This is a genomic window from Halorarum salinum (genome assembly GCF_013402875.1).
In the GTDB taxonomy this organism is placed as follows: domain Archaea; phylum Halobacteriota; class Halobacteria; order Halobacteriales; family Haloferacaceae; genus Halorarum; species Halorarum salinum.
In genome coordinates, this window is record NZ_CP058579.1 from 288358 (window position 1) to 345799 (window position 57442).

Below are 57442 nucleotides of genomic sequence, written 5' to 3' on the forward strand. Positions count from 1 at the left end.
TGTTCGGCACGGGGTCGCCCGTGATCGGGCTCAGCACCGTCTCACCGGGTGACTCCGAGTAGCCGAGCGCGGAGTGGATCTCCATAACCCCCTCCTCGCCGGTGATCGAGGACGGATCGGGGATGACGTACAGGTTGAACGGGTTCGTCTCCTGGACTCCGCCGGCGACGGCGGGCGTTCCGACCCGCACCAGGACGTCGTGCTGGTACGCCTGCTCGCCCAGCACCGACTGGCCGAAGGCGTCGAAGTACCTGATGACGTTCGTCGTCGAGCCGGTGTAGTACCCATGCTGGAGCGATTGCCCGGCGGCGACGGACCGCGAACCGACCCGGCCGAGGAGCGCGGTGCCGCCGAGCGTGACGCCGAGCGCCCCGAGGAACTGACGCCGTCCAGTCCCGCGTCCGTCACCCCCCGTCATCCCGCCCCCTTCGGCGGTCGAATCTCCCGCACTGGCAGTTCGTTCGGGTTCTACGGGGGGCGCCGCGGGGACGTCGGCCCGGACCGGACCGGAGGTCGACGGACCGTGCTGTACGGGAGCGCGAACCGAGTTCGGACTGTTCATGGTATGGTGTTCACCGGTGGTGCAGTCGCTCGGCTGGGAGGTAAACGGATAGTGCCGGATTCGGGGCGGAGCGGTCGCGTTGCTGGCAGGATACGTGTCCGGCTCCGCCCGCGGAGCGGCGGGACGCGGTGGCGGGGCGAGCGGTCGCTTCGAAAAGCGAGCGGGTGAGGCGGGAGAACCGGGGAGGGCCGAACGGGACGTCGCCTTCAGGCGTCCGGGAGGTCGGCGTGGGCGTCGCGCACGCCCTCCACGGTCTCGCGGACCGCGTCGACGCCCTCGTCGTGGAGCAGGTCCCCCACGACGATGGTGTCCGCGTGGGCGCCCATCTCGCGGGCCGACTCGTAGTCGTGGATGCCGCCGCCGTAGAACAGCGTCGCGTCGTCGAGCGCGTCCCGGGCGGCCCCGACGACCTCGACGTCGCCGAAGGTGCCCGAGTACTCGACGTAGACGAGGTCCTGGCCGAACATCCGCTCGGCGACCCGGGCGTAGGCGGCCACGTCGTCGGCCCCGAGGTCGCAGTCGGCGTCGGTGAGCCGGGCGACGGAGGCCTCCGGGTTCAGCACGACGTACGCCTCGGTGTGGGTGCGCTCCCAGTCGAGGTCGTCGTCGATGCGGACCCACTCCTTGTGCGCGCCGGTGACCCAGAACGGATCGCCGGCGTTGAACACCGTCGGGACGAGGTAGCCGTCGAGCGCGTCCGAGTCGATGACGACGCCCGGGTTCGAGGGCTCCTGGTAGAGCGGGACGTCGTACGCCTCGCAGGCGTCGACGACGCGCCGCATCTTGTCGGCGGTGACGTCGAGGGTGCCGCCGATCTCGATGGCGTCGGTGCCCGTCGCGCAGACGTCCTCGAAGGTGTCGTCCGCGTGCAGTTCCTTGTCAGGGTCCACCTTCAGGACGTGGTCCCAGTCGTCCCACGGCGTGCTCATTCTTGAGTGAGGGTGCGTGAGGAGCGGTAAAAAGGGCGCGGATTGGGGGTAGTCAGTCAGTAGCTTCATACGACTGGGTGCTACCTGTCACGATAGCAACGATGAGTCAGGTGACGCTTCCCTCCGATCCATATCTCAACTCGAACCTCTTCTCGGGCTACTATCTCGACGAGCGGGTCGACGACCTGGACGCGTGGGACTGCGACGACGAAGCCGCCGAGGCGTTCGCGGCGCTCCAGGCACGCTGGGACGGCGAACGCGATCTGGTTGCCGGATACAACGAGGACACGCTGCTCGGGTCGTGGATCGACGAGGTGCTCGCTGCGCTCGGCTACGATACGATTCAGGAGACGACGCTGCCGGACAGCGGCGGGTACATCGACCGGGTGCTGTACGACTCCGCGAGTGACCGACGCGACGCGATGGCGATGAAGCAGGACGGCCAGTTGGACGGAACGTTCGGGAAGGCGGCGGCCCTGCTCGAAGCCAAGCAGTGGGACGCCGACTTCACCGAGCGGTTCGCCGAACAACGGTCCTACCGCGACGCATCCCATCAGGTGAAGTACTACCTCGAACACACGCCCGATTCCCTCAACTGGGGTATCCTGACGAACGGCCGGAAGTGGCGGCTCTACGGGACGAAGGAGATTGTAATGCCAGACGTATGTCAGCGCTGTGAGTTCACAATCGATGACGAAGGAGGAATTTACCTTCCAAATTCAGCATATGGCATTGTCCTAGAGACTGATTGTCAACTATCACTTGATTATTCACTTGCTGTGCTGAACAGTAGTCCAACGTGGTTCTACATTTACCACACAAGCCCAGTTCTCAGAGGTGATTTCCGACGATTCATGACTTCATATTTATCATCTATGCCGTTTCCGACATGGATGCCTGAGGAAACACGGGACAAGCTACCATCATATGATTCGATACAAAATTCCACTTCGAACAGCCTGGCTCTTGAACGGAGGCTAGCGGACGCTGCAAGAGTTAATCTTAATCTGCACAGAAAAAATGACTCCCTCAATCTCTCGCTCCTCGACCACTTCGGTTCCTATTCGGAAAATTCTACAATCTCCGAAATCGGCCTCACCCAACCCCCGGAGAACGCGGCGGACTCGATCCTCCAACAGACCACCCAGGAAAAGCCGAACCTCCGCGTCGGCGACGCTACCGTCCACCGCGAATCTACGAACACGGTCGAAATTCGACTCACCGCCCGCTACAAGCCCGACGATGAGAACGGCCACGAGACCGACCAGTGGGGCTACACCGAAACCGACCCGCTCCCGGCGCTCCGCATCACCGACCTCACCGAACCCGAAGCGGATCTCATCGAGGCATTCGTCCCCGTTGCCGTCGACGAAGCGGACGGCTTCGCGAACTTCCGTGAAACAGCCACCAAGACGAACTCGCTCGTCGACCGCCTGCGAAAGCTGACGCTTCCCCGTGTCGAGGACGTGCGCGAGGGGCTGGAGAGCTACGTCGAGACGAAAGCGCGCGCCGAGGAACTGGAGGAAAAGATCGAGCGCACCGACGACCTCATCGACGAGATCGTCTACGACCTGTACGGCCTGACCGACGAGGAGATCGAGATTGTGGAGGAGGCGGTCGGCCAATGACCAACGATGCGGAGCTTCACCCGACGCTACGTCCCGATTACCAGATCGCAGAGCGGGTTCGAATCCAAACGGAAGTGTTCCCCCAGAAGTTCCGAGAATTGAACGAGGGAGGGCAGTTGCGGAACTTGCTCCGTGGCCCAAGAACATTAAAAGGAGCCCGAATGGAACAGGCTCCGGAGGTATTCACTGAGCAGTACTTGATCGAACCAGTACTCCACGGCCTAGGGTATCTGAACCCAGCGACAGAGGAGTATCAGGGTGAGGGCCCTCATTTCATCAGACGACCGATTACCTACAGCAAAGTCGAACCCAAGCAACCGGACTATCTCCTTAAGAACGTCGCCCCGTCGATCATCTGTATTGTCGAAGCGAAGGCGGCTAACAGGGAACAAATGCAGGGTGCAAAGCACGACGCAACGGAGGATATCCGACGGTACTTGGAGGAAGACACGTTTTGCAAATACCTTCGAGACATCGACCAGCGTTACCTCGTCGGCATCGGCACTGATGGCCTCCGGTGGACACTCTGGATGAAAGATCTCGAAACGGGTGAAACGCTCAGTGAATGCCCAAAAGTCGATATTTCACCGGCAGTCGAACGAGCAGCTATCCGCAATGAAACGATCGAGGGAGAGTTACCTGAGAATGATAGACGAACTACGGAACGGAACATCCTTGCGGATGAGTTCGTGCCTGCATTCGGAGCAGTCAATCTGCTAAATCACGTCGAATCGAATTTCAGCGATTAGTGCTTACCTGTGAGTCGAACTGTCCAATAGCGAACAGTACGAGAACCTATACCCGAAGCCGACCCAACCCCCACCGAGATGAAGGAGGAACTCGAGACGGGCGAGGTGTACGTCCGGATCCGGTCCACCCGCGGGACCGACACCCGGGATCAGGACGAGGCCATCGTCGCCGCCGTGTACGAGGACGTCGACGAGGCCGAGCGCGAGTCCGACCGGCTGAACGCGCTGCTCGAGGAGCGACTCGCGGGCGCGCGGGACGTCCAGCCGGATTCCGCCGACGCGACCGGGGGCGAGGTCGGACCGTCCGGCGCGGACGCGGCGGGGGTCGCGAAGCCGACGGTCGAGGGAGACGACGAGGTCTCCAAGGTGTACGTCGGCCAGGGCGGGGGCATCGACGTCGGGAGCTGGATCCCGCTCCCCCGCGAGGTCGCGTTCGAGGAGATCGCGCCGCAGGTCCGGAGCAATCGGGTGAGCGACTCGGCCCCGCACGTCAAGGTGAACTTCTCCAGCGACGTGCCGATCAGCGGCTGGACCCAGGTGGACCGGGACGTCGTCAGGGACCAGATCGCCCCGCTGATCGAGCGGTTCCGTCTGGACGACCGCTAGCGGGAACCGACGGGTCGCCGGTCGCTAGTCGGCCTTCGCCTGCCAGTCCCGCACCGTGTCCGCCCCGACGCCCTCCACCTCGGCCGCCAGGTCGTCCGGCTCGCTGTCCTTCAGCGTCTGGACGTCCTCCACGCCGGCGGCCTTCAGCTTCTCGGCCGTCTTCTCGCCGATGCCCTGGATGGTCTCCAGCTCCGAGCCGTTCTGTCGGGCCTGGTACTCCCGGTAGTTGCAGATCGGACAGCCGAGTTCCCACGGCTCGTCGCCCGAGTGGACGATCAGGTGCGGGAGCCCGTGCTCCTCGCACTCCTCGTCGGTGATCTCGATCTCGCCGCGGCGCGGCAGGGGGAGCGAGTAGTCGCAGTCCGGGTAGCGCGTACAGCCGACGAGGCGCGACCCCGAGCGCAGTCGCTTGATGGCGAGTTCCCCGCCGTCCTCCTCCCCGCACTCCGGACAGACGCCGATCACCTCGTCCTCCTCCTCGTCCGCTTCGTCGGCCTTGCACTGCGGGCAGCCGTGGACGAACGTCTTCCGCCCGGCGAGCATCTTCACGTGGCTGAGGCCGTGCTCCTCGCACTCCTCCTCCAGGATGAGCGGCTTGCCCGTCGAGGGGAGCGGGAGCGTGTACGTGCAGTCCGGGTAGCCGTCGCAGCCGACGAAGTACGAGCCGTGCCGGGACTTGCGCACGAGCAGGTCCTCGCCGCAGTCGGGACACGGGCCGAGGCGCTTGTCCGCCTTCAGGGACTTCTGGAGCAGGTCGCCCACCTCGTCGCTCGACTCCGTGAGCCCGTCGAACACCTTCTCGAGGATGTCGCGCGACTCCTCGGTCACCTCGTCGTACCCCTTCTCGCCGTCGGCGATGGCGCGCATGTCCGCCTCCAACTGGGCGGTCATCTCGTCCGAGACGATGCGGTCGGCGAACTCCTCGCTGGCCTCCACGACCGCCTCCGCGAGCTTCGTCGGGCGCGGCGGGTCGCTCTCGATGTACCCGCGGTCGTACAGCTTCTGGATGACGTCGTGCCGGGTCGCCTTCGTCCCGATGCCCATGTCCTCCATCGTCTCGATGAGCCGCGACTGGCCGTAGCGCCGCGGGGGCTGGGTCTGTTTGGCCTCGAACCGCGTGTCGGTCACGCCGAGTTCCTCGCCCTCGGTGACGTCGGGCACGTAGCTCTCGTTGGTGGAGAAGTACGGGTAGACGGCGTGGTACCCCTCCTCGACGAGCCGCTTCCCGTTCGACTTCAGCGAGAGCGGGCCGTCGTTCGGGCCCACTCCGCCGTCGGCGGCCACCTCGCCGGCGTCACCGTTGCCGGCTCGGGCGTCGACTTCCGTCACGACGCGCAGGTGCTCCCACTCGGCGTCCTCCGCGACCGTCGCGAAGAAGCGCCGGACGACGAGTTCGTACACCTCCCACTCGGCGTCCGAGAGTTCGGACGCGGAGGGGAGCTCCCCGGTGGGGTGGATGGGCGGGTGGTCGGTCGTCTCCTCGTCGCCCTCGGTGGGTCTGAGCTCCTCCAGTTCCAGCAGCGCGTCGGCGTCCTCGCCGAACTGCCGCGTCCCGGAGAACTCCGACAGCAACTCCCGCTCGTCCAGGTCGTCGGGGTACACCGTGTTGTCCGTCCGCGGGTAGGTGATGAACCCGGCCGTGTACAGGTCCTCGGCCATGCTCATCGCCCGCTGGGCCGAGTAGCCGAGCGACGACGCGGCGCGGATGAACTGCGTCGTGTTGAACGGCGCCGGCGGCTCGTCGGTCCGGGTGCGCCGGCGCACCGAGTCGACCGTCGCCGAGTCGGCCCCCTCCAGCACCTCGTAGACGGCCTCCGCGGTCGCCTCGTCCCAGACGCGCTCGGCCTCGGTGCCGTCCTCGTCCTCGTAGAAGTACTGGGCCTCGAACTCGGCGTCCCCGCCGTCGTCGCCGACGTCGGCCTTCAGCAGGTCGGCGAACAGCTCCCAGTAGTCCTCCGGGTCGAACGCCTGGATCTCCCGCTCGCGGTCGACGATGAGCTTCAGCGTCGGCCCCTGCACCCGGCCGACGGAGATGAAGTCGTCGCCGAGCTGGCGGGCCGAAAGCGAGAGGAACCGCGTCAGCGCCGCGCCCCACACGAGGTCGATGACCTGCCGTGCCTCGCCCGCCGCCGCGAGGTCGAAGTCGATCTCGTCGGGGTTCTCGAACGCGTCGGTCACCTCCCGCTTCGTGATCGAGGAGAAGCGCACCCGCTCGACGGGGGCGTCCTCGTTCGCCTCGCGGACGAGCTCGTACGCCTCCTTCCCGATGAGCTCGCCCTCGCGGTCGTAGTCGGTCGCGATGACCACGCGGTCGGCCTTCCGCGCGAGCAGGCGGAGCGCCCGGACGATGTTCTCCTGGGTCGTGCGCTTCTGGATCGGCGCGTCGATGAGTTCGACCGGCTCGACGTCGCGCCAGTCGTCGTACTCGGGCGGGAAGTCCACCCCGACCACGTGGCCCGAGAGCCCGATGCACCGGGTCCCGCCCCACCGGTAGACGTTGACACCGGCCCGGCGCTCGGTGTCGAAGGACTCGCCCGAGAGGATCTCGGCGATCCGCCTCGCGGCGTTGTCCTTCTCGGTGACGATGAGTTCCATTGCCGAGGGATAGGCTCATTCGCCTTCTAAAGGTTTCGCGGTGGTTCGTGCGGCGTGCTATCGTGGGCTGGTAGGGCGGTTTCGCGTCGGGACGGCCGCGAGCGCCCCGGCTTCGGCGGACCGTGCGGTCGCCGATCGGGCACACAAGAGTTATGCGCCGCCCGTCGGGAGCCGGCGGTATGTCCCCCCGCTCGACGCGTCGATCCCTCCTGGCCAGCGGCGCCACGACAGGTCTCGCCGGGCTCTGCGGCTGTCTCGGTCGCGTCCGCCGGGCGGTCGCCGGGCCGCTCGAGGCGTCCGGCGACTGGCCGCGCCCGGAGTTCGACCCCGCCGCGACGGGATGTGACTCCGGGGTCGAGGGTCCCGCCGAGGCGCCCTCGGTCCGTTGGAGGGGAGGGCCGAGACGCCGGTCGACGGCCACCAGAAGCCGGCCGTCGCCGTCGTGGACGGGACCGTCTACCTCGCCGGCGGGTCGGTCGTCACCGCGCTGGACGCCGCCGACGGAGGGCGCCGGTGGTCGACGCGGATCACGCCCGAGCGGGACCCCGGAAGCGGGGCTGGCTACACCTGCTCGCTGGCGGTCGCCGACGGGCGCGTGTTCGTCGGCACGCACGACGGCCTGTTCGCGCTCGGGACCGACGGCGAGGAGCGCTGGTCCCGCGCCGTCGAGGCGGTCGACCCGGGGTACAGCGGGGTGTTCCGCTCGCCCGCGGTCGTGGGCGGGACCGTCTACTTCTGTACGGCCGAAGAGCGCGCGCTGCTGGCGTACGGCCTCGACGGCGAGGAACGGTGGCGGCGCCCCCTCGACGGAGTGCCCCTTGGTGGTCCGGCGGTCGGCGACGGCCGGGTGTACGTCGGCGACGACGAGGCGGGCGTCCACGCCATCTCCACGGACGGGAGTCACCTGTGGACCGCGTCCGTCGGGGACGTCCGGACGACGCCCGCCGTCGCCGACGGGACGGTGTACGCCGCCGGGCGGGCCGAGGAGGACGGGGGAGGCGGGGAGGACGGGGACTACCTCGCGAGTCTCGACGGGGAGACCGGCGACCGGAACTGGGTGACCGACCGCGGACCGAACGTCGTCGGCTCCCCCGTGGTGCTGGACGAGGACCTGCTCGCGTGCGTGTCGTGGCTCGGGAGCGTGTTCACCTACAGGCGCGACGACGGCGCGCTGAACTGGGGCGCCCCGATCGGTCCCTCCGGCCCCACGATGGCGCTCCCGGCGGCGGACGGCCGGCGCGTGTTCGTCGCCGGCGAGGACGGGGTCGCCGCCGTCGCGCCGTGGCGGGAGCGGTCGTGGCGGGTCGCCGTCGACGGCGCCGAGGGGGGCGTCGCGCTCGCGGACGGCGCGCTGTTCGTCGGGTCCGGTCGCGGCTACTGCTACGCGCTCGCGTGAGACGACGCCGGCGGTTCGAGTCGGCGTGAGACGACGAATCGGGGACCCGTCCGGGTCACTCGCTCGACGCGGCGTCGGCGACCTTGTGGAAGCGCCACCGGCCGTACAGCAGGTCCACGTCGCCCGACCCGTCGTCCGCCCGGAACTCCGCGGGCTCCCGGTTTCCGGCGTCGTCGAGCGCGTAGAAGTCGTGGGGGCCGCCGTCCTCGACGGGAACCAGCGGGGTGCCGGTCCCGCCGAGCGCGCCGCCGAGTTCGAGCCTGAGGGTGCCGCCGTCGCGGGCGACGACCGCGCGCTCGATTCCCTTGTACGAGGCGTACTCGCCCGTCAGCCGGTCGAACCGGGCGCGGCGCTCGAAGAACGGGACTGCCTCCGCGGGGTCCTCGCCCAGCGCGGCGGCGAAGACGCCCATCCCGAGGTGCGCGAGCGGGTACTCCGGCGCGGCGTTCGCGGCGACCGCGACGCCGATCCCCTCCGCCGGGCAGAAGCCGACGTAGGCGCTGGAGACGGCGATGGACCCGGAGTGGCCGACGAGGTCCCGGTCGCCGACCCGCCGGATCCGCCAGCCGAAGCCGTAGGGGCCCGAGGGGGTGTCGACCCGGCCCTCGTGGAGCGCGCGGACGCTCGACTCCGGCAGCAGGCGCGTCCCGTCCACCTCCCCGGCGTTCAGGTGGAGCCGGAGGTAGTCGCCGAGTTCGCGGACCGAGGTGAGGATGCCCCCGGCGGCGCGGGAGCGCTCGCGGACGGGGAGCGAGGCGGCCACGAGCTCGCCCTCGTCGCGGAGGTACTGGGTCATGTGGTCGTCGTCCATCGCGAACTCCGTGTCGTCGAACGTGGCGCGCTCCATCCCCAGCGGGTCGAACACGTGCGAGGCGACGTACTCGTCGAACGGCCTGCCCGTGCACGACTCGATCACCTCGCCGAGCAGGGTGTAGCCGCTGTTGCAGTAGGCGAAGCGCTCGCCCGGCGGCGCCGCGCGCTCGTCGGCCGCGCCCGCGAGGTGTGCGTGGAAGTCGGACTCGTCCGAGAGCGGGAGCGTGTCGGTCCCCCGGCGCAGGCGGCGGGCGATGAGCGCCTCGCTCACCCCGAGCGACGGGTAGCCCGAGGAGTGGGTGAGCAGGTGGCGCAGGCGGACGGGTTCGGCGGCGTCCTCGGCGAGTTCGACGTCGAGGTGGTCGGTCACGGGGTCCTCGACCGAGAGCATCCCGGACTCCTGCAACTGGAGGACCGCGAGCGCGGTGAACGACTTGGTGACCGAGCCGACCCCGTACAGCGTGTCGGGCGTCGCCGGGCGGTTCCCCGCGAGGTCGCGGGAGCCGAAGCCGTCCGTGAAGGTGACTGAGTCGTCCTCGACGACTGCGACGCTGACGCCCGGGAGTTTGTCGCGGCGCATCGTCCGGCGGACGAGGTCCCCCACGGCCCGCTCGGCGTTCGTGTCCATGCGTGTGGGTCGTGGTGGGACGGCTTGAATTCCCGGCTCTCGGGGCGCCGGATTCGATACTGGCTCGGGTGTCGTGACGACCGCCTCGAAAGCCCCCGGCTGGCTACGCTCCCGCGGACCGCGCCGTCGCCGAGCGCCGCGGCCCCTTTCGAGGCAGTCTTTACCACCCAACCTCAGCAGAAATCAAATCAGCAGATCAAAACCCCAAGAAGCACCGTTCCGGTACCCGGACCGTTTTCACCGCACCCCACCCCAACCCACCCATGCCCGAAACCGAGTCAGACCTCTTCACGATGACGTGGGAGGACGCCGGCGAGTCGCTCCTCACGGCCGACTGCGCGATACTCCCGACCGGCAGCGTCGAACAGCACTCCGTCCACCTCCCGCTCTCGACGGACACCCTGCGGGCGGACCACCTCACCGCGGAGCTCGTCGAGGCGGCCGACGACCACGGCCTCGAGTTCGTCCGCCTCCCGACGCTCCCGTACGGCTACTCCGAGCACCACATGCGCTTCCCGGGGACCGTGACGCTCTCGCAGGACACGTACAAGTCGGTCCTCGTCGACGTGGGGGCGTCGCTCGCGGAACACGGCGCCGACCGCCTGCTGTTCCTGAACTGCCACGGGGGGAACAAGGAAGCCCTGGCGCTCGCCTCCGACCGGCTCAACCGCGACACCGACCTGACGGCCCACTTCGTCCACTGGACCGACTTCGCCCGCGACGAACTGCGGGAACACTTCGGGGAGGGCTGGGGCCACGCCGGCGACCACGAGACGTCGTTCGTGGAACTGTACCGCCCCGACCTCGTGAAGGAGGGGAAGAAGGAGCCACAGACCGTCGAGGAGATGCCCGAGACGAGGTCGTACGACTACTTCGACGACGTGACCGAGCAGGGCGGCCTGGGCGACCCGACGAACTCCGACCCGGAGGTGATGGAGGGGGTCGTCGCGAACACGACCGACCGCATCCTGGAGTCGTTGAAGGCCGACGTCGACGCCGGCTGGTAACCGGGAGACGACGGCGCGAATCGGAGGCGATCAGACGTGTTCGTCGAGGAACCCGGCGATGGCCTCGAACTCCTCGACGAGGTTCTCCCGCGAGGTGGTGTGGTGTCCCTCGTCCTCGAAGATCAGCTTCTCGACCGGGACGCCCTGCTCGCGCACCGCCTCGACCACCTGCTCGGCCTCGCCGACCGGAACCCGCGGGTCGTTCGCGCCGTGCTGGACGAACAGCGGACAGCGGACGTTCTCGACGCGCGAGAGCGGCGAGATCGACTTCAGGAACTCGTAGTCGTCCTCCAGGCTGCCGTACTCCGCCTCGCGGTGGCTCCGGCGCCACTCGCCCGTGTTTTTCAGGAACGTCGTGAAGTCGGCGATGCCGACGAAGTCGACCGCGGCGGCCCACAGGTCGGGGTACTCGGTGATGGCCGCGAGCACCATGAACCCGCCGTACGAGCGGCCGTAGGCGACGACGCGGTCGGAATCGACCTCGGGTCGCCCGTCCAGCCACTCCACCGCGGCGGCGACGTCCGCGACCGAGTCCATCCGCTTTTCCACGTCGTCGAGGCTGGCGTAGGTCCTCCCGTAGCCCGAGGAGCCGCGGACGTTCGGCTCCAGCACCGCGTACCCCCGGTTCAGGAAGAACTGCTTGGTCGGGTGGAACCACGGCCGGCGCTGGTGTTCCGGGCCGCCGTGGACGTCGACGACGACCGGGACGGGGGCCTCGGCGGACGCGCCCTCCGGAAGGGTCCAGTACGCCGGGATCTCCCGCCCATCGAACATCCCGTAGCGGATCGTCTCGGGTTCGCGGAACGACTCCGGCGGGACGCCGTTCGTCCCCACCGGCGTCCAGTCGGTGGCCTCCCGCTCGCCCCAGGCGGCGACGGCGACGCCGTACGGCTCGGTCGGCGCCGTGTGGGTGAACGCGACGCGCTCCGCGTCCGGGCCGAAGACGAACTCCGACGCGATGCCGTCCACGTCCGGCGACGCCGACGGCTCGAACTCAGTCCCGCGGAGGGTACCCGCGCGCACCGCGGAGTAGCCGTTCTCGTTGCGGGCGAAGACGGCCCGGCCGGCGTCCCGGTCGTACGCCAGCGCGCCCACGTCCCAGGCGTCGGTTCCGGGTTCGCCGCTCCGATTCCCGTCCCCTCCTGCGACTTTCTCGAGTTCCCCCGATTCGAGGTCGAACCGTCCCACGTGGGCCGTGTCCGCGCCGCGGTTCGTGACGCAGTACAGCCCGCCGTCCCCGTCGAAGTGGAGGTGCGAGTAGGTCGCCGCCTCGCCGTCCGAGAGCGTCCGGCGGTCGCCCGACTCCAGGTCGAGCAGCGACAGTTCCACGTCGTAACTGGAGCGGGGCTTCGTGAGCGCGAGGCGGTCGCCGCGGGGGCCGAACGTGGCGACGTTCAGCCAGCCCCCGGGGCCCTCGTGGACCTTCGTAGGCTCGCCGTACCCGTCGCCTCCGCCCGCGCCGACGCGCTGGACGTACACGTCGAACCGGCCGTCGTCCTCCCGGTTCGCGGCGTAGGCGATCCGGTCGCCGTCGGGGTCCCACGCCCCCCACGCGTGTTTCGAACCGGGGGCGTCGGTCAGCGGCGTCTCGGCCCCGGTCCGGAGGTCGTGGTGGAACAGCTGGTCCCGTTCGTCGCTCCCGCTGTCCATGCCGAAGACGAACGCCTCGTCGGTCGGGGAGGCCGCCACGGTCGAGACGCGCTCCTCGTGCGGGGTGAGCCGCTCCGGCCATGCGCCGGCCGCGTCGACGGTCCACACCTGCGGCGTGCCGGAGGCGTCCGAGAGGAACAGGAGCCGGCCGGCGGGCGTGAACGTGGGGGAGTCGACGTGCTCGACGGCGAGATACCTGGCCACGCCGTACGTCGGCTCCGAGTCGGTGTCGCTCATGCTCCCTCCGGGTGGCGGGGGCGGCTAAAGGGTTGGCCTGCCGGCGAGCCGCGAACGGGGGCGGGACGAGATCGGAAACCGGGAGACTGCGGGGCGAATCGGAGACGCTCCCGAGCCGAGTGCTCTCGCGTCGACTAGCCCTCAGTTCGGGTGAGACTCCCGGGTTCCGTTCCGGGAGACGGTTACCCAGGGTGAACCTTGATCCGATATCCGGGCCGGCGGACGGTGGCCCCGCGACGAACGTCGTTCGACGATTCGACGGTCGGGAGCGCCCAGAATCGGGGCTGAACGACCCTACCACGCGTATTCAGGCCCAACCCCTTACGGTGTAGCTCCCGTGTTTCCCGATTATGCGTTTTCCCAGCTGTCAGGAGCCGGAGAACGACCCCGAATCGCGGGAGTCGGCGGGCGTCGAGACGCGAGACGGAGTGCGCGTTCTGTCGGACGAAGGAACTTCGTCGAATCGCTCCCGCCGCCTCGTGACCGACGGCGGAGCGGACGAGGAGGCCGAGGGCGACGAGGGTGGCGATGAAGGCGGCGACGAGGGCGAGGAGGATACCGAAGAGGAAGGCGGTGAGGGCGCGGCCGAGGGTGATGAGAGTGACGAAGAGGATGAAGGGGAGGACGAGACAGCCCAGGAGGAAGGTGAGGAGGGCGCTGAAGAGGAGGAAGAAGGCGAACAGGGCGCCGAGGAAGGTGCCGAAGAGGAGGAAGGCGAAGAGGAGGGTGAGCGCGCGACCGTCCTCCACCTCGACCTCGAAGGGTTGTTCCTCGACCTGCTCGGCCTGGAGGTCGACCTGGACGAGGTGGTCCTCGACGTGGACGCGGTGAAAGGGGAGAACAACCTGCTCGGTAACCTCCTCTCCGGGGTCGCGGGCCTGCTCAAGCCGATGTCCGGCGGCGGGTTGGGCAGTCTCCTCGGCGGACTGCCCGGCCTGGGCGATCTGCTCGGCGGCTCCGGCGGCGAGGGCGAAGGAGAGGAAGGCGAGGGAGGAGGCGGCGTGTCCAAGCGGGTCTCCTCCGTGAAGGAGTCCATCTCGGGGACGGCCAGTGACGTGCTGGAGGACGTCGACGTCAACGCCATTCTGACCCAGGTCCTGAAGGAGTTCGTCTCCGAGCTGTTCGGCGGCGACGGCTCCGAGAAGTCGAGCGAATCGAGCGAATCGAGCGGGGAGTCCGGTTCATGAGTGGGAGCGAGAACGGCAACGGGGACGACGGTGGAAGCGGCGACGGGAACGGCGACGGCGGGCAGTTAGAGATCGCCCAGTCCTTCAAGGGGATCGACTTCGAGGAGGTGTTCGAGGGGACGCCCCTCGAGGGATCGCCGGAGGAGGGTGAATCGACGGCCGAGTACGTCGGCGGCCGCATCGGGGCCTTCCTCGGTCGGAATCTCGGCGCCTGGTTGGGGGGACTCATCGTCGCTTCGCTGACGGAGGCGCTGGCGGGCGATGAGGAGGAAGAAGGTGAAGGGGAGGAGGAAGGTGAGGAAGGCGAAGGGGAAGAAGAGGAGGAAGGTGAGGAAGGCGAAGGGGAAGAAGAGGAGGAAGGGGAAGATGATGGGGACGAAGATGAGGCCGAGGGGGACGACGAAGAGTGAACGTGTCGTTTCCCACCACACGAAACCGCCGACGGCGGGTGACCGGCGATGAGTAACGCGTCGGACCCGAAGGAAGCCATGGTCGAGGAGGTACGCGAACAGACCGACGTCGGCGACCTGCTGGCAGGCGACGATATCGAGGACCAACTGGACGGCGAGTCGCTCGGCCGCACGCTGGGCGGGTCGCTCGGCGCCCTCGCGGGCCGACAGTTCGGCCGGCGGATCGCGCGGAAGATCCGGGACTGGTTGCCGTTCGTCAGCGACCCCGACCGGGAACGGTCGCTGCCGGGCCGTGTCCTTCGAGCGCTCGTGGTCGCCGTCGGTCGGACCCTCTCGAAACCGCAGTTTCAGGAAGCCTTCGGCGACGCGCTGGAGGGGATCGCCGAGCGTCGCGAGGAGGCACAGGAGGCCGCCGAGGAGACCGCAGAAAGTGCCACGGAGACCGGCGAGGAGGCGGCCGACCAGGCGACTGACACGGCCGAGGGGGTGGCGGACGAGACGACCGATACAGCCGAAGGGGTAGCCGACCAGGCGACCGGAGCAGCCGAAGGCGCGGCGGACGCCGCGGGAGAGGCGGCCGACACCGTGACGGAGACGGGCTCCGACGCCGTGGAGGCACTACCGGACGACCTGGACGACGTCAAGCGCGACACGTACCGGGAACTGCTGGAAGTGCTGTCGTACTCGGACCTCCAGTCGGTCGCCAAGTCCGTCGGCGTGAAGGCGAACCTCGGACGCGAGGAGATGACCGACGCCATCGTCGAGGAGTTCTCGGAGGAGGAAGCGGAGGAGTCGGACGACGGGGAGACGGGCGACGAAGATACGGACGACGGGGACGAAGAGTGACGCCATGAGCACGTCAACGTCCGACGCGGACGACCGCGGGGAGGAACTCGCGCGAGGGCTCGAGGAGACGACCGACCGGGTCACGTCGTTGCTGGTGGACGGGGACCGATCCCCGGAGGACGAGGCGGCCGTGTGGGATGCGGTCGAGGAACTGGCGGACGACGTTCGGGCGGCGGGGTTCGACGACCTGCTCCGTGCGGCTGGCTTCGAGGACCTCCCCCAGGAACCGTCGCCGGCCGACCTGCCGGACCTGGTCAGGCGGGCCGACGCCGGCGAACTCGAAACGGTCCGTCGGCTCCTCGCGCTCGAAGAGCTCTCGGAGGAGCGGGGCGAACTCGACGACGAGGCGGGGACTGGCAGGCTCGAGGACCTGTTCGGCCTGGGCGAGGACCGGGACGGGGAGGAAGGGGAAGAGCAGGAGACGACGGAAACCGACGAGGGAACGTCGGGGACTGACGAGGATGAAAAACCGGAGACGGACGACGAGGGGGAGGAGGTGACGGGTTCCGACGCGGAATCCGAGGGGCTCGGGGCGATCACGAGTCGACTCCGTGAGGCGACCGATCGGCTCTCGGAACCCGCGGACGAGGACGAGGCCGACGGGACCGCGGACGGCGAAGCCGCGGCCGCCGACGCGGGGGCCGACGGGGCCGAGGACGGGTCGGAGCGTGAACGCGGGCGGCGACGTGAGCGCTTCTCCTCGATCCCCTCGAAACGGCCCGACATGAGCGCGGTGGCCCGGCGGTCGACGATGCCGCGTAAGCGGTAGTTCCGGAGCGGACGGGGAGGCCGCCCCGGGGTCGAGCGTCGTGTTCTCAGGCGTCGACCGTCGTCCCGGCCCTCGCGATCCGTTCGAGCGCCGCCTCGGTCGTACGGACCCCGTTCTCGAAGCGGTCCGGGTCGAGGTGCTCGTTCGGCGAGTGGTTCCCCCGGTCGGCGTTCGCGTACGGGACCGCACCGACACGTCGGCCAGCGCGTCCTGATCGGCCCCGTGGCCGGGGTATCGATCGGCGTCTTCATCGGGGGAACGCGGTTCTCCTCGTCACCGTCACGTCCGGGTCGACGTCCGCGACGTGCTCGCGGATGCGGTCGAGGACCGCGTCGTGTCGGGACTCGCGGCGAACGTGTCGTATCGGGGAGCCGCCGGTTCCGGATCCGGGCCGACCGCGGGAACTGCTCGCCCGGCGCCCCGATCGCCGATTCGGGATTAAAAGGCGGAGAGAGCGACCCTAGATGGATTTTTCTCATTTTTCCAATCGAAATATATCCCCGCACCTCCGCCGCCGAGGAATTTGATATAGCGTTATTCAATTTATCGGGGCGGGAGTCCCGGCTCGACGTGACGGGGCGAACCGCACGACGGCTTCCGAATTCACAAGAATTACCCGCGCACCCGTCGCAGGAGCGACCCACGTGGCGAACCAGGACGCGCGCGTGGACATGACGACCGGCCGGATCGGCCCGCGGCTGTTCAGACTGGCGTGGCCGCTCGTCCTGGGAAACCTGCTGCAGACGCTGTACAACCTCGCGGACATGTTCTGGGTCGGGCGCGTGAGCCCCGAGGCGGTCGCGGCCGTCTCGCTGATGTTCCCGCTATCGTGGATGTTCGTCTCGACGGCGATGGGGCTCACCGCGGCGACCATCGCGCTCGTCTCCCAGCACGTCGGCGCCGGGGAGGACAGGACCGCAGACCGGGTCGTCGGCCAGACCACCCTGCTCGCGGTCGGCGTCTCGCTCGCCCTGACCGTCGCCGGCTTGCTCGCTCGCGTGCCGCTGCTGGAGTGGATCGGCGCCGAGGGGCAGGTGTTCGTCGAGGCGCTCGCCTACATCGAGGTCATCTTCCTCACGCTCCCGCTCACGTTCCTCTTCTTCGCGTTCCGTGCCTCGCTCCAGGGCGCCGGCGACACGCGGACCGCGATGTGGCTCGTCGCCGTCTCCGCCGGGTTCAACATCGTCCTCGACCCGTTCCTCGTGCTCGGCTGGGGCCCGTTCCCCGAGTGGGGCACGCGCGGGGCCGGCGTGGCGACGTTCCTCTCGCGGGCGCTGGCGGCTGGAGTCGGCGTGTACATCCTCCTTCGGGGCGACTGGGGAATCCAGCTCCACCCGCGGGACCTCCGTCCGGACCCGGAACTCCTCGGCAGGTTGGTGGACGTCGGCTACCCGGCGACGCTGGACGGCTGGGCGCGGTCGTTCGCCGCGGTCGCGATGGCCGCGCTGGTCGCGCGGTTCGGCCCGGCCGCGACGGCCGCGTACGGCATCGGCGTCCGGCTGATGTCCGTCTCCTGGACCGTCTCGGGCGCGGTGGGGCAGGCGACCGCGACGGGTGTCGGCCAGAACCTCGGCGCGGAGACGCCGGCGCGCGCGACCCGGGTGACCGCGACCGCGACCGGCGCGACCATGGCGCTGCTGTTCGCGGCCGGCGGGCTGGTGTGGCTGTTCCCCGCCGCCGCCATCCGGGTGTTCGTCGGCGACCCGGCCGTCGTCGCGGAGGGCGTGACGTTCCTCCGGGTCGTCGCGCTCTCGTGGGGGTTCTTCGGCGGCCTGATGGTGGTCCAGGGGGCGTTCCGCGGCGCCGGCGACACCCGCGTCGCGATGGCGCTGTCGCTGTGCTCGCGGTGGCTGTTCCGCATCCCGGTCGCGCTCGTGCTCGCGTTCGCCTGGACCGTCTCCGTGCCGGGTATCGGCGTCGTCTCGGGGATGGACGTCGGCGTCGTGGGGCTCTGGTGGGCCTACGCGCTGAGCGCGGTCGCCTCGTTCGTCGTCGGCGTCGCGTGGTTCCTGCGCGGGACCTGGAAGGAGGGCATCATCGAGCGGGACGCCCCGGCGGCCGGCGACGATTGAAAGGACGAAGGGGGCAGTCGATGATGGGAGCTCGAGTCGCCCCTCCGGTGGGTAGTCCGACCCCGGGCGTTTCATCGGGGGAGCAGGTAGCTTCGACGGTGGGGACAGTTCGTCTCCCGCCGGCGGACCGTTCGTAAGCCTACTGTAGCGTATGTATCGGTCGATGCGCGGGCCTCCATAGTGGCTACCGCGACCGAAACGGTGGGGAAACCACCCGAGCGAGCGAACGCCGCTCAGGTCGGGCTCTCGGCGCCGGACGCCTCGCCGCCGACGGCGAGGAGCGCGGCGGTTAGCGCCCCGCCGAGTCGGGCGAGGAAGTTCAGCGCGTGGAGGGACGCTAGCGTCAGCAGGAGCCCCCCGACGAACAGCGTGATGGCGTGGGGGAGGGTCGTGACGGTGAGGTCGTAGATTCGGTAGGTGACGTGAGGATCGTCGTAGAGGACCGGCGCGGCGAGCAGCGCCCCTGCGAGGCTGCCGGCGGTGACGAGCACGGTGAACGCAGCGACGCCGAACACGAACTTCACGCCGACTAGGACGAGGCTCGTCCACGTCGTGGGGGCGAGCAGGAATCGTTCGAGCGACGCCAGGATGCCGTCATCGGGACGGGTGGTGGCGGCGTCGGTGCCCGTTCCGCGAAGGGCTCGGGGCAGGTCGACGTCGGTACCGAGGAGCCGTCGTGCGAGCGTCGCCTCCACGCCCGCGATCACGGTGGCGCCGACGAGCGTCAGCACGACGATGGGGAGGCCGAACCAGGTGACGAGCAGGCCGGCGCCGAGCGAGAGACCGATGGAGACCGTGACGAAGTACACGAGTCCGAGCGGGAACGCGAGCGCGAGATACGCGAGGTTGCGGTACGTTTGGCGACGGAGCGGGACGCCAGCGAATCGCCGAATTCGGTCACGGTGTGTGGCTGTCTGCGTGGGCATGGAACGGCGGGTGAGTCCACAGCGTCTCCGACCGTATAGGGGGGATCAGGGTCGCCGAGCCGGCGAGTGAGGGAAGGACTTATGCTGGATGAAGGGCCGGTGTGGCGGTGCGAGCGGGAGAAACTGCTTCGGACCCAGGTGCCGGACGGCCGTCGCGGGGTTCGGATGAGTTCGTCGCGTCGACCGGGGACCTCGCGCTCGAAGATGCTGCACACCCGCACCGGCCCTCACCACTCCGTCGGTCCGGACAGGGTGACGCCGCCGTTTGCGGCTTCGACGCGGAGCGTGTGGGTTCCCTCGCCGATCGTTCCCTCGACGTACGAGTCGGAGACCGTCGCGTCCGAGAGCGACGCGTCGGTGACGTCGACGCCGCCGTTCTCCGTGCTGGCGACGCCGCCGTTGACCGTCGAGAGCTCCGTGTCGCCGCGGAGGGCGGTCACGTCCGCCTCGATGCCCCCGTTCGACGTACTCGCACCGTCGATGCCGTCACAGCCGTACACGGCGGCGGCGCCGTTCCTGGACCGTGCGGTGACGAAGCCCGCGACGTCCTCGGCGACCGCTCCGCCGTTCCCGGTCGAAATCGCGAGGTCGCCCTCGACGCGGCGGGCCACCGCGCCGCCGTTCTCCGCGTGTATCTCCCCGTCGGCGTGGACGCGCACGTCCTCGAGGAGCACTCCGCCCGCCTCCACGGTCGCGGTCGCGACGCCGACCCCGGACGGAATATCGACGTCGACGGTCACGTCGGGACCGTCGACCACGCCGACGAAATCCAACCCGTCGGCGGTCGATTCGACGACGACCGCGTCGCCCTCGCGTCGCGCGGACACGTCGACGCTCGCCAGCGACGAGAGCAACGACCCGGACTTCTCGACCCGGACGTGGACGGCGTCGTCGTCGGCCGGCCGAACCCTGAACTGGCCGTAGTCGGCGTCGATCCGGAGGCTGCCGTCCGCGAGGTCGAACGTCGAACTGGATTCGTCGCGTTTGCCCATGACCACGTTCGGGTCGCCCGCGCACCCGGCGAGGGAGGCGAGCGCGGCGGCGCCACAGCCGAGCAGCGCGCGTCTGGAGGTCGGTCGACGGGAGGACTCGCCCGCGTCCGCGCGGGCGGGCGCCGTGGGGGAGCGATGATCGTCCATCTCGTCCCCACCTCGTGTCGGACGACCTATAATACGGGGGTCCGAGTTCGCGATGCAGCGACTCGCCCCCGCATTTATATCCTAGGAACGGAGCGCCGCGAACGTGCTTCGACGGACGTGTCGCACGGTCAGTCCGTCACGGTGGGATCCGGATTCCCGGCACTGCCCGGTACACTCCCCGGCTGGTTGGTCCACACGACCCGTGAAGCTCGGCCCCTCCACCGAATTCTCCACGCTTACCTCGGCGAGCTACTTCACGTCCACCCGTGCACCGTCCGCCGATGGCCGTCGTGGGTCGACCGCCGTCAGCCGAGCGACCGATAGATCGCGAGCAGGCCCACGGCCTGTGTGAAGAGGACGCCGACGAGCGTCTGCGCGTCGGTCAGTTGCGCGAGGCCCGCGAGAACCTCGGTGATCAGGGCGGGGGCGACCGTGATGATGACGATGCCGACTGCGAGCGCACGCATTCTGCTGCTGTCGTTCCGCCGGTACCCGCGGTAGGCCTGCCCGGCGACGAGCAACCCTGCGAGCGCGGTGAGCGCCGTCGTCGTCAACGCCACGAGTTCGATCGCTGTCATTGGTGGATCGTGTAGAGTATCGTGAGCAGGCCGGCGAGTTTCGCGGTCGTCACGAGCACCATGCGGTGGGCGCTGGGGGCGGCCAGCGCGTTCAGGAACCCGAGCTGGACGATCGTCGGTGCGGCCGTCAGGAGGAACAGCCCGACGGCAAGCAGTAGCAGCGGCCGTGCGCTCGTCCGAGCGTACCCGCGGACGAGTCGAACCGTGATGAGCAGGGAGAGGGCCATCGTGACCGCGAGCAACGCGAAGACGGCCGCGACGGTCGGCGCCGACCCGCCGGTGACCTCGATCTGGAACGGCAGCGTGACGGCGCCGACCGAGATGGGGGGAAGCGTGCTCATCGGTTCGACAACTCCTCGTAGAGGTTCGTGAAGCGGTCCGCCGCATCCGCCGTCGTGGTCCGGTCGACGTCGATCTCGAACCCCGTGGCCGTCAGTTCGACCGTGACGCGTTCCAGGCGGGCCGTGTACACCTCGTGGTGGTGTCCGTCGGGGTCGAGGCGGTGTTCGCCTTCGACGAGGCCCTGGTCGCGGAGTCGTTCGATGCGGCGATACACGGTGGACGGCGAGGCGCCGACGACCTCAGTGAGGTCGTCCGCGGATCGGGGGCCGTCCCTGATCTCGACCAGGATGGCGCGGGCGTACGGGTCGTCGAGGAGCGCGAAGAACTCCTCGTCGTCCACGGACTCGTCCCCGCCAGTCATCGCGGCGACGTTTCCCACGTCCCGATAAAAACCTGCATATGTGCGCGGCGGTCGCAGGACGGCGTCGTTCGGGATTCCTCGCTCCAGCGCCCGTTCATCCACTGCCGGCGACTGGCGTCCCCGCCACCGTAAGGACGGGAGGACGGTCGCAGGCCCGGCGAGTGACCCCCGAGGTTTATAAGCAATACGGCATGACGAGTCACACGATGCAGGCCGATGACCACCGACGCGTCCCCGCCGTCCTCCCGGCCCCGACGCTCAGGTCGATCATCGGGGTGCCGTTGCGGCTGCAGACGTATCGGAACCTGCTGTACCTGTTGCTGGCGTTCCCGCTCGGGCTGCTGTACTTCACGTTCCTCGCGGTCGGCCTCTCGGTCGGGATCGGGCTCGCCGTCACCGTCGTCGGCGTCCCCGTCCTCCTCGCCGTCCTGGCGACCGCGGTCGGGCTGGGGTCGGTCGAACGGGAACTCACGGCGCTCCTCCTCGGCATCGACATCGACCCGCCCGCGGACTCCCCCCTCTCGCTCGCCGACGACCGGCCGTTCCTCGTCCGGGTGAAGGAGCTCGTCGTGGGTCCGGCGACGTGGAAGGCTCTCACCTACCTCGCGACGAAACTCGTGTTCGGAATCGCCTCGTTCGTGCTCATCACGTCGTTGCTCGTGACGGGCGTCGCCCTCCTGTTCGTCCCCTTCGTGTACGACCTCCCCGGCGTGTACGTCGGCGTGCTGTTCGACCGACCGACGACGGTTCAGTCCGCGCTCGCCTACGGCTGGAGCGACCTCCTCGTCGGTGTTCGCGGCGTCGTCGAGCTCACCTCGTGGCAGGTGACGACGCTCCCGGAGGCGACCGCGGTCGCGCTCCTCGGCGTCGTCGTGATCGTCCTCTCGCTCAACGTGTTGAACGGGCTCGCGTGGCTCTCGGGCCGTTACGCCAGGGTCATGCTCGGCGGGCCGGCGGCCGCGTAACGACGTCGGAGCGGCGTGGACGTCGTCCCCGCTCGCGGGTCGCAACCGTCGGTTACCCCGTACCACCTCTCGACTCCGTTCCGTCGATGTTCTCCGATGGCATCGAAGCCCACGGGATCCGGTCGCGGTGAGATCCCGTCCGATCGAATCCTCTCCCGCCCCGGTGGACGCGGCTTCGTCGAAACCCTCGACCGACGATGGGTTTCGACGTCCCTTCGGTGATACGGAGGGTTAGAGCGCCCGTCAGCCGTCCAGCCGTTCGCGGAGCAACCGGTTCACCGTTCCGGGGTCCGCCGACCCGCCGGTGGCGGCCATCACCTGGCCGACGAGGAAGTTGACCGCGCCCTCGTCGCCGTCGTGGTAGTCCTCGACGGCGTCGGGGTTGTCCTCGATCGCCGCGTCGACGGCGTCGGTGACCGCGTCGTCGTCGGCCTTGCCGAGGCCCTCGCGCTCGATGACCTCGTCGGGGTCGAGTTCCTCGTCGAGCATCGTTCGCAGCACCGTCTCCTCGGCGTTCTTGGTCGTCACCTCGTCCTCGGCGACGAGTTCGACGAGCCGTTTGAACTCGTCGAGCCGACCGATCACGTCCTCGACGGCCATGTCGCGGTAGTTGAGTTCGCCGAGCAGGTTGTCCGCGACCCACGTCGCCGCGAGGTCCGGGTCGAACTCGGCGGCGACCTCCTCGTAGAGGTCCGCCACGGCCTTGCGGGATGTGAGCTTCGAGGCCGCCTCCGCGTCGAGGCCGTACTCCTCGCGGAAGCGGGCGCGGCGGGCCTCCGGCAGTTCGGGGATGGGAATCTCCTCCTTCCAGTCGGAGACCTGCAGCGCCGGGAGGTCCGCCTCCCGGAAGTAGCGGTAGTCCTTCTCCTCCTCCTTCGAGCGCATGGAGACGGTGTTGCCGTGGGTCTCGTTGAAGTGGCGCGTCTCCTGCTCGACGGCGCCGCCGGACTGGATGAGCCGGCGCTGGCGGCTTTCCTCGTAGGAGAGCGCCTTCTCGGCGCCCCTGTGGCTGGAGATGTTCTTCACCTCGGTCCGGTTGGCGGACTCGAGGGTGGAGTCGGCGATGGAGCCGTCCTCGCCGATCTCGTCGGCGGGGACCATCGAGAGGTTCGCGTCGATGCGGAGGCTGCCGTCCCGCGCGGCGTCGAAGATGCCCAGGTACTCGAACACCTCCTCCAGTTTCTCGAGGAAGGCGCGGACCTCGCCCGGGTCGCGGAAGTCGGGTTCGGTGACGACCTCCATCAGCGGCGTTCCCGCGCGGTTGTAGTCGATCAGCGTGTAGTCCGCGCGGTCGACGGAGGCGGTGCGGACGTCCAGCGACTCGGTCCCCTCGCGGACGTGCCGGAGGCTGCCGGGATCCTCCTCGAGGTGCGCGCGGCGGACGTTCACCGTGCGTCGCTCGCCCTCGTGGGAGAACTCCAGTTCGCCGTCAGCACACAGCGGGGCGTCGTACTGGGTGATCTGGAAGTTCTTCGGCAGGTCGGGGTAGTAGTAGTTCTTCCGGTGGAAGCTGGTCTCCTCGGGGATGTCCGCGTCGAGCGCCTTCCCCACCTTGACGGCGGCCTCGACGGCGGCCTCGTTGAGGACGGGGAGCGCCCCGGGGAGCCCCAGACAGACGGGGCAGACGCGCGTGTTCGGGGCCTCGTCCTCGGCGGGCTCGGTCGAGCATCCACAGAAGACCTTCGTGTCCGTCTCGAGCTGGACGTGGACCTCCAGCCCGATGACGGGTTCGAGGTCGGCCCGCTCGGCTGCTCGTGCCATTACGCTGGAATCGGGGCGGCGGAGGTAAAGGCTAACGGAGCGGATTTCCGGGGGGCGACCGTGATGACCGCGCGAGTGCTCGCCGCAGGATTATTACTGCTCGCGGCAGTACCGCTGATGTGATTCGAAACGCCCAGCGTAGCGGACGCTCCAGGCCGCTCGGACTAGAGAGCGGGCTGTCGGCGCTGCGAACGAGTCCCCAGTTCGACGGCTCCGTCGAACCCATCGGCGACCACGAGATGAACGAACACGTCGCCCTCCTCTCCGAAAACCACGAGGAGCGGTTCGCCGCCGTGACCCCGTTCCTGAAACAGGGGCTCGATCGGGGCGAACGGTGCATGTACGTCGTCGACGGGACGTCGCGGGCCGACGTGCTCGAGTCGCTGCGCGCCGCCGACGTCGACGTTGACGCCGCGCTCGACTCCGGGGCGCTCACGTTCCACACCGTCGAGGAGACCTACCTCCGGAACGGGTCGTTCGACGCCGACGGGATGCTCGAGTTCTACGCCGACGCCGTCGAGGCGACGACCGCGGAGTACGAGGCGCTCCGCGTGACCGCGGAGATGGGGTGGGTCCTGCGCGACGGGACCGACCTCGAGGAGTTCATGGAGTACGAGAGCAGGGTGAACAGGCTGTTCCGCGACGAGGACGCCATCGCGCTCTGTCAGTACGACTACGAGGCCACGCCGCCGAACGTCCTCCGCGACGTCATCAAGACGCACCCGCACCTCATCTACGACGGCACCGTCTTTCACAACATCTACTACATCCCGCCGGAGGAGTTCTTCGGTCCACGGCGGGCGGAGGCCGAGGCGGAGCAGATGCTCGCGACGCTGCTCGACCGCGCCGAGACGCGGACGGAGCTGGACGCCCACCAGTCGTCCCTCCGGCGGCTGAACGAGATCACGGCGGACCCGAACCGGTCGTTCGAGGGGAAGCTCGAGTCGCTCTTCGAGCTCGGCCGCGAGCGGTTCGGGCTCGAACTCGGCGCGATGGCCCGCGTCGACGTCGGGGCGGACGGGTTCGAGGTCGAGCACGTCGGCGGCGACCGCGGGCGCTTCGAGCCGGGCGTCGAGCTGTCGCTCTCGGAGACGTACTGTCCCGCCGCCATCGGGAACGGGGCGGCCGGGAGCGTGACCGAACCCGAGGCGGAGGGGTACGGCGACGCCGTCGTCCGTCGGGAGTTCGGCCTCCGGACGTACCTGGGCACGCACGTCGAGGTCGACGGTGGGCCGGACCGGACGTTCTTCTTCGCCTCCTCGGAGCCGCGGACGGGAGGGTTCACGGACGCCGAGTGCACGTTCCTGAAGCTGATGGGCCAGTGGGTGAAGGGGGAGCTCGAACGCCGGAAGCGCGAGCGGGCCCTCGAGGCGTCGAACGAGCGGCTCGAACAGTTCGCCTACGCCGCCTCCCACGACCTGCAGGAGCCGCTCCGGATGGTGTCGAGCTACCTGCAACTCGTCGAGCGCCGGACCGACGGCGACCTCCCCGAGGAGTGCGAGGAGTTCATCGAGTTCGCCGTCGACGGCGCCGACCGCATGCGGAACATGATCGACGGCCTGCTCGCGTACTCGCGCGTCGGGACGGGGGAGGAGCCGTTCGAGCCCGTCGACCTCGAGACGGTCGTTGCGGACGTCCGCAACGACCTCGGGCTGCAGATCGAGGAGATCGACGCCACGATCACCGCCGACCCGCTCCCGACCGTCGCGGGCGACGGCGGGCAGTTGCGACAGCTGCTCCAGAACCTGCTGGACAACGCGATGGAGTACAACTGCGAGGGCACACCGGAGGTACACGTCTCCGCCGAGCGGACCGGGAGCGACTGGACCGTCTCCGTCCGCGACGACGGCATCGGCATCGACCCCGACGACGCCGAGCGCGTCTTCGACGTGTTCGAGCGGCTCCACGGCCGAAAGTGCCACGAGGGGACCGGCATCGGCCTCGCGCTGTGCGAGCGGATCGTCGAGCGACACGACGGCGAGATCTGGGTCGAACCCGGCCGCGAGGACGGGACGACCGTCTCGTTCACGCTGCCCGCGGCCGGGTAGCGGGACCGGGCGTCGCCGGCGTCAGCGGGCGTACAGCGGCTTCCCGAGCAGCTCCGTGAGCGCGGCCCCGTCGTTCGGCGTGACGGCCACGTACGGCCGCGAGACCGGCCCGAACACGTCGACGACGCGCCCGACCGTGGACAGCGAGTCGTCGACCACCATCGTGCCGACGTCGACGGGGTCCTCGTCCGACGGCACGCGCACGACCGCGACCCCGCCGGCGGTCCGGACGACCTCGCCGACGCGGCGCATCACTCACCCCGGAGGATGCCGATGTAGGCGGCGACCGCCTGCACGAGGTCGTTCTTCGCGGTGTCCTCGGTTCCGGAGACCAGGACGCGCCCGCGGGGTTCGTACTCCCGCGAGTACGTCCCGTCGCGTTCGATCGTCGCGTCGTAGCCGACCTGCTGGACCGCCTTCGCGATCTCGTCCACCGTCGGCTCCGCGACCGCCTGCTCCTGGGCGACCCGCCGCCCCTCCGCCCGGGTGAGCGCCGCGTCGAAGTACGCGGGCCAGAGGACGTTCTCGACCATACCGGAGGGGTGTGCGCCGGGCGGAAAAAGGGTGCTATCCGGCGGGGGGCGTCTCCGACGGCGAGTCGGATCGGACGGGTTCGCGCCGGGACCGCCGGTCAGGCGACCACCCGGTCGTCCTCGCGCACCGTCCCGAACAGGAGCACGGCCAGCAAGCCGGCACCGGCGAACCGCGCGAGCACGTCCGTCGTCGTGGTGTAGGCCACGAGGTCGAGTCCGACCAGCCCGAGACCGGCGGCCGCCGGCGAGAGCAGCAGCGCCGGCACCATCAGGAGCAGCGACGCGAGCGCGTAGCCGACGCGCCCGACCGTCGGCACCTCGTCGTCGTAGAAGCCGATGATCGCCACGCCGAGCGCCCAGATGCCGACGAACATGCCGACGATGGGGACGACGACCTCCGAGAGGAGGTAGACGGGGTCCGAGAGGTCCGCGAGCGTCAGCAGCACCGCCTCGCCCTCGGTCCGGCGCAACAGCAGGATTCCGGGCGAGAACACGAACGCGAAGGGGACGAGGATCTTGTTCAGCGACAGCAGGAAGGCGATCCGGCCGGTCCCCCACTCGTCGGCCTTGGCCACGCCCGCGGCCGCGTACGCCGCGACCGCGACCGGCGGGGTCACGTCGGCCATCAGGCCGAAGTACAGCACGAACAGGTGCGCCGCGAGGATCGGCACCCCGAGCCCCTCCAGCGCGCCGCCGAGCGTCGCGATGAGCAGGATGTACATCACCGTCGTCGGCATCCCGAGCCCGAGGATCAGCGCGGCGACGCCGGCGATGAGCAGGGTGAGGACGAGCGACCCGCCCGACAGCGTCACGATGAGCGAGGTGAGGTTCGGCCCGAGGCCGCTCACGCTGATGACGCCGGGGATGACGCCCGCCGCCGCGACCGCCACGACGACCGTGGTCGCCGTGCGGGCGCCCGAGTCCATCGACTGGACGATGAAGGTCACGAACCGGTACGCCTGGTTGTCGGCGAGTCCGGGGCGACCGACGCGTCCGGCGACGGCCTCGGCCGTGTCGTCGACGCTATCGTCGAGTTCCAGCAGCCGCGACTCCACGCCGGGGCGGACGAGGAGCACCCCGACGGAGACGACGAGGACGATCACGTCGAGGGAGCTCACCGCCTCGCGGAGCGCGGCGACGGGCGACAGCGGCGTCCCCGCCGCGCCGGTCACCAGCCCCGCGACCCCGACGCCTGCGACGGCCAGCGCCGCCGCCTGCGCGAGGAACCCGAGGCCGATGCCGGCGAGCAGCGGCACGCGCGTCCCGCGGGACCACGCGGCGACGAGCGCGACGAGCGCGACGACGGCCACGATGGTGTACCAGCCGGACCGTCCGACCGACAGCCGGCGGATCACCAGGTAGTACAGCAGCAGCACGATCGGCACGAGGTAGAACCAGCCCCGCCGGAGGAGGTCCCCCACCCGCGGGAGCGTCGACCGGTCGACGCCGCCGATGCCGTGTCTGGCCGCCTCGAAGTGGACCATCACCCACATGCCGAAGAAGAAGGCGATCGCCGGGACGGCGGCCGCGACGATCACCTCGCCGTAGGGCGTCCCGGTGTACTCGACGATGAGGAACGCCGCGGCGCCCATCACCGGCGGCAGGATCTGGCCGCCGGAGGAGCTCGACGCCTCGACGCCCCCGGCGAACTCCGGCGAGTAGCCCGACCGCTTCATCAGCGGGATGGTGAACGCGCCGGTCGTCACGGTGTTGGCGATCGACGATCCCGAGAGCATCCCCATGAACCCCGAGGAGACGACCGACGCCTTCGCCGGACCGCCCCGCCGGGAGCCCGTCAGCGCGTACGCGAAGTCGATGAACCACCTGCCCGCGCCGGACGTCTCGAGGAACGCGCCGAAGAGGATGAAGATGAAGATGAACCGGACCGAGACCGTGACGGGGATGCCGAACACGCCCTGGGAGGTGAACCAGAGGTTGCGGACGACGTTCGCCCACGAGAGCTGCGGGATGGAGAAGATGCCGACGAGCGCAGCGTCCCGCGGGATGAAGTGCCCGAAGTAGGCGTACGCGATGAACGACGCGACGAGGCCGGCGAGGAACGTCCCCAGCGCCCGCCGGGTCGCCTCCAGCACGAGCAGGACGCCGACCGTGCCGAGGAGCAGCGCGTACGACGCGTCGAGCGGGAGCCCGACCGCCGTCAGCGCCGCCGCCGGCGCCCGGAGGATCGGGTACACCTCGCCGATCGGTCGCCCCCCCTCCAGCCCCAGGATGCGGAGCACGCTGCTGATCTCGTCGAACTCCTGGAGGAAGTACACCGGCGAGGTGAGCGTGAGGACGACGAGCACGAGGTCTGCCGGCGTCACGCGGTCGCGGTTCGGGTCGACCGCGAACCACCGGACCGCCCCCCGGACCGGCTCCACCGCGCGGCGGGCGGCCGGCCCCAGGCCGGCGACCGCGTCCGCGAGGGCGCCGAGCCGCCGGGCGACGGCGCCGGTCCCGTCCGTCCCCGGGAACAGCAGGAACGCGAGCACCAGCGCGAACGAGACGTGGACGACGTTCGCCTGTAGCTGCTGGAGGGCGAACAGCTCCACCTCCCCGAGCAGGGGGAGCGTGAACCGGACGGTGAAGCTGCGAGCCGCCAGGATCATCTGGAACAGCGAGAAGAGGATCGCGACCGCCGAGACGACGATCGCGGCGATCCCCCCGAGCGACCGCTTGCGCTCGATCTCCTCCAGGAGCTCCTCGGTGTCCGTCGACTCCGCGTCGGTCGGAGCGGCGTCCGGACCGGGCTCCTCCGGCGGTTCGCCTACGCCCATGGCACCCGTCCCCGTCGCTCGCCGGCCCCCTCCGAGACGCGGAAGCGTACCGTCTCCCCGCCGGACAGTTCGACGAGGTCGTAACGCTCGCCGTCGACGACGAGCTCGTGTCCGGCGATCTCGCCCGGCGAGACGTACAGCTCCTCGGTCTCGGCGTTCGGCTCGAAGACGAACGCGCCGTCGTCCGTCCGGTTCACGTCGGCGGTCGAGGGGAGCCCGGCGCCGTACGAGGAGAACTCCATGCGGGTCATCACGAGCGACCCGTTCCGGAGCTCGTACGTCTCGACGACCGGGGTCTTCTCGACGCTGTGTGTGTACTCGAGCACGAAGCCGTCCGTCCGGACCGTGAGCAGCTCCTCGCCGTCCTGCTCGACGACGAGCAGCGGGTCGGCCGGCGCGGTCACCGCCCCGACCCCGGCGAGCACGACGGCCATCCCCGCGATCGCCGTGATCGCCGCGAGCGTCACGCCCCCTCGCATCGATCTACCCGAAGTAGCGGGCGGCGCCCTCGTGGAGGTCGATGGACATCCCGTCCTGTGCCGTGTCGGCGCTGATGAAGTCCGTCTTGATCGTCAGTTCGTCCACGTTGTCGAAGATGGCCGCGGTGACCTCCTCGACGACGTCGGCGTCGTACTCCGCCCGGGTGGCGATCATCGCCTGCACCGAGACGGTGGCGACGTCCTCGTCGATGCCGGAGTAGGTGCCGGCCGGGATGGTGTCGTCCGCGAACCACGAGGCGGCGTCCCGTAGCTGGCTGCGGGTCTCGTCGTCGAGGTTCAGGATCTCGATGTCGGACGTCTCCGCGAGGTCCGCGACCGCGCCGACCGGCCAGCCGCCGACGACGAACGCGGCGTCGACGTCGCCGTCGCGGAGCTGGTCGGCCGCCGTGCCGAAGTCGGCGTTCTGCTCGTCGAAGTCCTGGGGCGTGATGCCGACGGTCTCGAGGATCTGGAGCGCGTTCACCTGCGTCCCCGAGCCGAGATCGCCCGTGTTGATCGAGGCCCCCTCCATGTCCGAGAGCGACTCGATCCCGGCGTCGGGCCGGGTCACGATGTGGATCGTCTCGGGGTACAGCGTCGCGACGCCCCGGAGGCTCTCGACCGGGTTGCCCTGGAACGCCTCGAGGCCCTCGCCGTTGGCCGCGAAGTACGCGATGTCGTTCTGGATCAGCGCGAAGTCGGCGTCGCCGTTCGCCAGGCTCCCGACGTTCTCGACGGACGCGCCGGTCGACTGGACCTGCAGCGTGTGCGGCGTGTTCGCCTCCACGACCCCCTTGAACTCGTTCGAGAGGGGGTAGTAGGTGCCGGACTGCCCGCCCGCGTGCCAGGAGATCCGCTGGCCCTGGCCGCCGTTCCCGCCGTCCTCGGTCCCCTCGTCGGTGGCGTCCCCGTTTCCGCCGCCGTTGCCGCCACCGTTCCCGTCGCCGTTTCCGCCGTCGGTACAGCCGGCGAGGCCGACGAGACCGGCCGTGCCGGTCGCCTTCAGTACGTCGCGACGGTTCAGATCGAGCGGAGTTCTCCGTGACATACGTACTCGAAGAACCCCCTCGAGGATATTTATGCGCATCGTAACTCCAGTGGGGAGTACGAACTTCCAATTCGCGGCCGAATCGCCGAGGATCGGCCCTCGACGGGATGGACGCTCCCTCACAGGGCGGATTCACGACGCGGATGAGCCTGTCGTACGATGGAAACTGGCCTCGCCCACGAGAGGGGCGAGCCTACCGTCGCCGGGGCTGGCGGTCTATCGGCTTCGCCCGTCCATGACCGGCCGCCCGGTGGAGAGGAGGGTGAACGGCTCAGTCGGCGTTCTGGGGGGTAGACCGCGGCGCGGACCGCCGGTCTGTCCCCGTCCCGAACAGGTGGTCGAACGGGTGGGGCGAGCGGAGGGTCGCGATGAGGCTCCACATCACCCCGGTCAGGAGCGATCCGAAGGCGGACATCGTCATCCCGAGGCTGAAGAAGGTCACCCCGTAGACGATGCCTATCGTCGCGGACGGCATCGAGGTCCCGAGCGGGACGTTCGCCATCGAGTCGCGGAGGGTCGGGACGAGCACGACGAGCGAGAAGACGCTCCCGCACAGGAAGACTAGGTCTTGCCACATCATCGTTCCTTTTCGAATTTGAAGTCAGTTCTGGAGGTGTGGTTCATCGAATCTACAAAATAGTCTCGGCCTGATAAGGGTTACTCGTTATCGAGTAAGTTCTATCGTGAAGGATAGGGGCCGGCTATCGCCGCCCGGGATCGCGCCGGACGTCGGACCCGGGCGGACGAACCCGACGGGTCGACGTGACGTTCCCGGGTCGACCGGCCGGGTCCGGACGATCGGCCAGTACGGTCGGCGTACCGGTCGGGCCGGTCGGTACGCCCGGCGTAATCGTCCGGTCCGCCGGCCAGTCGGTTCGCCGTTACGACCGGCGGGCGAGCAACGCGCTCGTCAGCACCGCGAGCGCGGCCACCGCGGCGCCGAAGCCCGCGGCGCTCGTCTCGGTCGGCTCGGACTCGTCCGCGGTCGTCTCCCCTTCCGACGTCGAGTCCGACGTCGGCGACGCCGTCTCCGTGCCGTCGCCCGACTCCACCGTCACGTCGCCGCGCGCGACGAACTCCGCGTTCGCGGCCGCGTCGGGGTGGAAGCCCTCGGTGAGGTTACGAACGCCGTACACCACCGAGCGGGGTGCGGGCTGGTTCATCCAGTTCGCGTCCACCGTCACCGTGTTCCCGTTCTCGACCGCGGGGGTGCTCGCGTACGGCTCCCCCTCGACGGTGTGTGCCGAGGAGTCGGTGAGCACCAGGTACTCGGGGGCCAGTTCGACGATCACCTCGTCGTTCACCTGCGGGTAGCCCCCGTCGAACTCGCGCTCGCCGACGACGTTGGTCGCTCCCGAGACCTCGAGCATCGTCGAGATGAACGTGCCCGTGTTGACGACGTAGCCGCCGCCGAGCGGGTAGAGCGCGCGGACCGGCTCCTCGTCGGCGGTCGCCTCGGCGGCCGCCTCGACGTTCGCGTCCATCCAGGCGTTCGCCTCAGCGGCGCCCTCGCAGTTGCCGGTCAACTGGCCGATGAGCGTCGTCTTCTCGCGCACGGTCGTCACGTTCGTCTGCTCGGTCACGTGGAACACCGTGAGCCCGGACCCGCGGAGCGCCTCGACCGTCTCGACCGGGATGGAGTTGGGCGCGAGCACGAGGTCCGGCTCGGTGCCGACGACCCTCTCGACGCTCACGCCGAAGCCGGACGCCGACACGTTCTCCCGCGTCTCCGCGCCGTCGAGGTAGAGCGCGAACTGCGAGACGCCGACGACCTGCTCCTCGCCGCCGATCTCCCACATCGTCTGGGCGGCGCTCGGGTTCAGGGTGGTGACCCGCTCGGGCCGCTCCTCGACGGTCACCTCGGTGCCCGTCGCGTCGGTCGCCGTGAAGGGGAACTCACACGACGGGACGTCGCCGTCGGTCCGATACTGTACGCCGTCAGCACTCGCGTCCGCGTCGGCGGGCGCGGACCCGTCGCCCGCCGTCGGCGCGGTCGCTCCGGCCGCGGCGGCCGGGACCACGCCGGCGAGCACGACCGCGGTCGCCACGAGGATCGCCGTGAGTCGTCGCACGCCTTCCACGACCGGGTAAGACAATAAATATTTACCTAAAGCAATCTACCTTGATATCCATGCGAACCCCGGGACGCTCGGCCGTCGCCTCGGCGGGCCTGTTCGGCCTGCTCGTCGCGGTCGTCACGGCGAGCGCCGGCGTCGGCCCCGTCCCGGTCCCCGCGCGGAACGTCCTCGCGGTCGTCGCCAACGCCGTCGCGGTCCCCGTCGGGTTCGAGCGGGTCGCGGGCGCGACGAGCGCCGGCCTCGCGGGGACGGGAATGTCGGTGCGGTACGTCCACCCGTTCTCGTTTCCGGTCCCCGAGGTCCACGAGACCATCGTGATGACCGTGCGCCTGCCCCGCATCGCGCTCGGCGCGTTCGTCGGCGTGGCGCTCGCGGCGGCGGGCACCGTGATGCAGGGGTTCTTCCGGAATCCGATGGCGGACCCCTCCATCGTGGGCGTCTCCTCGGGCGCCGCGGTCGGCGCCGTCTTCGCCATCGTCGCGCCGCTGGCGCTCCCGTTCGGCGTCGGGCTCAGGGGGGCGGCGTTCGCGGGCGCGCTCGCGGCCGGGTTCGGCGTCTATCTCATCGCGACCCGGGACGGCCGGACGCCGGTCGCGACGCTGCTGCTCGCCGGCGTCGCCGTCCAGACGCTGCTCGGCGCGGTCGTCTCCTACATGCTGTTGCGCTCGGGCGAGTCGATGCGCCGGGTCGTCCACTGGCTCATGGGCCACCTCGCCAACGCCACGTGGGACGACGTGACGAGCGTCGCCGTGCTCGTCCCCGTCCTCGTGCTCGTTCTCGTGGGCTACGCGCGCGACCTGAACGTCCTCCTGCTCGGCGAGGGCGACGCGGGCGCGCTCGGAGTGAACGTCGAGCGGACCAAGCGCACCCTGCTCGCCGTCTCGGCGGTGCTCACGGCCGCCGCGGTCGCCGTCTCGGGGGTCATCGGCTTCGTCGGCCTCGTCGTCCCGCACGTCATGCGGCTGCTCGTCGGCCCGGACCACCGCATCCTCCTGCCGACGAGCGCGCTCGCCGGCGGGTCGTTCCTCGTCGCCGCCGACACGGTCGCCCGGGCGAGCGCCGCGGAGGTGCCGGTCGGCATCGTCACCGCGGCCGCCGGCGCGCCGTTCTTCCTCTATCTCCTCCGCAAACGCGAGGTGTACGAGCTGTGATCCGCGCGAGCGACGTCCGCGTCGACCTCGGCGGCGAACCGGTGCTGGAGGGCGTCTCCGTCGCGGTCGGCTCCGGCGAGCTGGTCGGGCTGGTCGGCCCGAACGGCGCGGGGAAGACGACGCTACTCCGGGCGCTCAACGGGACGCTCGCGCCCGATTCGGGGACCGTCGAGGTCGACGGCGCCGACGTCGCCGGGCTGTCGTCCCGCGAGGTCGCGCGGCGGGTCGCGACCGTCCCGCAGGACACCTCGGTCTCGTTCGAGTTCACCGTCGAGGGGGCCGTGGAGATGGGCCGGACGCCGTACGTCTCCCGGTTCGGCCGGACGACGAGGGAGGACCGGGAGGCGGTCCGCGAGGCGATGGATCGCGCGCAGGTCGCCGAGTTCGCCGACCGGTCGGTGACGACGCTCTCGGGCGGCGAGCGCCAGCGGATGCTGTTCGCCCGGGCGCTCGCGCAGGGAACGCCCGCGCTGCTGCTCGACGAACCGACCGCCAGCCTCGACATCAACCACCAGCTTCGCACCTTCCGGCTGGTCGAGGACGCCGTCGAGGGTGGGAAGGCCGCGCTCGCGGCCATCCACGACCTCAACCTCGCCGCGCGCTTCTGTGACAGGCTGGTGCTCATCGCGGGCGGTGAGGTCCGGGCGAGGGGGACGCCGGAGGCGGTGCTGGGCGACGACGCGCTCGCGGCGGCGTTCGGCGTCGAGACGGCGCTCAACCACGATCCGGCCGTCGACGCGCCGCTCGTCACCGCGCTCTCCGAAGGCGAGTGACGGTCGCGACGTGGCCGCCCCGACGGGGACCGACCGCGTTTCTCACGGATCGGGGTCGTAGATGCCGAGGTCGGACTCGCCTTCGACCTCGATCACGCCCCGAGCCCCTCGCCGGACCGGCCGCGTGAGCGCGTGATCGACGACGGTGATCGGGCCGGGGACGGGTAACTCCATCTCGGCGGCCGTCGTCGTCCCCGGCGCGACGGGCGTCGTCTCGACGTACCGGGCCGGTTCGGAGACGAGGTCGCCGTCGCGGTACAGCCGACTCCAGACGTTACCGATCGCGTGCCAGGCGCACGGGAGGTTCGGCCCGCCGTTGGCGAAGTACACGCGGACGGTCTCGTCCGTCTCGGCGGACAGCGGACCGTAGCCGTCGTCGGTGAACGCGTACGCCTCGCCGTTGAAGACGACGTACGTCGGCCCCTCCTCCCCCAGCCCCCCGAAGTCGAAGGTGTGGTGACCGTCTACACCGGGGTCCCCGTTCGTGTAGAGTTCGTGCTGGCCGAGGTAGAACTCCCTGTCGACGGCGGGCAACCCGTCCGCGGGTTCGACGAGGATGGCGCCGAACATGCCGGAACTCACGTGGTAATCCATCAGCGGGACTGCGCAGTGATAGATGTGAATCCCGGGATAGACAGTCCTGAAGCGGATCCGGGCCGGAGCGTCGCCCGGCGCGAGGGTGGTGTCGGCCGCACCGCCGCCGGGGCCATACACCGCGTGGAAGTCGACGTTGTGAGCGTCTCGGTTCAGGTCGGCAGGCACCTCGAACGTGAGGTCGATCGTGTCGCCCTCGCGGACGCGAATCAACGGCCCAGGAATCCGTCCCTCGTAGGTCATGTACCGGAACGTGGCGCCGGGTTCTATCTCGGCGACCAGTTCCTCGGACCGCAGTGTGATCTCGTGCTCGCGGGGCGTGTTCCAGTCGACCGGCGGCGGAACGTCCGTCGGATCGGCGGCGATCCGATCGACGTCGGGGTCCTCCGCCGGCGGGAGTTCCTCCGGTGGATCACCCTGCTGTCTCGACGACGCGCGCCCTCGGGTCGAGAGACGGCCTGCCGTGAGGAACGTGCCAGCCGCGGCCGTCGACTGTAGAATCCGCCGGCGGAGCACCGATGGTTGTGACATGACAGTACCGTGCTGAAATATACGCCCCTCGAGGAGTAGGCGTTGCGACGGGAAGCACCACCGGATGAAACCGATTGCCTACGTCGGTTCGTCCGAACCGCTCCGGGGCCCACGAACCGGTAGCCCTTTCGCCGCCCGTGGGCGAGACGAACCATGCGCGTCCCGTGCGTCAGGGTCCCCGTCGAGGAGGGCGAGGCGATCCGAACGCTGCTGGCCGACGCCGGCCTGCTGGACGGCGACCGCGAGATCTCGGTCGAGGACGACGACATCTACATCCCGGTGGTGGACGCCGACGCGGTCCCGGCCGAGTACGAGGTGGTCGAGCGCGAGGCCGCCGAGCGGACGGGGCAGGTGACGCCCGACGAGATCCTCGGGTACGAGCCCTCCTACGAGCGCCTGGGCGACATCGCGATCGTCGACGTGGACGACCCCGGGGAGGCCCGGCGGGTCGCCGAGGCGATCCTGGAGTCGGACTTCCCGTGCAGGACGGTCGTGAACCGGGCATCGAAGGTGAAAGGCGAGTACCGGGTCCGCGACTGGGAGGTGCTGGCCGGGGACGATCCCGAGGACGGCCCGGAGGGCGGCGGAACCCCGTCCCGCCCGCGGACGGAGACGGTCCACCGCGAGTACGGCCACGAGTTCCTGCTCGACATCGCCGAGGTGTACTTCTCGCCGCGGCTGGCCACCGAGCGCCACCGCGTCGTCGAGCAGGTCGAGGTCGGCGAGCACGCCTTCGACATGTTCGCGGGCGTCGGCCCGTTCGCGGTGCCGATGGCCGCCCGCGGCGCCGAAGTCGTCGCCTGCGACGTGAATCCGCGCGCCGTCGAGTATCTGCGCGAGAACGCGAGACGGAACGGCGTTTCGGAGAACCTCACCGCGATCGAGGGCGACGTGCGCGAGGTCGCCGCCGACTACGGGAACTGGGCGGACAGGGTGGTGGCGAACCTCCCCCACTCCGCGACGGAGTTCCTCGACACGGCGGTCGCGCTCGCGGGCGAGGAGTGCGTGCTCCACCTCTACGACATCCAGCACGAGGACGACCCGTTCGGCCCCGGCGAGCGCGCGGTCAGGGCGGCCGCGGGCGGGGAGTACGAGGTGACGGTGGAGACGCGCCGCGAGGTCCGGTCGTACGCGCCCCACGAGGTGAACGTCTGTCTGGACGTGCGCCTGTCGCGGGTGTGACCACGGACCACGGTCGCGCCGGTTCCGGAATCCTTATTTCCGTCATGCCGGTACTCCGTATTGCGAGCGCCGGTGTAGCTCAGCTGGCAGAGCGATTCCTTCGTAAGGAATAGGCCGAGGGTTCAAATCCCTCCACCGGCTTTCGGTCGGCTTCGCCTCCCGAATGACCTTATTCACCCGATAGAGGCCCTGACACTTGAATATTCCTTTCTGGGACCCCGTTTCGAGAGACATTTGATTCGGTCTCACCACCCCGTTTTGCCGGAAACATTCGATTCGGTCACCGATACGTGGCCGCTCCCCCGTGTGGTTTCGAAAAAGGAGTCCGAATACAGCGAGAAGGGCGCTCCGCCTTCTTGTCCGGTCGTGAACCACCACCATCCGGGGCGGGTTTTGACACCACTCAATTCGCGGGCCGTCGGTTGACGTAACCCGGCTCAAAGGTTCTGACAATCCCCGCGTGCGTATGGGCGATGAGGTTATTCGTGACTGGCGAGAAGGGCGAGGCAAGGTTCATTTTCGTCAGCCCCAACCCACCTTCGAGCCGTCGCCACGAATGGCGTTACCCCTTCGCTATGTTCTACGGGGTTTCGTGAGTTGGGTCATTTTAGTGGTGTGGTTGTGGAAGTGTTAGTGTTCTCTACTTATTGTGCCGTCGCATCGCTCTATGAAGCCTTCAAGTTGTTTAACTGCAATGTTCAGGTCTTCTACGTCTTTATGGTCCATTATTAGATTCCTTGATGGGTGCATGACTTGGTTCCGCAAATCCCTCGCCTTGTTCAGATTATGGTTGAAATCGCCTTTCCCGTCGTATCCGAGAGAGCTTGTTATTTCTGATGACCGGCTCGCAACATCCTTCAAATCACCGAATCCCATGTATTCGGTCGGATGTAGCTGGCCCACGTTGTATTCGGCCTTCTTCCATCTGCCAATGCTTACCTCGTCCATGTGCTTGATTAGGTCTTCTCCGTCGGGATGGGTTGCTTCAATGGCGTGAGATAATACAACTTCAACGCTCGAAATGAGTTGGTAGAGGATTGCCCGAAGCCGCCTATCGTTCAGGTCGGCCAGAGTTATTATGGACAGGCAACTTCGGTCTTGCAATATTTCATATACTTCGTCATGGTGCTCTGGCCAGTCCTCTAAAAGGTCATACGGGTTGGAATAGACTTTGCTGTTGGTGAGGTCCTTACTTGTAGGACTGATTGTTTCTACTACAGAGTCGTTGATGTAGAACCATTCATCAGGATGATATATTAGCAGAAAATCGTGGTCTTTGAAGCGGGATAATTCCGGAATTATCGGGTCCTCCAGCCATACCCATTGTTCTCTGTTGAGGTCTTTCAGCGAACAGGAATTGCAGTCATAATACTTGCCGTCGGTGGGCAGGGGGATGTACGTGTAGTTGTTTGATTCGTAGTGGCCTATATTGTCCCTGTATGTCTCCAAACTCTCGAAATCACAGACTGACGATATTTCGACGTTAATTGTCTGTGCGTAATCGACGTGGGGTTTCGGCCACGAAGGATTGTCGGTCACAATTGCCCAGAATATTCCGTTGTCAGCACTTAAAGTTTAGAAGATACGGTATCGTTTGAGAGTCAAAGGCGGCGAGAAAGAGGGCGTATGAGTGACGACGACCGAGACCGCACCGACACAGAGCGCTATACGGAGCAGGTTAGCCCCGATGACGCCCTTGAGGTGTTCTCCGACCACGAACCCAGAACAGCCAGCGAAATCGCTGACGCCCTCGATGTGTCCCGCAGAACTGCCCTCAACAAGTTATCCGAGCTGGTCGAGCGGGGAGACCTCCGGCGCAAGAAGGTCGGTGGCCGGGCAGTCGTCTTCTGGAAGCCCACATCAGATGAATAGACTGAGTGGGCTCTGTTGAAACCCTCAAAACATGATAGGTTTGGCACTGTCCGTGGTAAGTGCAGACGAGGAACCTACCGTTGGACAGTTACTGTTTCAGTTCTCGGTAATTGTGAGTGTATATTCGTAGTCCTGAGAGTGAGGTTCGTCAATCCGTTCACCGATTCGGAACCCGTATTCGTACTCGCCGGGTGCAGCATCAGGAGCAACATGAACTGGCGCGCTCACGGTAACACTTGTGCAGTCGTTCCATAACCAAATCGGCGGGCATGAATCGGCTTGAAAATCAATATCCGGTGAGGTCTCAACGTCTCCGAATCTGACTGGAGCATCGGTGGAACCACATCGGTACAATTGCGTGTCGAATTGGAACTCTGTGATGCCTTCCACATGAATTTCTAATATTGCGAAGCCACCCGGAACCAGTTCTAACTCATCAACTTGGACGGTCGGTGGCCAACTTCCGTCGTCCGTGCAGGAGGTAGTAGTACCAAGACACCCACCTAATATTCCAGAGATTGTTGGAACGGTTCTGGCGAGGAACTGACGACGGTTCATAGTTGATGCGTCATCCGAGCGAGTGTGAAACTTTCCCAAGGTCTATACGGGTTTCTGTTGCTGAGTCGCAGGGCTACCGAAAGACCAATTCGCACCTGTAGTAAACGCGCATTTCGTGCTAATATACCTCTGAAGAATGGGATTTCAACAGAGCCACTGAGTGCTGTTCTGAGGCAGACACCCTCGGACCTACGTAATACTCCTACACCCGAAAGGGGCCTTCCGCCGGAGAAAAACGCCTGACTGCGGTCCGGTACAGTTAATACCCTACGATTGGGTTTAATCTTGAGAGAACCGAGGAAGCGTCCCCGGACTGGTCAAGACCGGGTTTTTGCTGGTCCGTGTGCTGATTCTCCTTTCTGGACGAGAAGCACGCGCCAACTGGAGCATCTTGGGTTGTCTCACAGACCACTATGTACGACGAGTCACAACCAGAGCCGATTACGGAACCCGACACGCCGAACGCTACTAAATTCCACCCCGACGATGAGAACGCGGATTATCCATCAAAGGACAGACTTGACGGAATGAAGTCGTTTATAGTACACTACAGCCGTCTCAGGGCATTCAACAAAGGAATATTCTCGTACAAGTGGGGAGACAATCCAATGCTCCAGAGACAGGACAGTTTGACGATTCTCGATGCCGTCGCGGGTTACGTTGAGCTGAATCCCCTTCAGAAGAAGGTCGCCCGCATGGAGATGGACCGGGCACTGTTCCAGAAGTGGAGTTCTCCGGCTGGGATTGACAAGGAATTAATCGCAGTCTGTATCTGCGCTATCGTCCTTCGGAACGACTGTCGGAGCGACCGGGCCTATCACCCCAACCGAAACGACGAGAACAATGACGAGTTGTTCGTTCATCTCATGGAGGGATTCTCTTACCAAGACACAACTGTCCGGCGTTGTATCCAGAAGGTCCAAGGCCACATTCAGTGGTCGTCTGTTGATTGGAAGGAGGCTGAGACCATGCTTTCGGCCTGAATGGAGTATATAAACCCCAGACAGGGTATATAAAGGGTTGTATCTTAATAGTGTTGAGGGGATTCGGAGAGGTGGCCCAGAGCCCACTATAGGATACCGGGATAGGAGAGCGGAACCGTCTCCCTATTGCGTATCCCAGCGACTGCCGAAACAGGAGGCGATACGTTGTAACGGAGGTCGATTTGCTGTCGTTGGTCGCTTCTCGTCCAATACAGATTCTGAAACGGACAAGAAGTCCGGCGCTCCACCACCGCTTCCAGAGGGAACCAATGGGAGTCAGAACCGGACGACATTATCTCTGTACCTGACTGATATTGTAGTATTCCCCCTAATAGTAGCCAACCATTCACTTCATATCTGCCTCAGAAGTTCATCGACCGACTGGTTCCCGAGAGGATTCCTTCCTCAACTCCTGCCCCTGAGGGGTCTGTTACCGATGGGAATGGGAGAATACGGACTCCTCCATTGGATACCCCTCCTAACCGGGACCACCACTCCTATTCAGACTGTTGTCCCAATAAGTTCCTATGAGGACCGCAGTCCCTTCTCAATCCGCTATCCTCTTCGTGGTACAGCACCCTTCTTGTCCCATTTTGGTCCCTTTCTGGTACCGCCTTCCTCTATAGGACAACTCCTAAAGGGACTCTCCCTACTACCCCCTTTCCGTAGGTTTTCCCCCTTCTTCCCTCTCATAGGGTCCTGTAGGAGTAGGGAAAATCAGCCATATCAGGCCAACCCCCGGGTTTGGGGGAGCCATAGACAACCAGTTGCCCCTCAGACGTCCGAGGATGCTCCCAGCTGGATTCTTTTTTGGACCGAGGGGCAACCATCATCTAGAGTACAGAATCGAACCACGAGCCTCGTAGGAGCTTACAACGAATACGAATCCAACCTACATTATGTCGATATAATTTCTATCGGTTCGGAGTTTGCTCTGCTTTGGTTGGAAGATGCCAGATATACCAAAATAGATTATATGGAATCTTTCTTACTGTTAGTGGCGGCCCGCCCGTCATTCTGTGTTTGGGTAGCATGAAGAAAACGGCCCCAAAAAGGATGCACGGGGATTATATCAAGCGCCTTAAATAAAGTTCTCCCTCGCGTCGGGTTGGGGTCGTGGCTCTGAGACGATAAACGGGGTAGACCCGAGTTCTTCGACCGTGGGAAGTTCGGGTCTGGGTCGAGCCGAATTGAGCCGGTCTTTTCCGAAGACGGTTGTGAGGAGGGTCGCAGTCACGAAGTCCCCTTGGCGATATGCGTCGTACAGGTCGCCGTCCCAGACGTTCCTGAGGAAGCGGCTCCCTTCGGGAGGAAAGTCCTCGGGGTCCCCGTCAAGGTCGGTATGGGAGACGTAGCAGCGGGCTTCTCGCCGCACAGGATTCCGGTTCACATCGTCCGGACTAACCTGAATCAGGGTCAGGAACTCCTCTGAGGCCCCTGCTTCTCGGAAGAACTCAATGTTGTCAGGCGTCAGGTCCACGTCGGAAGGCGCTTAGACTGCATCCTCATTAACGGTCTCGCCACGTCGCCACTTCTGGTACGCATTTCGGTCAATTTCATGGGAGCGTCCATCCGGATGTTCCGCCCGTGTCATACCGGCTATCTCGTGGATGCCCGTTATCGGGTCGCCACATTCGGGGCAGGAGAATGACGGCGGGTCGTGAGGCGGTTCCTCCGGCCATATCTCCTTCCGCCGAGCGATACTCGGACAATGGTTGCAGAAGCCCTTCCGATACGAGAGAATGAGGCTCCATTCGTGGTCGGTTACCTCAGGGAACGGCTTCAACGAATCTGAGTTGGGGTCGGGGACGTTGACGGTGTGGCTACAAAGGGTGTCGCCGTCTTGAACGATGTGGTCTTTGTAGGAGTCTCGATAGTAGATATAGAAGGGGGCTTCTCGATTCCCAACCTCTGTCAGCCATTTCCCAAGCCGAGCCGCGTCCGAAGGCCACATCGCGGGCGCTTCATCTTGGTTCTCCACAGAGTAGCCATTCAGATTGCGAACCGTCCCGGTCTCCTCATCCCACCATAGATACCCGGATACGAACTTGTGATAGTCTTCTTGTGTCAAGGTTTGGTTAGTTTTTGGTTTCACGCCTTCTCGCCTGATTCAGGCCCTCAGTAGTACCTTCAGCAGTACCATCTACCGGAGGTAGTGTTTGAGGTCAGCATTGAACTCTCGGAGTTCGGCTTTCTCGCCCTCTGGAAGACGACTATTGTGAAGGGCTTCTTGAATCCGCTCCTGAAGTAGTACGGCCTGTCGCTTGTTCGGCTTCAGCGCCATACTATCCTTTATGGCCCGGTCGGCATAAACCTATCGAATAGTTGAAAGTTCTGGAAGGGGTCTTCTGGGTTTGCTCGTGGGACTACTGACTCGATTCCCTCGGAACACCGCACCTTCTCGTCTGTTTTGTCTCTATCAACAATCGAAACTTCGGCCCCTCGGGCAGTCTCCTAACATCCATCATGAAACTGATGGTTTGGTCACGGAACCGCCGAGGACAGGAACGGTCCGTGAGGGGGCCTCAGCGCTATATGTCTCGTAGGTGGTCCTTCCGCCGTTCGGCTTTCTCGTCGTAAGACCCCTTGTCGTAGTGCTTATCCAGAATCTTTCCACTCATGTTCACTCGGTCACCCGTCACATCCTTCGGTTGGCCTGCGTTCCGAGCCGCCGTGACGTATCCCCGGCGAAGGGCGTGGGGACTGACCGAGCCGGGACACTTCGAGGCGTGTCCCCATTGAGTCGCTTCGCAGGTATCGGCGTCTCGGTCGAACGGACACTTCCCGCCGTTGTGGAAGCACGGGCTGGTAGAGAGGTAGACGTGTTTGGTGATGGTCGTCCGGGATGCACGTCCGTAGTCGGTAGCGATTAGCGGCTTTCGTCCGTGGTCGTCGGTCACGTCCGGGCGCTGGGTGGAGATGTAGTCGGCCAGAACCTCGGCCACTTCAGGGGTAATCAGAACGTCCCGTTCGCTCTTTGATTTCCGCTTGAGTGGCGTTCCCGATTCGGCCCGGTGTCGAATCTCGATAGCGGGACGGCCTTCGTCAAAGTCACCTACGTCGAGGGCACGTAGTCCTCCAAGTCGCATCCCGGTCTTCCAGAGGGTGAGTACGATTACGTGGCGAAGACTTGCGTAGTCGTACTTGGAGAGGCGTTTGAGGATGGCCTTCGCTTCTTGTCTTGTGAGGACGTCGTCACATATCTCGTCTTCGTCGGAGACCTTCGTTGTCTGGACGAGTTCGTGGAGACCGACGGGGACGGCCTGTATAGACTCACAGAATTGGATGAAGTTCTTGATGGTCCGCATATCGTTGCGGGCCGTTATCGGCTTCACGTCGTCCAGTCGCCATGCCTCGAAGCGGGCTATCTCGTCGCTGTCTACGTTCCTCATGTCCTCGATGTTCTGGGTGGCGAGGTATTCGAGGAACCGCTTGAGGGCGGTGTTGTAGTTATAGAGGGTCTTCTCGCTGACGTGGGCTTCTTTCCGTGTCAGGTATCGGCTCTTGGCGTCTCGGGGTGGGGTTGGCTTGAGTTCCATCGTTGGCCTTGTGTAAGGCCATTCGCAGAGGTGCGTCCGCGTATGGACCGGCGGTAGCGACGAGGTACAGCGTGCCTCTCGCGTCTAAGGGTTCCAAATCCCTCCACCGGCTCTTTCTTCCGAACGAACCGAGGCTGAAGAGCCTCGGTGGAGGGATTTGAGCCGGGGAGGAGCTCCGCTCCGACCGTGGTTCACGACCCCTCCACCGGCTTCCCGCCCCTCCCGGCCGAAACGACGCCGAAAGCAGCTTCCACCGACGTCCGCCGTTCCCCGAACCGAGCGTCCCACACTCGGACCGTGGATCGTCGTCGTCCGGGACGGTCGCCGGGGATGGCCCATCACGCCGGAACCGCGGGTCGCGTCTCGGCGTCGCCGGCCCTCCCCGGTAGGTTTACAGCGGAGGGAACGAGGCCTCGCGCCTCCTGTGACCGATATACGCGCCGTACTGCCGACTAGCACTCGGGTAGGATTTTTTATAAATCCAGTTACAATGTTGTTGGATTCCGTACTCATACTCGAATGCCACCGGACAACGAAGATTGTGAGAACGAACAGCCATCTGGTAGCCTACCCGCCAACGAGCGTACCGACGGCGGGGGTAAGCACGTCTTACGCGAACTGGAGGAGGAAGGGGACGAGTCGACCTATCCGCGCCGGACGTTCCTGAAGGGAAGCGGCGCCCTCGCCGCGAGCGCGGGGCTGGCGAACGGAACCGCGATCGCGGCCGAGAACGGCCTCGCGGGCGACGTCCCCGAGGAACCCGAGGACGGGCAGGTCCGCCACTTCGAGGTCCACGCCATCGAGGTCGACCTCGTCTACAACCGCTTCGGGCTTCACCAACCCAACGCCGCGATCCTCGTGCTGAAGGAGGATCTGAAGGAGGCCAAGCGGCTCTCCGGGAAGGTCCCGTGCGCGAACAGCGTGGTCCTCCAGGACGAGCAGGAGGAGGCGTTCTGCGAGGACATCCCGAAGAAGTTGCGTGCGGACGGCGACACGCGGGTCCTCCAGCCGCTGTCGCTGCGCGCCAACTTCGGCGACGTGATCGAGGTCGAGTTCCACAACGACCTCGACCGCCGCGCGTCGATCCACCAGACTGCGCTCCCCTACGAGGTCCGGGAGTCCGACGGGATGAACGTCGGGGAGAACCCCGACACGACGGTCGCGCCCGGCGACTCCATCACCTACCGCTGGGACGCCCGCCGCCTCGGGACGCACTTCTTCCTCGACGGGGCGAACCAGGCGTACGACAGCGCCGACGAGCCCCCCCAGAAGGCGAACCTTACCGCCCGCGGCCTGTTCGGCTCGGTCTCGGTCCTCCCGAAGGGGACGACCTGGACCGACCCGTACACGGGGAAGGAGACGCAGGGTCGCGTCCAGGCCGACGTCCACGTCCCCGAGGACGTCCCGGAGGAGGCCGTCGATCGCGGCTTCGTGCCGGGCCTGAGCTACCGGCAGATCCTCCTTCACTACCACACGCCGGAGGGGATCGTGACCCGGGACGGCGATCAGCTCACGTTCCCGGACAGCGACGAACCGCAGATGGTCCACGCCATCAACTACCGCGCGGACCCCACCGGCAACCGCATCCCGCCGCTCGACGACCCGATAGAGCGGGAGGCGTTCTACAACTCGTGGGTCCACGGCGACCCCGGCGGCGGCGACAACGCCTACCCGATGTACCTCGGCGACCCGGTCAAGACCGTCTCCGTCGGGGCGTCCATCGAGGAGAACCACGTCCACCACCTCCACGGCCACCGCTGGAAGGAGACGCCGCCGGACGAGCGGTCCGACACGATCGACTCACAGACGCTGGGGCTGGGCGCGGTGTACGACGAGCCGTTCACCACGGCGTTCGGGACGGCCGACGGATCGATCGAAGACCTGGAGACGGTCCGCCCGGACATGACCTTCGAGGAGGCGTTCCGGACCGGCGCAGGCGGCGCCCACGGGAGCCCCGGCGACTACCTGTTCCACTGCCACCTGTTCCCGCACTACGGCGAGGGGATGTGGGGGCTCGTGCGCGTGCTCGACAAGGAGCGAGAGGGATTACAGAAACTCCCGGACAACGACCCGCCCATCCCCGCCGACTCCGACGTCGAGGGGTTCCCGGAGTTCATCCCCGGCGAGTTCGGCGAGGCGCCGCCGTACCCGCCGTACGGCGCCGCGGGCCTCGACGACTTCCGCGACCCGGAACCCGACGAGGAGGATGCGCTCACCCGCAACGGCGACGATATCCTCCCGGGCGCCCCCTACACTGACCCCTGCGAACCCGACATCGAGGGGTTCGAACCCGACGTCCAGATCGAGGGAATGAAACGCGACTACACCATCGTGGCGCTCCCCGCGGACGTCGTCTACAACGACGACGGCCACCACGACCCCAACGGCATCGTCTACGTCCTGGAGAAGTACCGCGAGGTCGACCCGGACACGGGGAAGGTCCTCGTCGACGAGGACGTGAACGACGTCGAACTGATAAAGGAGGGGAAGCTGAACCCCGAGCCGCTGGTCGTCCGCGCGAACGTCGGCGACTGCGTCGACGTCACCTTCAAGAACGAGGTGACCGACGAGAACCTCGCGGCCATCCCGGCCGACAGGTTCCCGGAGGGCGACGACGACGCCTTGCCCGAGAGCGTCCCCGTCGAGGAGGGCGGCAAGTCGACCCACATCCACTTCGTCTCCTACGACGTGCTCGGCTCCGACTCGCTCGCCACCGGGTTCAACTACCGCCAGGACGCCCAGCCCGGCGAGAGGAACTTCTTCCGGTGGTTCGCCGACGAGGAGGGGACCATCTTCTTCCACGACCACATCACCGGCATCGAGGACGTGATGCACGGCTCGTTCTGCTCGCTCGTGGTCGAGCCGCCGAACTCGGAGTGGTTCGATCCCTACAGCGGCGACCCCGTTCGCAGCGGGACGCAGGCCATCATCGAGAACCCCGACGGCGAGGACTTCCGCGAGTTCGCGCTCGCCTACCACGACTTCGCCCAGCTCGTCGACCGCGACGGCGAACTCGTCAACGACGACGCGGAACACAACGAGAACGCGGGCGTGATGGGCATCAACTACCGGAACACGCCGTTCCACATCCGCGACGACTGCGACCCGGCGTACGTGTTCTCCTCGTTCGTCCACGGCGACCCGTCGACGCCGCTGCTCGAGACCTACGAGGGCGACCCGGTCCGGATCCGGCTCTGGATGGGCGCCTACGAGGAGCAGCACACCTTCCACGTCAACGGCCGCCACTTCGAGTCCGAGGGCAACCATCCGGAGGAGTCGACCTCCCAGATCCTCGGCACGTCCGAGGCGTTCACGCTCGACCTGAACCCCGAGGGCGATGGGATGGAGGGGGCGGACATGGACGCGTTCACCGAGCTGGGGAACCCGGCGGGGCTACCCGTCAGGGACCACCTGTACGGCTCCCCCATCATCGACGACCTCTGGGAGGGGATGTGGGGGATCCACCGGCGGTTCGGCGCGGCGACCGACCACCTCCAGCCCCTGCCGGACCGGGGGCTCCCGGACGAAGAGATCACCGAGGAGGAGCTGAAGGAGATGGGCCACCCGGCGCCGTTCGCCGACTTCGACTGGACGGAGTTCGGGCACCGGGCGAGGCTGCTGTACGACGACGACGACGACCGGGAGTTCCCGCCTGACAAGGACGAGCGGCAGAACGACGAGATCACGGGCGACCCGCCCGAGCGGGCGCCCGACCCGGGCGACCCGTGTCCCGACGACGCGCCGGTCCGCACGTTCGACGTCAGCGCCGTCGACGCCGAGATCGAGTACAACGACCACGGCGACCGGGACGAGTTCGGGGTCGTCTACACCCTCGACGAGCACGCCGACGACGTCCGCGACGGGGACTCCCCCGTCCCGCTCACGCTCTGGGCGAACCTGGGCGACTGCATCGAGGTCAACTTCACCAACCGCGTCGACCCCGACGAGTTCGAGGACCACGCCCACCCCGAGATGCGGACCGAGCACCCCTGGGACCGGTCGAAGCGGATGTCGATGCACGCGACGCACCTGGAGTACGACGTGCTAGGTTCGGACGGCGCGACGGTCGGGTTCAACTGGGACCAGACGGTCGCCCCCGGCGAGACGATCACCTACCGGTGGTTCGTCGACGAGGAGACGCCCAGTTCCATCTTCTGGGACTACGCGGACGTCCGGAGCACCCGCCACCACGGCGCCTACGGCAACGTCATCGCGACGCCCCCCGAGGCGGAGCTGGTCGACCCGAGGACCGCCGAGCCGACGCCGCAGGGGCTCTCCACGGAGGCCATGGTGAAGACCCCCGACGGTCCCGACCAGCGCCTGGTCAACCTGCTGTTCGCGGACGCGCAGTTCATCCTCAACGAGGACGACCCCGACGACTGCGTGGTGCCGCCGGGCCACGACGAGGAGGTCGACCCGGACGACCCGTGTAACCAACTCGGCGACCCCGAGGACCACGGCTACATGGCGATCAACTACCGCGCGGAACCGTTCGTCCGGCGGTTCGAGGAGGACGACGACCAGTACCAGGTGTACGACTCCGACGTCCACGGCGACCCCGCGACGCCGCTGCCGCGCGCGCTGCTCGGCGACCCGGTCAGCCTCGTGGTGGGCCAGGGCGCCGACAAGGCCCGCGGGATCTCGTTCCACCTCGCGGCCCACCAGTGGCCCCGCTTCGAGGACGTCGACGCGTCGCCCGAGATCGGCGTCGACGACCGCCACATCGTCGGGCGGTCCGACGAGCGCGACCTCCTCGACGACGCCGGCGGCCTCGCGGAGAGCGTCGGCGACCACATCTACCAGGAGATGAAACAGCGGCGGCGCCTCGAGGCCGGCGCCTGGGGCATCTTCCGGGTGCGCGAGGACCCCGAGGACTTTCGGACGCCGGTCCAGCCGCTCCCGGACCGGGCGACGGGCATCCCGGTCGACGAGCGGATCGGCTGGGTGACCGCCCGGGGCGACCTCACCGGCGACGGGACGAAGGATCTGGTCGTCCTCGTCCCGGACAGCGTCCGCGGGTCCGAGGACGCCTCGGCGCTGTACGTGTTCCTCGGCCCGGTCGACGAGAAGTCGATCACGGACCTGACCGGCGCCGACGTCGAAGTCGTCGGGACGCTCCACGACGACGAGCACGAGCACGGGACCGCCACGGTCCGGCTGAGCGACGACCTCGGGATCGACGACCTCGACACGCTTCTGGGGCTCGTCACCGACGCCACGGTCGCCGTCGGGAACTGCGACTCCCGGCGGAAGTCGGAGAACCCGCTCTCGAAGCTCGAGTTCGACGCGGGCGAGAAACGCTCGGGCGACGTCGACGTCACGCTCGCGCGCGGTGGCGACGGCGAGAGTCGCAAGGGCGACCGGAGCGAGGAGGTCGCCATCGACGTCACGGCCGCGGACGTCGACGAGGACGGCTCGCTCGAACTCGCGATCGACCTCGAGGACGGCCCCCGCGTCGTCGTCGACGGCTGCGAGTCGCTGTTCGGGTAGCGACCCCGAACCCCCTCCGTTCTCCCCGCGACCCGGGTGGCGGGCGGTCCGAACCGGAGTTCGGGTGATCTCCACGACGGGGCGGCGGACGGCCGCCGCGGACGACGGACCTCAGTCGTCGTCCGACACGCCCGATTCGACGACCCGCTCGGAGCCGGGCATCGAGACGCCGTCCTCCTCGCGGAGGAAGATCGGCCGCCGCTTCCCGAACGCGGTCATCATCGACGCGACGGCGATCAGCGTGACGAGCGCGAACGGGCCGCCGGTGATGATGGCGGCCGCCTGCAGCGCGTCGACGCCGCCGACGACCATGAGCAGGGAGGCGAGCGCGCCGATGAGGAAGCCCCAGACGACCCGGTTGATCGTCGAGGGCCTGTGGGCGCCGCCGGTGGTCAGCATCCCGAGCGCCAGCGTCGAGGAGTCCGCGGAGGTGACGAAGAACGTGGTCACGAGCACGAGGAACATGGCCGTCAGCAGGCCGCCGAGCGGGAGCGCCTCGAACAGCGGGTAGCCCGAGGCCGCCTCGCCGAGGTTGCCGACGACGCCGAGGATGTCCGCACGACCGTTCTGCTGGAGGAAGATGGCCGTCCCGCCCATCGTGGCGAACCACGGGATGGTGATGGCCGTCGAGGCGAGCACCCCGGTCACGGCCACCTGCCGCACCGTCCGGCCGCGGGAGATGCGCGCGATGAACAGGCCGACGAACGGCGTCCACGAGAACCACCAGGCCCAGTAGAACACCGTCCAGCCGCCGACCCAGGCGGCCACGCCGGCGCCCTCGGTGGCGCCCGCGCCGGTGTAGAAGCTCATCGAGATGAACTGGTTGACGTAGACGCCCAGCGCCTCGGTTCCGAGCGCCATGATGTACCGGGTCGGGCCGAGGAGGAACGTCGCGACCATCAGCACGACGAACAGGGCCATGTTGAAGTAGGACACCCGCCTGATGCCCCGCTCGACCCCGAGCGCGACCGAGAGGGTGAACGCGACCGTCAGCCCGGTGATCACGAGCACCGTCGTCAGGTCGCCCACCCCCGTTCCGGTCGTCCACTCGATGCCGACGAGGAACTGGCTCCCGACGAGCCCCAGCGTGGTCGCGACCCCGCCCAGCGTCGCGAACACCGCGAGGACGTCGATCACCTTGGCGAGGGGGCCGTCGAGGTTGTCGAGGCCGACCCACGGGGCGAGCACCGTCGAGATCCGCAGCGGCGCGTCGTAGCGGTACGCGTAGTAGGCGATCGGGATCCCCATCACGACGTAGGCGGTCCACGCGGAGATGCCCCAGTGGAAGAACGTGTACTGGATCGCGCCGACCGCCGCGCCGGGCGTCTGCGAGTCGGCGCCGATCAGGGGCGAGACCGTGTCGTAGTGGAAGATCGCCTCGGCGGGCCCCCAGAAGACGATGCCGGCGGCGATCCCCGCCGAGTACAGCATCGCGAAGTAGGCGGGGAAGGTGAACTCGGGTTCCTCGTTCTCCCCGCCGAGGGTGATGTTCCCCCAGGGCCCGAAGATGAGGAACGCGACGAAGACGACGAGGAGGAACATGGCGAGCAGGTACGCCCACCCGAACCCCGTCCACAGGAAGTCGTTGACGCCGTTCATGAGGTTCGCGGCCGCCTCGTCCCGGAAGACGAACGCCAGGACGGCCAGCAACGAGACGACGAAGCCGACGCCGAACACGACGTAGTCCAGTTCGTCCGTGAACTCCTCCCAGGCGCCCTCGGACGCGCTCATACGACCACCCTCCGGACGCGGTCATCCGTCATGTGAACATTACCCGTGAGAGCAATTAGCATATTCCTGTATAACGGTTGACCCCGAACTACGGAGGTGTTTATTTACGGAAGGGGCAATCCGCCCCGGTATCGGGGCAGGCGGACGGCGGTCGGCGCCGGGACGGTGGCGACCGGCGCTCCCGGCTCACCGGATCAGTTTGTCGCGCTCGGGGTCGAACAGCGGTTCCTCCCGGACGGTCGCCGGGTAGCGCTCGTTCCCGTACTCGACCTCGACGGACCGACCCGGGTCGGCGTACTCGGCGGGCAGGTAGGCGTAGACGATGCCGGCGTCGACGGTGTAGCCGTAGTCGGCCCGGCAGCCGTAGCCGAGCGCCTCGTCGCCGTCGAGCACCGGGTGGCCCGCGTCGACGACCGCCCCCTCCTCGTCGAGCGTGATCGGCACCAGCTTCCGGTCGACGCCGCGGTCCCGGGCCGAGAGGAGCGCCTCGCGGCCGAGGAACTCCGTGTCGAGGTCCACCGCGAAGCCGATGCCGGCCTCGTACGGGTCGTGCTCGGGAGTGAGGTCGCTCCCCCAGAGCCGGTAGCCCTTCTCCAGGCTCGTCGAGTCGAGCGCCGCCCACCCCATCGGCACGACGCCCTGTTCCTCGCCCGCCTCCCGGACGGCGTCCCACAGCCGCGCCCCGTACTCGGTCGGCGTGTAGATCTCCCAGCCCAGTTCGCCGGCGTACGACAGCCTGAGCATCGTGACCGGGAGGCCCCCGAGGTACGTCTCCTGCACCGAGTAGAACGGGAACGCGTCGTTCGAGAGGTCGGCCTCGACGACCGGGTCGAGCACGTTCCGCGCGTCGGGGCCCCAGACGCCGACGCCGGCCGTGTCCGAGTCGTGGACGGCGACCGAGACGGAGCCGTCGTCGGGGGCGTGCTCGCGGATCCAGCGGGAGTGCAGCGTCGCGGAACTGCCGCCGCCGGTGAACAGCAGGTAGCGGTCCTCGGCGAGTCGGCTGACCGTGAGGTCCGCGAGGACGCCGCCGTCCTCGTTGCACATCGCGGTGTAGCGCATCCGGCCGGGGGAGACGGCGACGTCGTTGGTCAGCAGCCCCTGGAGGAACGACTCGGCGCCCCGGCCGGCGACCTCGATCCCCGTGAAGGTGGTCATGTCGAACATCGCGACGCCGTCCCTGACCGCGAGGTGCTCGACGCCCTGTGCCTTCGACCAGTGCCGGCCGCGCCAGCCCGGGCGGCCCGGGACGTCGTACTCCGACAGGAGCTCCTCGTTGGACTCGTACCACTGCGGCACCTCCCAGCCGCCGCTGTCGTAGAACGCCGCCCCGAGGTCGTCCTGCCGGTCGTGGAACGGGCTGCGCCGGAGCCCCCGCTGGCCCGTCGGCTGCTCGCGCGGGTGGACGAGCTGGTACACCTCCCGGTACTGCTGGCCGCCGCGGCCGTAGGTGAACTCCCGGCTGCCCGCGTGGGGCTGGAACCGCGAGACGTGCGCGCCCGTCGCGTCGACCCGCTCGCCGTCGAGCCGCGGGACGCCCTCCTCCATCCAGTTGGCGACGACGCTGCCCGCGCCGCCCGACTGGGTCACCCAGACGGCGAGCGCCCACCAGAGCCCGTCCACGTCCTCGTCGGGGCCGAGGATCGGCATCCCGTCGGGGGTGAACGAGAACATCCCGTTGATCCGGGAGTCCCACCCGCAGTCCTCGAACGCCGGGACGAGTTCGCTCGCGGCGTCGCGGGCCGACCGGTCGTGGTCGGGGTGGGTGTTCTCGCGGAAGTGCTCGGCGGTGAACTCGCGGAGCGACGGGTACTCCAGCCCGAGATCCTCGAGCCGTTCGGGGCCGTGGATGTCGGCCGGGTCCACCAGCAGCGGTTCGTGGTTGTACGAGCCGACGCCGTACCGCTCGCCGTGCTGGCGGAAGTACAGCGAGTAGTCCTGGTGGCGGAGGATCGGCTGTTCGATCTCCCGATCCGCGCCCGCGAGTTGCTCGAACTCCTCGGAGACGAGGTACTGGTGGGCACACGGCACCAGCGGGACGTCCGTGCCGACCATGTCGCCGAACAGCGGGCCCCAGATGTTCGTCGCGAGCAGCAGGTCGTCGCACTCGACGCGGCCGCGGTCGGTGACGACGGCCGCGACCTCGCCGTCGTCGACCTCCACGTCGGTCACCTCGGTGTTCCCGACGAAGCGGTGGCCGGCCCGCTCACGGGCGCGCTCGGCCATCGTCTCTGAGGCGTCGACCGCGTGGGCCTTGCCGTCGGACGGGAGGTAGTAGCCGCCGTGGATCACGGACTCGTCGATCTGGGGGACGAACTCGGCGACCTCCTCCGGGGAGAGGAGCCGCCCGCCCGTCAGCCCGTGGGCCCGACCCCACTCGCGCTTGCGCTCGAGGAAGTCCATTCGGTCCTCGGTGTAGGCGACCTCGATCCCGCCGCTCGTCCGGAAGTCGCCGAAGCCGTCGTACAGATTCCGGGTGTAGGCGGCCATCCGCGACATCAGCCTGTTTCCGGTCGTCTGGAACACCAGCCCGGGCGCGTGGGAGGTCGAGCCGCCGGTCTCGTACAGCGGCCCCCGGTCGAGGACGAGGACGTCCTCCCGGCCGAGGCGGGCGAGGTGGTAGGCAGCGCTACAGCCCACACAGCCCGCGCCCACGACGACGGTTCCCGCCCGATCGGGGAGCGTGGTCCCTGTGCTCATGTAACACGAACCGATGGCGGCCCGGTCCCATATGTCCCCGCCTGAACTATCTGTGGGTTATAGAAGCGGCGGCGCTCGGGGGGACCCGAGGAGTCGACGAACGGCCGGGGGTTCGGTCGGGACGACGACGGGGGAGCCGTGTGGCGCGCGACGGCCGCGCCTCCGTGCGCGGCCGACGACGCGCGAGGGGCGAGCATCGCAGGCGAGCGACCGGAGGGAGCGAGCCGAGACGCGCAGGCGGTTGGGGAGGGTGAGGATGCGGTGGGTGGGACTGAAAGGGGCCGCGGCTGTCGGCGAAGGAACGGACCGCCAAGCACCGCAGCGACCGGAGGGAGCGAGGAGCGCAGCGGCCGTACCGAGTCGACAGCCGCGGGGGCTTTCGGGAACTGCTTGACGCCAAACGGACCGACCCAAGAGCCGAGTGCCACGAGGGCTTTCGGGCACCCCTCCACGACGACCCCACCGGCTTCGAAGCCGAAACCGAACTACTCGAACCGATCGAGCCCGAACATGTCGATCGGGTGCTCGCTCTCCCCGTCGACGGCGAGATCGGCGAGCACCTCGCCGACGACGCTGGCGAACTTGAAGCCGTGTCCCGAGAAGCCCGCGCCGACGGCGACCTGCGGGTGCTCCGGGAGGGTGTCGAGGACGAAGTGCTCGTCGGGGGAGTTCGTGAACATGCACGTGGCCAGCCGCATCGTCGGGCCGGCCCCCTCGGGGAAGTACTTCCCCGCGAAGTCGCGCAGGAGGAGTTCGTCCGCCCGCGACGGCTCCGTCTCGTGGTCGTCCGGGTCGACCCCCTCGCCGAGGTGGTGGTACTTCCCGAGTTTGAACCCGGGGACGTCGTAGACGGGGAGCCCGTAGAACCGTCCCTCGGGCGTCGCGAGGTTCCAGACGGGGAAGGCGTCGGGGTCGAACAGCGCCGGCGTCTCAGGCTGGAACCACGCGAGCACCTGCCGTTCGGGGACCGCGAGCCCGTCCAGCGCGTCCGCCAGTTTCGCGTTCCACGCGCCCGCGGCGAGCACGAGGCCGTCGGCGACGTACGTCCCCCGGTCCGTCCAGACCCGGACGCCGCCGTCGGGCGTCTCCGCCCAGTCGCGCACCGACTCGCGCGCCCTGATCTCCGCGCCGGCGGCCTGGGCGGCCCGGACGTGGCCGATTATCGCCTGCTCGGGGACGACGAACCCGCCGTCGGGCTGGTAGAGCGCCCGGTACTCCGCCGGGAGATCGTAGCCGGGGAACCGGTCGTTCACCTCCGCGCCCGTCAGCACCTCGTGGGGGATGTCGTGCTCCTCGCAGGAGCGGCGCGACCCCTCGAAGACCACGTCCCCCTGCGGCCCGGCGTCGACGGAGCCGGTCCGGTGGATGACGGGTCGGCCGGTCCGCTCGGCGAGGTCGTCCCAGAGGTCGTAGGCCCGCTCGACGAGCGGGATGTAGGAGGGGTGCTCGTAGTAGGCCCGGCGGATGATGCGCGTGATGCCGTGCGAGGAGCCGCGCGCGTGCGGGACGTCGTAGCGTTCGAGCCCCAGCACGTCGTGGCCCCGGTCGGCGAGGTGGAACGCCGTCGCGCTCCCCATCCCCCCCACGCCGACGACGACGACGTCGTACCGCTCGTCCGTCTCGTCCATGACCCGTGTCGGTTACTCGGCCCCGCTCTTGACGGTTCCCCACCATTATCTCGGACCCTTAAGGCGCGTCCGTCCGGCGGCGTCCCTCGGGACGGAAACCGCCCGACTCCGACGCGGTCGGTTCGGGTGGTACTTATAGGTGCGTAGCATTTCTGGTGAAGACTTACCCGGGAATCGTGGGATAGTGTAGCACATGACGCGATGGAACGACGGGTCCGACCGAGTCGAGGCCGTCAGCCCCGACATCACCGAGGAGACGAACGCGCTCCCGACGCGGTACTTCACCGACCCCGACGTGTGGGAGATGGAGAAGGAGAAGGTGTTCGGGACGTACTGGGTGTACGCGGGACACGTCAACTGCATCCCCGACACGGGCGACTTCTTCACCCGGACGGTCGGCGACAGGCAGGTCATCGTCCTCCGCGACCACGACGGGGAGGTGCGGTCGTTCTACAACGTCTGTGCCCACCGGGGCTCCGAGATGGTCGAGGACACGCCGATGACCGACCCGGGGAACGCGCGGCGCATCAAGTGCCCGTACCACCTGTGGACGTACGACCTCGACGGCGACCTCGCCAGCACGCCGCGGAGCTTCGAGCACGCCGGGATGAACGCGGACCTCGAGGACGAGGACGTGCGGGAACTCGACCCCGAGGCGAACGGGCTCAGGGACGTCGCCACCGAGCGCATCGGGCCGTTCGTGTTCGTCAACTTCGACGACGACCCCCTCCCGCTCGCCGAACAGGCGGCGGGGCTGAAGGAGGAACTGGAGGCGCTCCCGCTCGGCGAGTACGAGCACGCCCGCCGCATCGTCTCGGAGGTCGAGTGCAACTGGAAGACGTTCGGCGGCAACTACTCGGAGTGCGACCACTGCCAGGCGAACCACCAGGACTGGATCGAGGGCATCTCGTTGAACGAGTCGGAGCTGGAGGTGAACGACTACTATTGGGTGCTCCACTACACGCACGCGGAGGACGTCGACGACGAGCTCCGCATCCACGACGAGCACGAGGCCAAGTTCTACTACTTCTGGCCCAACTTCACCGTCAACATGTACGGCACCGCCGACGGCTACGGGACGTACATCATCGACCCCATCGACGAGGGGCGGTTCCAGCTCGTCGCGGACTACTTCTTCGAGAGCGCCGAGTTGAGCGAGGAGGAGGAGGAGTTCGTCCGCACGAGCAGGCAGCTCCAGGAGGAGGACTTCGAGCTGGTGGAACGGCAGTACCGCGGCCAGAACGCCGGCGCGCTCGGGCAGGCACAGCTCGGACCGAACGAGCACACGCTCCACCGGTTCCACCGGCTGGCACAGGAGGCGTACGACGCCTAGGGGAGGACGGGATGAGCGAGCGAAACGAGCGGAACGGGCGAGGCGGGCCGGCGTTCGTCGCCGGGTGTCCCTCGTGTGACACCCGCGTGGCGACCGACGAGCCCAACGAGGTCGTCGCGTTCCAGCGCCGCCATCGCGCGATCACGGGCCACGACGCCGAGATGGAGCGGGCCGAACTATCCGTCGACGGCGTTCCCGAAGAGGGGGGCGTGGAGGCGGTCGTCCGCGCCATCCAGCCGTCGTTCGATCGGGGGGTCC

At 67.7% G+C, this 57442-nt stretch carries 47 protein-coding genes and 1 tRNA gene (2 of these 48 running past the window's edge); 21 read left to right on the forward strand and 27 right to left on the reverse strand.

What is annotated here, in order from left to right:
- Together HUG12_RS01350 and HUG12_RS01355 are read right to left on the reverse strand one after the other, a co-directional pair.
- Positions 1 to 418 carry the 5' portion of a hypothetical protein gene (locus HUG12_RS01350; RefSeq protein ID WP_179267054.1) on the reverse strand. It extends 314 nt beyond the left edge of the window, so the window shows 418 of its 732 coding nt (coding positions 1-418); it begins with the start codon at positions 416 to 418; the stop codon falls past the left edge of the window.
- A 350-nt stretch (positions 419 to 768) separates the two neighbouring features.
- Entirely contained in the window at positions 769 to 1491 is a 723-nt protein-coding gene (locus HUG12_RS01355) for a phosphoglycerol geranylgeranyltransferase (protein WP_179267055.1), read from the reverse strand.
- A gap of 101 nt (positions 1492 to 1592) precedes the next feature.
- Here HUG12_RS01355 and HUG12_RS22155 point away from each other — a divergent pair, with 101 nt between their 5' ends.
- From HUG12_RS22155 to HUG12_RS01370, 3 genes are all read left to right on the forward strand, one after another.
- The gene (locus HUG12_RS22155; RefSeq protein ID WP_179267056.1) at positions 1593 to 3119 is read left to right on the forward strand and encodes a TaqI-like C-terminal specificity domain-containing protein; all 1527 of its coding nucleotides are present in this window, start codon (positions 1593 to 1595) and stop codon (positions 3117 to 3119) included.
- The gene (locus tag HUG12_RS21405; RefSeq protein ID WP_218836382.1) at positions 3116 to 3868 is read left to right on the forward strand and encodes a hypothetical protein; all 753 of its coding nucleotides are present in this window, start codon (positions 3116 to 3118) and stop codon (positions 3866 to 3868) included. Before HUG12_RS22155 ends, HUG12_RS21405 begins: the two co-directional genes overlap by 4 nt.
- Before the next feature lie 78 nt (positions 3869 to 3946).
- Entirely contained in the window at positions 3947 to 4474 is a 528-nt protein-coding gene (locus HUG12_RS01370) for a DUF7389 domain-containing protein (protein ID WP_179267057.1), read from the forward strand.
- 24 nt (positions 4475 to 4498) lie between these two features.
- Here the strand turns inward: HUG12_RS01370 and HUG12_RS01375 are convergent, their stop codons facing one another.
- Entirely contained in the window at positions 4499 to 7069 is a 2571-nt protein-coding gene (locus HUG12_RS01375; protein WP_179267058.1) for a DNA topoisomerase I, read from the reverse strand.
- A 385-nt stretch (positions 7070 to 7454) separates the two neighbouring features.
- On the opposite strand from HUG12_RS01375, the gene HUG12_RS01380 reads away from it, so the two are divergent.
- Complete coding sequence (locus HUG12_RS01380) at positions 7455 to 8465, forward strand: outer membrane protein assembly factor BamB family protein (protein WP_179267059.1); 1011 nt, start codon at positions 7455 to 7457, stop codon at positions 8463 to 8465.
- Positions 8466 to 8520: 55 nt separating this feature from the next.
- Here the strand turns inward: HUG12_RS01380 and HUG12_RS01385 are convergent, their stop codons facing one another.
- Entirely contained in the window at positions 8521 to 9906 is a 1386-nt protein-coding gene (locus HUG12_RS01385; protein ID WP_179267060.1) for a serine hydrolase, read from the reverse strand.
- Between the two features lie 263 nt (positions 9907 to 10169).
- On the opposite strand from HUG12_RS01385, the gene HUG12_RS01390 reads away from it, so the two are divergent.
- Entirely contained in the window at positions 10170 to 10913 is a 744-nt protein-coding gene (locus tag HUG12_RS01390; protein WP_179267061.1) for a creatininase family protein, read from the forward strand.
- Between the two features lie 30 nt (positions 10914 to 10943).
- On the opposite strand, the gene HUG12_RS01395 is transcribed toward HUG12_RS01390, so the two are convergent.
- A complete protein-coding gene (locus HUG12_RS01395) occupies positions 10944 to 12800 on the reverse strand; it encodes a S9 family peptidase (protein WP_179267062.1) in 1857 nt (618 codons plus the stop codon).
- A gap of 350 nt (positions 12801 to 13150) precedes the next feature.
- On the opposite strand from HUG12_RS01395, the gene HUG12_RS01400 reads away from it, so the two are divergent.
- The 5 genes from HUG12_RS01400 (at position 13151) to HUG12_RS01420 (ending at position 18084) form a co-directional block, all read left to right on the forward strand.
- The gene (locus tag HUG12_RS01400) at positions 13151 to 13987 is read left to right on the forward strand and encodes a hypothetical protein (protein ID WP_179267063.1); all 837 of its coding nucleotides are present in this window, start codon (positions 13151 to 13153) and stop codon (positions 13985 to 13987) included.
- Complete coding sequence (locus HUG12_RS01405; RefSeq protein WP_179267064.1) at positions 13984 to 14397, forward strand: hypothetical protein; 414 nt, start codon at positions 13984 to 13986, stop codon at positions 14395 to 14397. Before HUG12_RS01400 ends, HUG12_RS01405 begins: the two co-directional genes overlap by 4 nt.
- 48 nt (positions 14398 to 14445) lie before the next feature.
- Positions 14446 to 15243 (forward strand): hypothetical protein, encoded by a 798-nt coding sequence (locus tag HUG12_RS01410; protein ID WP_179267065.1) that lies wholly within the window; start codon positions 14446 to 14448, stop codon positions 15241 to 15243.
- Between the two features lie 4 nt (positions 15244 to 15247).
- On the forward strand, positions 15248 to 16012 hold the full coding sequence (locus HUG12_RS01415; RefSeq protein ID WP_179267066.1) for a hypothetical protein: 765 nt from the start codon (positions 15248 to 15250) through the stop codon (positions 16010 to 16012).
- A gap of 671 nt (positions 16013 to 16683) precedes the next feature.
- A complete protein-coding gene (locus tag HUG12_RS01420) occupies positions 16684 to 18084 on the forward strand; it encodes an MATE family efflux transporter (protein WP_179270529.1) in 1401 nt (466 codons plus the stop codon).
- A 233-nt stretch (positions 18085 to 18317) separates the two neighbouring features.
- On the opposite strand, the gene HUG12_RS01425 is transcribed toward HUG12_RS01420, so the two are convergent.
- The 5 genes from HUG12_RS01425 to HUG12_RS01445 all read right to left on the reverse strand — a co-directional run bounded on the left by HUG12_RS01425 (position 18318) and on the right by HUG12_RS01445 (position 21430).
- On the reverse strand, positions 18318 to 19010 hold the full coding sequence (locus HUG12_RS01425; protein ID WP_179267067.1) for a sensor domain-containing protein: 693 nt from the start codon (positions 19008 to 19010) through the stop codon (positions 18318 to 18320).
- A 227-nt stretch (positions 19011 to 19237) separates the two neighbouring features.
- Positions 19238 to 20149 carry a DUF4097 family beta strand repeat-containing protein gene (locus tag HUG12_RS01430; RefSeq protein WP_179267068.1) on the reverse strand — a complete coding sequence of 304 codons (912 nt, stop codon included), beginning with the start codon at positions 20147 to 20149 and terminating at the stop codon, positions 19238 to 19240.
- A 305-nt stretch (positions 20150 to 20454) separates the two neighbouring features.
- Complete coding sequence (locus HUG12_RS01435; RefSeq protein ID WP_179267069.1) at positions 20455 to 20727, reverse strand: DUF7521 family protein; 273 nt, start codon at positions 20725 to 20727, stop codon at positions 20455 to 20457.
- A complete protein-coding gene (locus HUG12_RS01440) occupies positions 20724 to 21068 on the reverse strand; it encodes a DUF7521 family protein (RefSeq protein ID WP_179267070.1) in 345 nt (114 codons plus the stop codon). Before HUG12_RS01440 ends, HUG12_RS01435 begins: the two co-directional genes overlap by 4 nt.
- Positions 21065 to 21430, reverse strand: coding sequence for a winged helix-turn-helix domain-containing protein (locus HUG12_RS01445; RefSeq protein WP_179267071.1), 366 nt, complete (start codon positions 21428 to 21430; stop codon positions 21065 to 21067). Before HUG12_RS01445 ends, HUG12_RS01440 begins: the two co-directional genes overlap by 4 nt.
- A gap of 206 nt (positions 21431 to 21636) precedes the next feature.
- Here HUG12_RS01445 and HUG12_RS01450 point away from each other — a divergent pair, with 206 nt between their 5' ends.
- Complete coding sequence (locus HUG12_RS01450) at positions 21637 to 22395, forward strand: sensor domain-containing protein (RefSeq protein WP_179267072.1); 759 nt, start codon at positions 21637 to 21639, stop codon at positions 22393 to 22395.
- Between the two features lie 243 nt (positions 22396 to 22638).
- Here HUG12_RS01450 and gatB read toward each other — a convergent pair whose 3' ends face one another.
- A complete protein-coding gene (gatB, locus tag HUG12_RS01455) occupies positions 22639 to 24156 on the reverse strand; it encodes an Asp-tRNA(Asn)/Glu-tRNA(Gln) amidotransferase subunit GatB (protein ID WP_179267073.1) in 1518 nt (505 codons plus the stop codon).
- A gap of 119 nt (positions 24157 to 24275) precedes the next feature.
- Here gatB and HUG12_RS01460 point away from each other — a divergent pair, with 119 nt between their 5' ends.
- Positions 24276 to 26204: an MEDS domain-containing protein gene (locus HUG12_RS01460; protein ID WP_218836383.1), complete on the forward strand. Its 1929-nt coding sequence runs from the start codon at positions 24276 to 24278 to the stop codon at positions 26202 to 26204.
- A 21-nt stretch (positions 26205 to 26225) separates the two neighbouring features.
- On the opposite strand, the gene HUG12_RS01465 is transcribed toward HUG12_RS01460, so the two are convergent.
- From HUG12_RS01465 to HUG12_RS01495, 7 genes are all read right to left on the reverse strand, one after another.
- Entirely contained in the window at positions 26226 to 26456 is a 231-nt protein-coding gene (locus tag HUG12_RS01465; protein ID WP_179267074.1) for an H/ACA ribonucleoprotein complex subunit GAR1, read from the reverse strand.
- Positions 26456 to 26737, reverse strand: a complete 282-nt coding sequence (gene srp19 / locus HUG12_RS01470; RefSeq protein ID WP_179267075.1) for a signal recognition particle subunit SRP19 — start codon at positions 26735 to 26737, stop codon at positions 26456 to 26458. The genes HUG12_RS01465 and srp19 overlap by 1 nt, the downstream gene beginning before the upstream one ends.
- A 98-nt stretch (positions 26738 to 26835) precedes the next feature.
- A complete protein-coding gene (locus HUG12_RS01475; RefSeq protein WP_179267076.1) occupies positions 26836 to 29514 on the reverse strand; it encodes a TRAP transporter permease in 2679 nt (892 codons plus the stop codon).
- Positions 29505 to 29993, reverse strand: a complete 489-nt coding sequence (locus HUG12_RS01480; protein ID WP_179267077.1) for a DUF1850 domain-containing protein — start codon at positions 29991 to 29993, stop codon at positions 29505 to 29507. Before HUG12_RS01480 ends, HUG12_RS01475 begins: the two co-directional genes overlap by 10 nt.
- 4 nt (positions 29994 to 29997) lie before the next feature.
- Positions 29998 to 31041, reverse strand: coding sequence for a TAXI family TRAP transporter solute-binding subunit (locus tag HUG12_RS01485; RefSeq protein ID WP_179267078.1), 1044 nt, complete (start codon positions 31039 to 31041; stop codon positions 29998 to 30000).
- Between the two features lie 271 nt (positions 31042 to 31312).
- Complete coding sequence (locus tag HUG12_RS01490) at positions 31313 to 31621, reverse strand: hypothetical protein (protein ID WP_345776995.1); 309 nt, start codon at positions 31619 to 31621, stop codon at positions 31313 to 31315.
- 301 nt (positions 31622 to 31922) lie between these two features.
- Positions 31923 to 33113 carry a PGF-CTERM-anchored ABC transporter substrate-binding protein gene (locus tag HUG12_RS01495; RefSeq protein ID WP_218836385.1) on the reverse strand — a complete coding sequence of 397 codons (1191 nt, stop codon included), beginning with the start codon at positions 33111 to 33113 and terminating at the stop codon, positions 31923 to 31925.
- A 59-nt stretch (positions 33114 to 33172) separates the two neighbouring features.
- Between HUG12_RS01495 and btuC the strand changes: the two genes are divergently transcribed.
- Both btuC and HUG12_RS01505 read left to right on the forward strand, forming a co-directional pair.
- Positions 33173 to 34270, forward strand: coding sequence for a vitamin B12 ABC transporter permease BtuC (gene btuC / locus HUG12_RS01500; RefSeq protein WP_179267079.1), 1098 nt, complete (start codon positions 33173 to 33175; stop codon positions 34268 to 34270).
- Positions 34267 to 35043 (forward strand): heme ABC transporter ATP-binding protein, encoded by a 777-nt coding sequence (locus HUG12_RS01505; RefSeq protein WP_179267080.1) that lies wholly within the window; start codon positions 34267 to 34269, stop codon positions 35041 to 35043. The genes btuC and HUG12_RS01505 overlap by 4 nt, the downstream gene beginning before the upstream one ends.
- A gap of 42 nt (positions 35044 to 35085) precedes the next feature.
- Here HUG12_RS01505 and nirK read toward each other — a convergent pair whose 3' ends face one another.
- A complete protein-coding gene (nirK, locus tag HUG12_RS01510; protein WP_179267081.1) occupies positions 35086 to 36168 on the reverse strand; it encodes a copper-containing nitrite reductase in 1083 nt (360 codons plus the stop codon).
- A 153-nt stretch (positions 36169 to 36321) separates the two neighbouring features.
- Between nirK and HUG12_RS01515 the strand changes: the two genes are divergently transcribed.
- Both HUG12_RS01515 and HUG12_RS01520 read left to right on the forward strand, forming a co-directional pair.
- The gene (locus tag HUG12_RS01515; RefSeq protein WP_179267082.1) at positions 36322 to 37350 is read left to right on the forward strand and encodes a class I SAM-dependent methyltransferase; all 1029 of its coding nucleotides are present in this window, start codon (positions 36322 to 36324) and stop codon (positions 37348 to 37350) included.
- Positions 37351 to 37418: 68 nt separating this feature from the next.
- Positions 37419 to 37491, forward strand: a tRNA-Thr gene (locus HUG12_RS01520).
- A 489-nt stretch (positions 37492 to 37980) separates the two neighbouring features.
- On the opposite strand, the gene HUG12_RS01525 is transcribed toward HUG12_RS01520, so the two are convergent.
- Positions 37981 to 38889, reverse strand: coding sequence for a hypothetical protein (locus HUG12_RS01525; protein ID WP_179267083.1), 909 nt, complete (start codon positions 38887 to 38889; stop codon positions 37981 to 37983).
- Positions 38890 to 38976: 87 nt separating this feature from the next.
- On the opposite strand from HUG12_RS01525, the gene HUG12_RS01530 reads away from it, so the two are divergent.
- Complete coding sequence (locus HUG12_RS01530) at positions 38977 to 39222, forward strand: helix-turn-helix domain-containing protein (RefSeq protein WP_179267084.1); 246 nt, start codon at positions 38977 to 38979, stop codon at positions 39220 to 39222.
- A gap of 971 nt (positions 39223 to 40193) precedes the next feature.
- Positions 40194 to 40763: a hypothetical protein gene (locus HUG12_RS01535; protein WP_179267085.1), complete on the forward strand. Its 570-nt coding sequence runs from the start codon at positions 40194 to 40196 to the stop codon at positions 40761 to 40763.
- Positions 40764 to 41844: 1081 nt separating this feature from the next.
- Here HUG12_RS01535 and HUG12_RS01540 read toward each other — a convergent pair.
- From HUG12_RS01540 to HUG12_RS01555, 4 genes are all read right to left on the reverse strand, one after another.
- Positions 41845 to 42243, reverse strand: coding sequence for a hypothetical protein (locus HUG12_RS01540; protein WP_179267086.1), 399 nt, complete (start codon positions 42241 to 42243; stop codon positions 41845 to 41847).
- Positions 42244 to 42255: 12 nt separating this feature from the next.
- On the reverse strand, positions 42256 to 42834 hold the full coding sequence (locus tag HUG12_RS01545; protein WP_179267087.1) for a hypothetical protein: 579 nt from the start codon (positions 42832 to 42834) through the stop codon (positions 42256 to 42258).
- Positions 42835 to 42906: 72 nt separating this feature from the next.
- Positions 42907 to 43047, reverse strand: coding sequence for a hypothetical protein (locus tag HUG12_RS01550; protein WP_179267088.1), 141 nt, complete (start codon positions 43045 to 43047; stop codon positions 42907 to 42909).
- 247 nt (positions 43048 to 43294) lie between these two features.
- Positions 43295 to 44302 (reverse strand): tyrosine-type recombinase/integrase, encoded by a 1008-nt coding sequence (locus HUG12_RS01555; RefSeq protein ID WP_179267089.1) that lies wholly within the window; start codon positions 44300 to 44302, stop codon positions 43295 to 43297.
- A gap of 519 nt (positions 44303 to 44821) precedes the next feature.
- Between HUG12_RS01555 and HUG12_RS01560 the strand changes: the two genes are divergently transcribed.
- Positions 44822 to 49792, forward strand: a complete 4971-nt coding sequence (locus HUG12_RS01560; protein ID WP_179267090.1) for a multicopper oxidase domain-containing protein — start codon at positions 44822 to 44824, stop codon at positions 49790 to 49792.
- A gap of 111 nt (positions 49793 to 49903) precedes the next feature.
- On the opposite strand, the gene HUG12_RS01565 is transcribed toward HUG12_RS01560, so the two are convergent.
- The 3 genes from HUG12_RS01565 to solA all read right to left on the reverse strand — a co-directional run bounded on the left by HUG12_RS01565 (position 49904) and on the right by solA (position 55851).
- A complete protein-coding gene (locus HUG12_RS01565; RefSeq protein ID WP_179267091.1) occupies positions 49904 to 51523 on the reverse strand; it encodes a BCCT family transporter in 1620 nt (539 codons plus the stop codon).
- Between the two features lie 186 nt (positions 51524 to 51709).
- Positions 51710 to 54223 (reverse strand): GcvT family protein, encoded by a 2514-nt coding sequence (locus tag HUG12_RS01570; protein ID WP_179267092.1) that lies wholly within the window; start codon positions 54221 to 54223, stop codon positions 51710 to 51712.
- A gap of 485 nt (positions 54224 to 54708) precedes the next feature.
- The gene (gene solA / locus HUG12_RS01575; protein ID WP_179267093.1) at positions 54709 to 55851 is read right to left on the reverse strand and encodes an N-methyl-L-tryptophan oxidase; all 1143 of its coding nucleotides are present in this window, start codon (positions 55849 to 55851) and stop codon (positions 54709 to 54711) included.
- Between the two features lie 193 nt (positions 55852 to 56044).
- Here solA and HUG12_RS01580 point away from each other — a divergent pair, with 193 nt between their 5' ends.
- Together HUG12_RS01580 and HUG12_RS01585 are read left to right on the forward strand one after the other, a co-directional pair.
- Positions 56045 to 57184, forward strand: a complete 1140-nt coding sequence (locus HUG12_RS01580; protein WP_179267094.1) for an aromatic ring-hydroxylating oxygenase subunit alpha — start codon at positions 56045 to 56047, stop codon at positions 57182 to 57184.
- Between the two features lie 11 nt (positions 57185 to 57195).
- Positions 57196 to 57442 carry the 5' portion of a hypothetical protein gene (locus HUG12_RS01585; protein WP_179267095.1) on the forward strand. The gene runs 131 nt beyond the window's last position, so the window shows 247 of its 378 coding nt (coding positions 1-247); it begins with the start codon at positions 57196 to 57198; its stop codon lies beyond the right edge, outside the window.

Bases quoted from the DNA above. Each gene is read 5' to 3' on its own strand.
- HUG12_RS01355 (WP_179267055.1), bottom strand. From the start codon at position 1,491: ATGAGCACGCCGTGGGACGACTGGGACCACGTCCTGAAGGTGGACCCT.
- HUG12_RS22155 (WP_179267056.1), top strand. From the start codon at position 1,593: ATGAGTCAGGTGACGCTTCCCTCCGATCCATATCTCAACTCGAACCTC.
- HUG12_RS21405 (WP_218836382.1), top strand. From the start codon at position 3,116: ATGACCAACGATGCGGAGCTTCACCCGACGCTACGTCCCGATTACCAG.
- HUG12_RS01370 (WP_179267057.1), top strand. From the start codon at position 3,947: ATGAAGGAGGAACTCGAGACGGGCGAGGTGTACGTCCGGATCCGGTCC.
- HUG12_RS01375 (WP_179267058.1), bottom strand. From the start codon at position 7,069: ATGGAACTCATCGTCACCGAGAAGGACAACGCCGCGAGGCGGATCGCC.
- HUG12_RS01385 (WP_179267060.1), bottom strand. From the start codon at position 9,906: ATGGACACGAACGCCGAGCGGGCCGTGGGGGACCTCGTCCGCCGGACG.
- HUG12_RS01390 (WP_179267061.1), top strand. From the start codon at position 10,170: ATGCCCGAAACCGAGTCAGACCTCTTCACGATGACGTGGGAGGACGCC.
- HUG12_RS01395 (WP_179267062.1), bottom strand. From the start codon at position 12,800: ATGAGCGACACCGACTCGGAGCCGACGTACGGCGTGGCCAGGTATCTC.
- HUG12_RS01400 (WP_179267063.1), top strand. From the start codon at position 13,151: ATGCGTTTTCCCAGCTGTCAGGAGCCGGAGAACGACCCCGAATCGCGG.
- HUG12_RS01405 (WP_179267064.1), top strand. From the start codon at position 13,984: ATGAGTGGGAGCGAGAACGGCAACGGGGACGACGGTGGAAGCGGCGAC.
- HUG12_RS01410 (WP_179267065.1), top strand. From the start codon at position 14,446: ATGAGTAACGCGTCGGACCCGAAGGAAGCCATGGTCGAGGAGGTACGC.
- HUG12_RS01415 (WP_179267066.1), top strand. From the start codon at position 15,248: ATGAGCACGTCAACGTCCGACGCGGACGACCGCGGGGAGGAACTCGCG.
- HUG12_RS01420 (WP_179270529.1), top strand. From the start codon at position 16,684: ATGACGACCGGCCGGATCGGCCCGCGGCTGTTCAGACTGGCGTGGCCG.
- HUG12_RS01425 (WP_179267067.1), bottom strand. From the start codon at position 19,010: ATGCCCACGCAGACAGCCACACACCGTGACCGAATTCGGCGATTCGCT.
- HUG12_RS01430 (WP_179267068.1), bottom strand. From the start codon at position 20,149: ATGGACGATCATCGCTCCCCCACGGCGCCCGCCCGCGCGGACGCGGGC.
- HUG12_RS01435 (WP_179267069.1), bottom strand. From the start codon at position 20,727: ATGACAGCGATCGAACTCGTGGCGTTGACGACGACGGCGCTCACCGCG.
- HUG12_RS01440 (WP_179267070.1), bottom strand. From the start codon at position 21,068: ATGAGCACGCTTCCCCCCATCTCGGTCGGCGCCGTCACGCTGCCGTTC.
- HUG12_RS01445 (WP_179267071.1), bottom strand. From the start codon at position 21,430: ATGACTGGCGGGGACGAGTCCGTGGACGACGAGGAGTTCTTCGCGCTC.
- HUG12_RS01450 (WP_179267072.1), top strand. From the start codon at position 21,637: ATGCAGGCCGATGACCACCGACGCGTCCCCGCCGTCCTCCCGGCCCCG.
- gatB (WP_179267073.1), bottom strand. From the start codon at position 24,156: ATGGCACGAGCAGCCGAGCGGGCCGACCTCGAACCCGTCATCGGGCTG.
- HUG12_RS01465 (WP_179267074.1), bottom strand. From the start codon at position 26,456: ATGCGCCGCGTCGGCGAGGTCGTCCGGACCGCCGGCGGGGTCGCGGTC.
- srp19 (WP_179267075.1), bottom strand. From the start codon at position 26,737: ATGGTCGAGAACGTCCTCTGGCCCGCGTACTTCGACGCGGCGCTCACC.
- HUG12_RS01475 (WP_179267076.1), bottom strand. From the start codon at position 29,514: ATGGGCGTAGGCGAACCGCCGGAGGAGCCCGGTCCGGACGCCGCTCCG.
- HUG12_RS01480 (WP_179267077.1), bottom strand. From the start codon at position 29,993: ATGCGAGGGGGCGTGACGCTCGCGGCGATCACGGCGATCGCGGGGATG.
- HUG12_RS01485 (WP_179267078.1), bottom strand. From the start codon at position 31,041: ATGTCACGGAGAACTCCGCTCGATCTGAACCGTCGCGACGTACTGAAG.
- HUG12_RS01490 (WP_345776995.1), bottom strand. From the start codon at position 31,621: ATGATGTGGCAAGACCTAGTCTTCCTGTGCGGGAGCGTCTTCTCGCTC.
- btuC (WP_179267079.1), top strand. From the start codon at position 33,173: ATGCGAACCCCGGGACGCTCGGCCGTCGCCTCGGCGGGCCTGTTCGGC.
- nirK (WP_179267081.1), bottom strand. From the start codon at position 36,168: ATGTCACAACCATCGGTGCTCCGCCGGCGGATTCTACAGTCGACGGCC.
- HUG12_RS01515 (WP_179267082.1), top strand. From the start codon at position 36,322: ATGCGCGTCCCGTGCGTCAGGGTCCCCGTCGAGGAGGGCGAGGCGATC.
- HUG12_RS01530 (WP_179267084.1), top strand. From the start codon at position 38,977: ATGAGTGACGACGACCGAGACCGCACCGACACAGAGCGCTATACGGAG.
- HUG12_RS01535 (WP_179267085.1), top strand. From the start codon at position 40,194: ATGTACGACGAGTCACAACCAGAGCCGATTACGGAACCCGACACGCCG.
- HUG12_RS01550 (WP_179267088.1), bottom strand. From the start codon at position 43,047: ATGGCGCTGAAGCCGAACAAGCGACAGGCCGTACTACTTCAGGAGCGG.
- HUG12_RS01555 (WP_179267089.1), bottom strand. From the start codon at position 44,302: ATGGAACTCAAGCCAACCCCACCCCGAGACGCCAAGAGCCGATACCTG.
- HUG12_RS01560 (WP_179267090.1), top strand. From the start codon at position 44,822: ATGCCACCGGACAACGAAGATTGTGAGAACGAACAGCCATCTGGTAGC.
- HUG12_RS01565 (WP_179267091.1), bottom strand. From the start codon at position 51,523: ATGAGCGCGTCCGAGGGCGCCTGGGAGGAGTTCACGGACGAACTGGAC.
- HUG12_RS01570 (WP_179267092.1), bottom strand. From the start codon at position 54,223: ATGAGCACAGGGACCACGCTCCCCGATCGGGCGGGAACCGTCGTCGTG.
- solA (WP_179267093.1), bottom strand. From the start codon at position 55,851: ATGGACGAGACGGACGAGCGGTACGACGTCGTCGTCGTCGGCGTGGGG.
- HUG12_RS01580 (WP_179267094.1), top strand. From the start codon at position 56,045: ATGACGCGATGGAACGACGGGTCCGACCGAGTCGAGGCCGTCAGCCCC.